This window comes from Bacillus sp. DWP3-1 (genome assembly GCF_049896565.1).
Lineage (GTDB): Bacteria > Bacillota > Bacilli > Bacillales > Bacillaceae > Bacillus.
On sequence record NZ_JAFCUN010000005.1, the window covers coordinates 1 to 57,671 of the forward strand.

Annotated in this window: 58 protein-coding genes, 1 tRNA gene, 1 pseudogene, 2 riboswitches and 1 other annotated feature (1 of these 63 running past the window's edge); of the genes and pseudogenes, 44 read left to right on the top strand and 16 right to left on the bottom strand. The window is 41.5% G+C overall.

The genetic code is table 11. From position 1 onward, the window contains the following. The first annotated feature begins 36 nt into the window (after positions 1-36). The 6 genes from ACP7A0_RS11845 to tsaD all read left to right on the top strand — a co-directional run bounded on the left by ACP7A0_RS11845 (position 37) and on the right by tsaD (position 4,001). Positions 37-113, top strand: a tRNA-Asp gene (locus tag ACP7A0_RS11845). A gap of 276 nt (positions 114-389) precedes the next feature. Then, on the top strand, positions 390-1,367 hold the full coding sequence (gene thiL / locus ACP7A0_RS11850) for a thiamine-phosphate kinase (protein WP_426005236.1): 978 nt from the start codon (positions 390-392) through the stop codon (positions 1,365-1,367). Between the two features lie 12 nt (positions 1,368-1,379). Continuing rightward, positions 1,380-1,856, top strand: coding sequence for a tRNA (adenosine(37)-N6)-threonylcarbamoyltransferase complex ATPase subunit type 1 TsaE (gene tsaE, locus ACP7A0_RS11855; protein WP_106031432.1), 477 nt, complete (start codon positions 1,380-1,382; stop codon positions 1,854-1,856). Next, positions 1,837-2,526, top strand: coding sequence for a tRNA (adenosine(37)-N6)-threonylcarbamoyltransferase complex dimerization subunit type 1 TsaB (gene tsaB, locus ACP7A0_RS11860; RefSeq protein ID WP_426005239.1), 690 nt, complete (start codon positions 1,837-1,839; stop codon positions 2,524-2,526). The genes tsaE and tsaB overlap by 20 nt, the downstream gene beginning before the upstream one ends. A 25-nt stretch (positions 2,527-2,551) precedes the next feature. Continuing rightward, the gene (gene rimI / locus ACP7A0_RS11865) at positions 2,552-2,980 is read left to right on the top strand and encodes a ribosomal protein S18-alanine N-acetyltransferase (RefSeq protein WP_024424460.1); all 429 of its coding nucleotides are present in this window, start codon (positions 2,552-2,554) and stop codon (positions 2,978-2,980) included. After that, positions 2,973-4,001, top strand: a complete 1,029-nt coding sequence (gene tsaD, locus ACP7A0_RS11870; protein WP_034664904.1) for a tRNA (adenosine(37)-N6)-threonylcarbamoyltransferase complex transferase subunit TsaD — start codon at positions 2,973-2,975, stop codon at positions 3,999-4,001. Before rimI ends, tsaD begins: the two co-directional genes overlap by 8 nt. 271 nt (positions 4,002-4,272) lie before the next feature. Here tsaD and ACP7A0_RS11875 read toward each other — a convergent pair whose 3' ends face one another. Continuing rightward, positions 4,273-6,195, bottom strand: a complete 1,923-nt coding sequence (locus ACP7A0_RS11875) for an ABC-F family ATP-binding cassette domain-containing protein (RefSeq protein ID WP_106031430.1) — start codon at positions 6,193-6,195, stop codon at positions 4,273-4,275. A gap of 138 nt (positions 6,196-6,333) precedes the next feature. Between ACP7A0_RS11875 and moaC the strand changes: the two genes are divergently transcribed. From moaC to tatC, 4 genes are read left to right on the top strand one after another with little or no spacing between them, the layout of a single operon-like run. Then, a complete protein-coding gene (moaC, locus tag ACP7A0_RS11880) occupies positions 6,334-6,825 on the top strand; it encodes a cyclic pyranopterin monophosphate synthase MoaC (RefSeq protein ID WP_034664898.1) in 492 nt (163 codons plus the stop codon). 15 nt (positions 6,826-6,840) lie between these two features. Beyond that, positions 6,841-7,494 carry a redox-sensing transcriptional repressor Rex gene (locus ACP7A0_RS11885; protein WP_008355687.1) on the top strand — a complete coding sequence of 218 codons (654 nt, stop codon included), beginning with the start codon at positions 6,841-6,843 and terminating at the stop codon, positions 7,492-7,494. A gap of 27 nt (positions 7,495-7,521) precedes the next feature. Further along, on the top strand, positions 7,522-7,701 hold the full coding sequence (locus ACP7A0_RS11890; RefSeq protein WP_003214302.1) for a twin-arginine translocase TatA/TatE family subunit: 180 nt from the start codon (positions 7,522-7,524) through the stop codon (positions 7,699-7,701). A gap of 6 nt (positions 7,702-7,707) precedes the next feature. Continuing rightward, on the top strand, positions 7,708-8,472 hold the full coding sequence (gene tatC, locus ACP7A0_RS11895) for a twin-arginine translocase subunit TatC (protein ID WP_426005243.1): 765 nt from the start codon (positions 7,708-7,710) through the stop codon (positions 8,470-8,472). 39 nt (positions 8,473-8,511) lie between these two features. On the opposite strand, the gene ACP7A0_RS11900 is transcribed toward tatC, so the two are convergent. Genes ACP7A0_RS11900 through ACP7A0_RS11910 form a run of 3 tightly spaced genes read right to left on the bottom strand, consistent with a single transcriptional unit; the run spans position 8,512 to position 10,121 of the window. Beyond that, the gene (locus tag ACP7A0_RS11900) at positions 8,512-9,138 is read right to left on the bottom strand and encodes an NUDIX hydrolase (protein ID WP_034664892.1); all 627 of its coding nucleotides are present in this window, start codon (positions 9,136-9,138) and stop codon (positions 8,512-8,514) included. A 57-nt stretch (positions 9,139-9,195) separates the two neighbouring features. After that, positions 9,196-9,390 (bottom strand): YdiK family protein, encoded by a 195-nt coding sequence (locus ACP7A0_RS11905; protein ID WP_034664886.1) that lies wholly within the window; start codon positions 9,388-9,390, stop codon positions 9,196-9,198. Beyond that, positions 9,387-10,121, bottom strand: a complete 735-nt coding sequence (locus ACP7A0_RS11910; RefSeq protein WP_034664883.1) for a CPBP family intramembrane glutamic endopeptidase — start codon at positions 10,119-10,121, stop codon at positions 9,387-9,389. Before ACP7A0_RS11910 ends, ACP7A0_RS11905 begins: the two co-directional genes overlap by 4 nt. Before the next feature lie 229 nt (positions 10,122-10,350). Between ACP7A0_RS11910 and groES the strand changes: the two genes are divergently transcribed. Both groES and groL read left to right on the top strand, forming a co-directional pair. Then, entirely contained in the window at positions 10,351-10,635 is a 285-nt protein-coding gene (gene groES / locus ACP7A0_RS11915) for a co-chaperone GroES (protein ID WP_003214120.1), read from the top strand. Positions 10,636-10,691: 56 nt separating this feature from the next. Then, on the top strand, positions 10,692-12,326 hold the full coding sequence (groL, locus tag ACP7A0_RS11920) for a chaperonin GroEL (protein WP_034320371.1): 1,635 nt from the start codon (positions 10,692-10,694) through the stop codon (positions 12,324-12,326). Between the two features lie 635 nt (positions 12,327-12,961). On the opposite strand, the gene ACP7A0_RS11925 is transcribed toward groL, so the two are convergent. Further along, on the bottom strand, positions 12,962-13,474 hold the full coding sequence (locus tag ACP7A0_RS11925) for a DUF3231 family protein (protein ID WP_034664874.1): 513 nt from the start codon (positions 13,472-13,474) through the stop codon (positions 12,962-12,964). 490 nt (positions 13,475-13,964) lie between these two features. Between ACP7A0_RS11925 and ACP7A0_RS11930 the strand changes: the two genes are divergently transcribed. The 4 genes from ACP7A0_RS11930 to ACP7A0_RS11945 all read left to right on the top strand — a co-directional run bounded on the left by ACP7A0_RS11930 (position 13,965) and on the right by ACP7A0_RS11945 (position 16,178). Beyond that, on the top strand, positions 13,965-14,417 hold the full coding sequence (locus ACP7A0_RS11930) for a MarR family winged helix-turn-helix transcriptional regulator (protein WP_034664870.1): 453 nt from the start codon (positions 13,965-13,967) through the stop codon (positions 14,415-14,417). Between the two features lie 22 nt (positions 14,418-14,439). Beyond that, positions 14,440-14,958 (top strand): GNAT family N-acetyltransferase, encoded by a 519-nt coding sequence (locus ACP7A0_RS11935; RefSeq protein ID WP_034664865.1) that lies wholly within the window; start codon positions 14,440-14,442, stop codon positions 14,956-14,958. Positions 14,959-14,978: 20 nt separating this feature from the next. Continuing rightward, the gene (locus ACP7A0_RS11940) at positions 14,979-15,590 is read left to right on the top strand and encodes an FMN-binding negative transcriptional regulator (RefSeq protein ID WP_034664860.1); all 612 of its coding nucleotides are present in this window, start codon (positions 14,979-14,981) and stop codon (positions 15,588-15,590) included. Between the two features lie 171 nt (positions 15,591-15,761). Further along, positions 15,762-16,178: a hypothetical protein gene (locus ACP7A0_RS11945; RefSeq protein WP_034664855.1), complete on the top strand. Its 417-nt coding sequence runs from the start codon at positions 15,762-15,764 to the stop codon at positions 16,176-16,178. A gap of 62 nt (positions 16,179-16,240) precedes the next feature. On the opposite strand, the gene ACP7A0_RS11950 is transcribed toward ACP7A0_RS11945, so the two are convergent. Together ACP7A0_RS11950 and ACP7A0_RS11955 are read right to left on the bottom strand one after the other, a co-directional pair. After that, positions 16,241-16,708: a hypothetical protein gene (locus ACP7A0_RS11950; protein ID WP_426005248.1), complete on the bottom strand. Its 468-nt coding sequence runs from the start codon at positions 16,706-16,708 to the stop codon at positions 16,241-16,243. 124 nt (positions 16,709-16,832) lie between these two features. Continuing rightward, positions 16,833-17,507: a hypothetical protein gene (locus ACP7A0_RS11955; protein ID WP_034664848.1), complete on the bottom strand. Its 675-nt coding sequence runs from the start codon at positions 17,505-17,507 to the stop codon at positions 16,833-16,835. Positions 17,508-17,716: 209 nt separating this feature from the next. Between ACP7A0_RS11955 and ACP7A0_RS11960 the strand changes: the two genes are divergently transcribed. The 3 genes from ACP7A0_RS11960 to ACP7A0_RS11970 all read left to right on the top strand — a co-directional run bounded on the left by ACP7A0_RS11960 (position 17,717) and on the right by ACP7A0_RS11970 (position 19,404). Further along, entirely contained in the window at positions 17,717-18,085 is a 369-nt protein-coding gene (locus ACP7A0_RS11960) for an RlpA-like double-psi beta-barrel domain-containing protein (RefSeq protein WP_003213878.1), read from the top strand. A 73-nt stretch (positions 18,086-18,158) separates the two neighbouring features. Further along, on the top strand, positions 18,159-19,208 hold the full coding sequence (locus ACP7A0_RS11965) for a hypothetical protein (protein WP_426005251.1): 1,050 nt from the start codon (positions 18,159-18,161) through the stop codon (positions 19,206-19,208). Next, positions 19,180-19,404, top strand: a complete 225-nt coding sequence (locus ACP7A0_RS11970; protein ID WP_034664841.1) for a hypothetical protein — start codon at positions 19,180-19,182, stop codon at positions 19,402-19,404. Before ACP7A0_RS11965 ends, ACP7A0_RS11970 begins: the two co-directional genes overlap by 29 nt. Before the next feature lie 18 nt (positions 19,405-19,422). Here the strand turns inward: ACP7A0_RS11970 and ACP7A0_RS11975 are convergent, their stop codons facing one another. From ACP7A0_RS11975 to gabP, 3 genes are all read right to left on the bottom strand, one after another. Next, the gene (locus ACP7A0_RS11975; RefSeq protein WP_034664837.1) at positions 19,423-19,797 is read right to left on the bottom strand and encodes a carboxymuconolactone decarboxylase family protein; all 375 of its coding nucleotides are present in this window, start codon (positions 19,795-19,797) and stop codon (positions 19,423-19,425) included. Positions 19,798-20,062: 265 nt separating this feature from the next. Then, entirely contained in the window at positions 20,063-21,592 is a 1,530-nt protein-coding gene (locus ACP7A0_RS11980; protein ID WP_106031422.1) for a multicopper oxidase family protein, read from the bottom strand. Between the two features lie 98 nt (positions 21,593-21,690). Continuing rightward, the gene (gene gabP, locus ACP7A0_RS11985) at positions 21,691-23,079 is read right to left on the bottom strand and encodes a GABA permease (protein WP_034664831.1); all 1,389 of its coding nucleotides are present in this window, start codon (positions 23,077-23,079) and stop codon (positions 21,691-21,693) included. Positions 23,080-23,560: 481 nt separating this feature from the next. Between gabP and ACP7A0_RS11990 the strand changes: the two genes are divergently transcribed. The 5 genes from ACP7A0_RS11990 to guaA all read left to right on the top strand — a co-directional run bounded on the left by ACP7A0_RS11990 (position 23,561) and on the right by guaA (position 30,651). Next, entirely contained in the window at positions 23,561-24,460 is a 900-nt protein-coding gene (locus ACP7A0_RS11990) for a cation diffusion facilitator family transporter (RefSeq protein ID WP_060595662.1), read from the top strand. Positions 24,461-24,562: 102 nt separating this feature from the next. Beyond that, positions 24,563-25,525, top strand: coding sequence for an AAA family ATPase (locus tag ACP7A0_RS11995; RefSeq protein WP_060595663.1), 963 nt, complete (start codon positions 24,563-24,565; stop codon positions 25,523-25,525). Further along, positions 25,522-26,712 (top strand): DUF58 domain-containing protein, encoded by a 1,191-nt coding sequence (locus ACP7A0_RS12000; RefSeq protein ID WP_106031420.1) that lies wholly within the window; start codon positions 25,522-25,524, stop codon positions 26,710-26,712. The genes ACP7A0_RS11995 and ACP7A0_RS12000 overlap by 4 nt, the downstream gene beginning before the upstream one ends. A 9-nt stretch (positions 26,713-26,721) precedes the next feature. Beyond that, positions 26,722-28,923 carry a DUF4129 domain-containing transglutaminase family protein gene (locus ACP7A0_RS12005; RefSeq protein ID WP_106039496.1) on the top strand — a complete coding sequence of 734 codons (2,202 nt, stop codon included), beginning with the start codon at positions 26,722-26,724 and terminating at the stop codon, positions 28,921-28,923. 186 nt (positions 28,924-29,109) lie between these two features. Beyond that, positions 29,110-30,651, top strand: a complete 1,542-nt coding sequence (gene guaA, locus ACP7A0_RS12010) for a glutamine-hydrolyzing GMP synthase (RefSeq protein WP_375566977.1) — start codon at positions 29,110-29,112, stop codon at positions 30,649-30,651. Positions 30,652-30,739: 88 nt separating this feature from the next. Here the strand turns inward: guaA and ACP7A0_RS12015 are convergent, their stop codons facing one another. The 4 genes from ACP7A0_RS12015 to ACP7A0_RS12030 all read right to left on the bottom strand — a co-directional run bounded on the left by ACP7A0_RS12015 (position 30,740) and on the right by ACP7A0_RS12030 (position 35,381). After that, positions 30,740-31,216: a YbaK/EbsC family protein gene (locus ACP7A0_RS12015; RefSeq protein ID WP_106038368.1), complete on the bottom strand. Its 477-nt coding sequence runs from the start codon at positions 31,214-31,216 to the stop codon at positions 30,740-30,742. A 19-nt stretch (positions 31,217-31,235) separates the two neighbouring features. Beyond that, positions 31,236-32,291 (bottom strand): helix-turn-helix domain-containing protein, encoded by a 1,056-nt coding sequence (locus tag ACP7A0_RS12020; RefSeq protein WP_095286051.1) that lies wholly within the window; start codon positions 32,289-32,291, stop codon positions 31,236-31,238. After that, positions 32,292-33,953: a 2-isopropylmalate synthase gene (locus tag ACP7A0_RS12025; RefSeq protein ID WP_095286050.1), complete on the bottom strand. Its 1,662-nt coding sequence runs from the start codon at positions 33,951-33,953 to the stop codon at positions 32,292-32,294. It abuts the gene before it with no gap. Between the two features lie 56 nt (positions 33,954-34,009). Then, positions 34,010-34,274 (bottom strand) — a binding site (T-box leader). Positions 34,275-34,493: 219 nt separating this feature from the next. Continuing rightward, positions 34,494-35,381 carry a helix-turn-helix domain-containing protein gene (locus tag ACP7A0_RS12030; RefSeq protein WP_375566982.1) on the bottom strand — a complete coding sequence of 296 codons (888 nt, stop codon included), beginning with the start codon at positions 35,379-35,381 and terminating at the stop codon, positions 34,494-34,496. Between the two features lie 104 nt (positions 35,382-35,485). Between ACP7A0_RS12030 and ACP7A0_RS12035 the strand changes: the two are divergent. Next, positions 35,486-35,563 (top strand): annotated as a pseudogene (locus tag ACP7A0_RS12035) (hypothetical protein); the annotation flags it as partial. Positions 35,564-35,672: 109 nt separating this feature from the next. Further along, entirely contained in the window at positions 35,673-36,911 is a 1,239-nt protein-coding gene (locus tag ACP7A0_RS12040; RefSeq protein WP_034664809.1) for a hypothetical protein, read from the top strand. A 496-nt stretch (positions 36,912-37,407) separates the two neighbouring features. Here ACP7A0_RS12040 and ACP7A0_RS12045 read toward each other — a convergent pair whose 3' ends face one another. Next, positions 37,408-37,980: a GNAT family N-acetyltransferase gene (locus tag ACP7A0_RS12045; protein ID WP_034664806.1), complete on the bottom strand. Its 573-nt coding sequence runs from the start codon at positions 37,978-37,980 to the stop codon at positions 37,408-37,410. Between the two features lie 138 nt (positions 37,981-38,118). On the opposite strand from ACP7A0_RS12045, the gene ACP7A0_RS12050 reads away from it, so the two are divergent. Continuing rightward, positions 38,119-38,688, top strand: coding sequence for a hypothetical protein (locus ACP7A0_RS12050; RefSeq protein WP_034664802.1), 570 nt, complete (start codon positions 38,119-38,121; stop codon positions 38,686-38,688). A 118-nt stretch (positions 38,689-38,806) separates the two neighbouring features. Here the strand turns inward: ACP7A0_RS12050 and ACP7A0_RS12055 are convergent, their stop codons facing one another. Next, complete coding sequence (locus tag ACP7A0_RS12055) at positions 38,807-39,994, bottom strand: MFS transporter (RefSeq protein ID WP_375566984.1); 1,188 nt, start codon at positions 39,992-39,994, stop codon at positions 38,807-38,809. A 101-nt stretch (positions 39,995-40,095) separates the two neighbouring features. Here ACP7A0_RS12055 and ACP7A0_RS12060 point away from each other — a divergent pair, with 101 nt between their 5' ends. From ACP7A0_RS12060 to purD, 17 genes are all read left to right on the top strand, one after another. Further along, complete coding sequence (locus ACP7A0_RS12060) at positions 40,096-40,992, top strand: LysR family transcriptional regulator (protein ID WP_034664796.1); 897 nt, start codon at positions 40,096-40,098, stop codon at positions 40,990-40,992. A 115-nt stretch (positions 40,993-41,107) separates the two neighbouring features. Then, a riboswitch (purine riboswitch) is annotated at positions 41,108-41,209 on the top strand. A 145-nt stretch (positions 41,210-41,354) separates the two neighbouring features. Beyond that, positions 41,355-42,680, top strand: coding sequence for an NCS2 family permease (locus ACP7A0_RS12065; protein ID WP_375566986.1), 1,326 nt, complete (start codon positions 41,355-41,357; stop codon positions 42,678-42,680). Positions 42,681-43,059: 379 nt separating this feature from the next. Next, the gene (locus ACP7A0_RS12070; RefSeq protein ID WP_375566988.1) at positions 43,060-43,860 is read left to right on the top strand and encodes a hypothetical protein; all 801 of its coding nucleotides are present in this window, start codon (positions 43,060-43,062) and stop codon (positions 43,858-43,860) included. A gap of 202 nt (positions 43,861-44,062) precedes the next feature. Then, a complete protein-coding gene (locus tag ACP7A0_RS12075; protein ID WP_024424505.1) occupies positions 44,063-44,617 on the top strand; it encodes a DUF2179 domain-containing protein in 555 nt (184 codons plus the stop codon). Beyond that, on the top strand, positions 44,614-44,814 hold the full coding sequence (locus tag ACP7A0_RS12080) for an NETI motif-containing protein (protein ID WP_060595676.1): 201 nt from the start codon (positions 44,614-44,616) through the stop codon (positions 44,812-44,814). Before ACP7A0_RS12075 ends, ACP7A0_RS12080 begins: the two co-directional genes overlap by 4 nt. A 79-nt stretch (positions 44,815-44,893) precedes the next feature. Beyond that, positions 44,894-44,995, top strand: a riboswitch (purine riboswitch). A 169-nt stretch (positions 44,996-45,164) separates the two neighbouring features. After that, positions 45,165-45,653, top strand: coding sequence for a 5-(carboxyamino)imidazole ribonucleotide mutase (purE, locus tag ACP7A0_RS12085; protein ID WP_050945777.1), 489 nt, complete (start codon positions 45,165-45,167; stop codon positions 45,651-45,653). After that, the gene (gene purK / locus ACP7A0_RS12090; RefSeq protein WP_187704365.1) at positions 45,646-46,788 is read left to right on the top strand and encodes a 5-(carboxyamino)imidazole ribonucleotide synthase; all 1,143 of its coding nucleotides are present in this window, start codon (positions 45,646-45,648) and stop codon (positions 46,786-46,788) included. The genes purE and purK overlap by 8 nt, the downstream gene beginning before the upstream one ends. Beyond that, entirely contained in the window at positions 46,785-48,080 is a 1,296-nt protein-coding gene (gene purB / locus ACP7A0_RS12095) for an adenylosuccinate lyase (protein WP_034664786.1), read from the top strand. The genes purK and purB overlap by 4 nt, the downstream gene beginning before the upstream one ends. A gap of 72 nt (positions 48,081-48,152) precedes the next feature. Continuing rightward, positions 48,153-48,875, top strand: coding sequence for a phosphoribosylaminoimidazolesuccinocarboxamide synthase (gene purC / locus ACP7A0_RS12100; RefSeq protein ID WP_216454412.1), 723 nt, complete (start codon positions 48,153-48,155; stop codon positions 48,873-48,875). Next, entirely contained in the window at positions 48,868-49,122 is a 255-nt protein-coding gene (gene purS, locus ACP7A0_RS12105; protein WP_003214349.1) for a phosphoribosylformylglycinamidine synthase subunit PurS, read from the top strand. The genes purC and purS overlap by 8 nt, the downstream gene beginning before the upstream one ends. After that, positions 49,119-49,802, top strand: coding sequence for a phosphoribosylformylglycinamidine synthase subunit PurQ (gene purQ / locus ACP7A0_RS12110; protein ID WP_060595681.1), 684 nt, complete (start codon positions 49,119-49,121; stop codon positions 49,800-49,802). The genes purS and purQ overlap by 4 nt, the downstream gene beginning before the upstream one ends. After that, on the top strand, positions 49,786-52,017 hold the full coding sequence (gene purL, locus ACP7A0_RS12115) for a phosphoribosylformylglycinamidine synthase subunit PurL (RefSeq protein WP_106072532.1): 2,232 nt from the start codon (positions 49,786-49,788) through the stop codon (positions 52,015-52,017). Before purQ ends, purL begins: the two co-directional genes overlap by 17 nt. Beyond that, positions 51,993-53,423, top strand: a complete 1,431-nt coding sequence (gene purF, locus ACP7A0_RS12120) for an amidophosphoribosyltransferase (protein WP_034664775.1) — start codon at positions 51,993-51,995, stop codon at positions 53,421-53,423. The genes purL and purF overlap by 25 nt, the downstream gene beginning before the upstream one ends. A 95-nt stretch (positions 53,424-53,518) precedes the next feature. Beyond that, complete coding sequence (purM, locus tag ACP7A0_RS12125; protein ID WP_375566994.1) at positions 53,519-54,559, top strand: phosphoribosylformylglycinamidine cyclo-ligase; 1,041 nt, start codon at positions 53,519-53,521, stop codon at positions 54,557-54,559. Next, on the top strand, positions 54,556-55,125 hold the full coding sequence (gene purN, locus ACP7A0_RS12130) for a phosphoribosylglycinamide formyltransferase (RefSeq protein ID WP_060595684.1): 570 nt from the start codon (positions 54,556-54,558) through the stop codon (positions 55,123-55,125). The genes purM and purN overlap by 4 nt, the downstream gene beginning before the upstream one ends. A gap of 15 nt (positions 55,126-55,140) precedes the next feature. Next, complete coding sequence (purH, locus tag ACP7A0_RS12135) at positions 55,141-56,679, top strand: bifunctional phosphoribosylaminoimidazolecarboxamide formyltransferase/IMP cyclohydrolase (RefSeq protein ID WP_060595685.1); 1,539 nt, start codon at positions 55,141-55,143, stop codon at positions 56,677-56,679. Between the two features lie 12 nt (positions 56,680-56,691). Then, positions 56,692-57,671 carry the 5' portion of a phosphoribosylamine--glycine ligase gene (purD, locus tag ACP7A0_RS12140; RefSeq protein WP_060595686.1) on the top strand. Its footprint extends 295 nt past the window's final position, so only the first 980 of its 1,275 coding nucleotides appear in the window; it begins with the start codon at positions 56,692-56,694; the stop codon falls past the right edge of the window.

Sequence of the window (57,671 nt, forward strand, 5' to 3'; positions counted from 1 at the left end):
GGTCGCAGGTTCAAATCCTGCCCCCGCAACCAAAATGGTCCGGTAGTTCAGTTGGTTAGAATGCCTGCCTGTCACGCAGGAGGTCGCGGGTTCGAGTCCCGTCCGGACCGCCATTTTTATGACTTGTAAACGAAAACGTATAGTTTCGTTTTTTTTTATGTCTTTTTCTTTTCGTACGTATCCAAGATGCAATGAATTGGTTTGTGTTTGGCTACACGTTATGTGAAAAGAAAAAGATAGATCACTTCAACCCAGCCTGGTTTTTCATACCAGGCTTTCTTTATATCATTTTCAATTGGAATTGAAACTCATATTGGCTTACACTAATACTAATTATGTCTGACATCGTGTCTACTCAATCAATTGATTGCATGAAGGGGCTGCTTTTTATGGATGAATTTGATCTTATTCGCCGAATTACACCAAAAGAAACACATCAGCGTTCTTTGGTTATGGGCATCGGTGATGATGCAAGTGTTTATCAACCTCATTCACATTGTGAAGAGGTCGTTTGTGTTGATACAATGGTGGAGTATGTTCATTTTCGCTTTGATTTTTCCACACCTTTTGATATTGGCTTTAAAGCACTAGCGGTCAATGTCAGTGATATCGCCGCAATGGGAGGAACCCCAAAGTATTATCTTGTATCGATTGCGATCCCCCCTCATGGTGATGAGACGATCGTCTCAGCTCTTTACGAGGGAATGAAAGCATTGGCTGACACCTATCATATGGATTTAATTGGTGGAGATACGGTCGCCACTCGCAGTGACTTTGTCATTACAGTGACGGTCATTGGCGAGGTTCCCAAGGGAACAGCTTGTTATCGTCACAGTGCTCAGACAGGAGACGTCGTCTTTGTCACAGGTGAGCTTGGTTCATCAGCTGCTGGCTTATCAATTTTAATGAACGAAGTAACCCCTACCAAGGCAGTCGACAAAGCCTTTTTTCTTGAGCGTCATAAAAAGCCTCAGCCTCACATTGCTGCTGGACATATTTGCTCAAGCTTCCCACGGGTCACCTTGAATGATGTGAGTGATGGATTAGCGAGTGAGCTGAATGAGATAGCCGAAGCGAGTCATGTGACGATAGAGATAGAAGCAAACAAGCTCCCCACACATCCAGATTTACCAGTGCTGCGTAAAGACTGGCTGGAATGGGTGTTATTTGGCGGGGAAGACTTTGTATTAACTGGTACGATTCCAGAGGCTGATTGGGAAAGCTTTGAAATGCAATGTAGAAAAGAAGACATTCAAGTCAAACGCATTGGACAAGTCAAAGGTGATCAAGCAGCAAGCGTTATATTAAAAGACAATGAACAGCAAACAATGTTAATGAAAAAAGGATATAATCATTTTAAGAAATGAGGTGACATAACTGTGAAATTAACATGGACGACAAAAGGTGCGGATGAGACGAAACGAATTGCCGCTGCTTTGGCCAAACTTGTGATGCCAGGCGATGTTTTGACATTAGAAGGGGATTTAGGTGCAGGCAAAACTACTTTTTCAAAAGGTTTTGCAGAAGGCTTAGGGATTACCCGTATCGTCAACAGCCCTACCTTTACGATTATTAAAGAATATACCGATGGCAGACTGCCACTTTATCATATGGACGTGTACCGCATGGAAGATGCGGAAGAAGATATTGGGCTCGAAGAATATTTTGAGGGCGAAGGTGTATGCTTGGTTGAGTGGGCACATCTCATTGGACCTCAATTGCCTTCCACCTATTTGAAAATAGAAATGCTGAGAACAGAACGTGAAGAAGAACGTCATCTCACGTTTAGTGCAAAAGGGGAACGCTATAAGACCCTTTGTAAGGAGATGAAAGAATTTGACCATACTGGCAATTGATACGTCTAACCATACACTAGGAATTGCCCTTGTAAAAGATTCCACAGTGATTGGTGAGAGCATCACGTATTTAAAAAAGAACCATTCCGTCCGAGCGATGCCGACTGTTGAGGCATTAATGAAAGAATGTGGTGTAGCGCCAAGTGAACTAAGTAAAATCGTTGTAGCGAAAGGACCTGGCTCCTACACCGGTGTCCGAATTGGTGTGACCATTGCAAAAACACTCGCGTGGACGCTGTCTATCCCGATATCGGCTGTTTCAAGTTTAGAAACACTTGCGGCAAATGGTCAATACTTTGATGGATGGATCTCGCCACTATTTGATGCGAGAAGAGGACAAGTTTATACTGGGCTATATACGTTTGAAGAAGGAAAAATTAAAGAGATCAAACCAGACCAAAATATCTTGCTCACGGATTGGCTTCATGAGCTGAAGCAGACAGGAAAGCCTGTCCTATTTCTTGGGCAGGATGTGCATCTTCATGAAGAGAGCATTCGCTCCATTTTAGGAGAAACTGCTGTGAAAGTAGAGGGAGCTTTTCATAACCCAAGACCTTCAATGCTTGCGTTTTTAGGGACAGATCGTCCTGCTGAAGATGTTCATCAGCTTGTTCCTAACTATATTCGTTTGGCAGAAGCGGAAGTGAAATGGCTTGAAGGACAAAAATAATCTTAACATAACAGAGATTCGAAAAATGACGGTAGCGGACATTCCAGAGGTGTATACGATTGAAGTGCATTCGTTTACTGCACCTTGGAAAAAAGAATCATTTGTCTATGAGATTCTCCATAACCAGTACAGCCATTATTTCCTCATTGAAGAAGATAAACAGCCTGTTGGGTATTGCGGGGTCTGGATCGTCATGGACGATGCACAAATTACGAACATTGCGATTCTCCCTGAGCATAGAGGAAAGGGCTACGGGGAAGCATTGCTGCGATATGTCATGGAATTTTGCAAAGAAAAAAAGACAGATCATCTTTCTTTAGAGGTGCGGGTTTCGAATACACCTGCACAATCCCTTTATGAAAAGCTTGGTTTCAGACCAGCTTCTATTCGAAAGAATTATTATACGGATAATGGGGAAGATGCATTGGTCATGTGGGTGAATATAAATGAGTGAACAAACAGATCGATTCATATTAGGTATAGAGACAAGCTGTGATGAAACAGCTGCATCCATTGTAAAAAATGGGAAAGAAATTGTGGCGAATGTTGTGGCCTCGCAAATAGAAAGTCATAAACGATTTGGCGGTGTTGTACCAGAAATCGCTTCAAGACATCACGTGGAACAAGTTACCATCGTATTGGAAGAAGTGATGACACAGGCCAATATGAGCTTTCAGGATTTAGATGCCATTGCTGTTACAGAAGGACCGGGCTTAGTCGGTGCCCTTCTGATCGGTGTCAACGCAGCCAAGGCACTAAGCTTTGCTCATCAGATTCCTCTTGTTGGTGTACATCATATTGCTGGGCATATTTATGCAAACCAGCTTGTAGATGAATTACAGTTTCCATGTTTGGCTCTTGTTGTCTCTGGTGGACATACTGAACTTGTGCTAATGAAGGAGCATGGATCTTTTGAGGTCATCGGAGAAACATTAGATGATGCGGCTGGAGAAGCCTACGATAAAGTGGCTCGAACGATGGGTCTCCCGTATCCAGGTGGACCTCATATTGATCGGTTAGCACATGAAGGAGAGCCAACGATTAAACTTCCTCGTGCATGGCTTGAAGAAGGTTCCTATCACTTTAGCTTTAGTGGATTAAAATCAGCTGTAATTAACACATTACACAATGCATCTCAAAAGGGAGAAACAATTGCTCCAGAGAATTTGGCAGCAAGTTTTCAAGCAAGCGTCATTGAGGTGCTTGTTGGGAAAACATTAAAAGCGGCTGAGGCCTATGGCGTAAAGCAGGTTGTCCTAGCTGGTGGAGTCGCTGCCAATAAAGGACTGAGAGAAGCTTTGACGACAGCATTCACAAAGCTACCTGACGTGAAGGTCATTATTCCGCCGTTATCTCTTTGCACAGACAATGCAGCCATGATCGCTGCTGCTGGAACCATTGCGTTTGAAAAGGGAATAAGAGGCGATATGGCGATGAATGGCCAGCCGGGCTTACCGCTTGTCTCATATGAATGAAAACTCCTGTGGATACACAGGTTTTTTTCATTTTCAATGAAAGCGATTTATTCACATGTAAACGTTATATATCCACAATTATTTGAAAATTTTGTTTTAAAATGAAGAGAATGTGTATAAAAAAGAAATTTTGTGTGGATATGTGATTAAAAACCTGTGTATAAAGTGGATAAGTCCAAAATTTTTAAGAATAACAAAGAGGTTTTTGTGGATATTAATGTGGATAATAAATTTTCACTGAAAGAAAAAAGAGCACCCATTTGGGCACTCTTTAAGATTCGGATAGCTCTTCCCACTCCGCGAAAAGTGATTCAAGCTCTTGATTAAGCGTATCATTTTCTGTTTGAATGTCTTGGACCTTCTCATGATTTTGGAAAATAGCAGGATCACATAGAAGCTCTTCATTTTCACCAAGTTTCTCTTCAATGACAGCAATCCGCTTTTCAATTTCCTCGATTCTGCGCTGCTTTTGTCTTTCTTTCTTTTTCAGTTCTTTTTCTTCCGCATAAGAAAGCTTTGCTGTTTCTACTGGCTTTGCTGCTTGTTTTTTAAGCGGTTCATTTTCTTGAAGCGCCTCAAGCTCTAATTGTTCATTTTTCTTTTCAAGGTAGTAGTCATAGTCACCAAGGTATTCTTTTGTTTCCACTCGCGACAGCTCGAATACTTTCGTTGCTAGTCGATTAATAAAATAACGGTCATGCGAGACAAATAAGATGGTTCCTGGATAATCGATCAGCGCATTCTCTAAAATTTCCTTACTATCTAAGTCCAAATGGTTCGTAGGCTCATCAAGTATTAGGAAATTGGCTTTTTGGAGCATCAGCTTTGCCAGGGCAAGCCGGGCTTTTTCTCCACCGCTTAATGCATGAACGGGCTTTAAGACGTCATCACCAGAAAAAAGGAAATTCCCTAAACATGTCCGAATTTCTTTTTCATTCATATGAGGATAGTCATCCCAAAGCTCATTGAGCACTTTTTTGGATGATGTCAGTTTGGCTTGTTCTTGGTCATAGTAGCCGATCGTGACATGAGATCCAAAGGTGATGTCGCCTTTTACAGGCGTTAATGTGTTCGTTAACGTTTTTAAAAGGGTTGATTTCCCGATCCCGTTAGGACCAATGAGTGCCACGCTATCCTCACGTTTGATCTGAAAAGAAAGGGAGGATAGGAGCGGTGTTTTTTCATCATAACGAATGTCGAGATCATGTACCTTCAGCACATCATTGCCGCTTTGTCTCGTAATATCAAAATGAAAGTTTGCGGATTTTTCATCACCTAATGGCTTATCTAAACGATCCATCCGTTCCAGCTGCTTGCGTCTGCTCTGAGCGCGCTTTGTGGTTGAGGCTCTTGCCAGGTTGCGATCTACGAAGTCTTGGAGCTTTGAGATTTCTCCTTGTTGCTTTTCGTAGAGCTTCATATCACGCTCTAGCTGCTCAGCTTTCAGTTCAAGATACTTACTATAGTTGCCTGCGAACTTTTTCATGGCAGTTCTTGAGACTTCATACACATGGTTCACCACTTTGTCTAAGAAGTAGCGGTCATGGGACACGATCAGAATGGCGCCTGTATAATTTTGCAAATATTGCTCCAGCCATGATAAGGTATCAATATCTAAATGGTTGGTCGGCTCGTCCAGAATTAAGAGTTCTGGTTTCATTAATAAGAGCTTTCCAAGCGCTAGACGGGTTTTCTGGCCGCCGCTTAAGGATTGAACGGTTGTCTCATCTTCAAAGTGACTAAAGCCCAGCCCATGAAGAATGGAGCGGACATCTGCTTCGTATTGATAGCCGCCTTGATCTTTAAATTCCTGCTGCAGTCTGTCATAGGTTTTCATGAGGGAATCCAGCTCAGAACCTGTGGAGGAAGCCATTTTCTCCTCAATGATTCTCATCTCTTGTTCCATCCCTTTTAAATGATCAAAAACCGATAATAATTCGTCTTTTAACGTACGTGTAGATGTCACATCGGTATGCTGTGCTAAATAGCCGATCGATAGGTCTTTCGGTTTGATGATCTCACCTTGCTCGTAAGACAATTGACCGGCAATGATTTTCAAAAGCGTGGATTTGCCTGCGCCGTTACGACCTACAATGGCAATCCGATCCCTTGCTTTGACTTCTAATTTTATATTCGTTAAAACGGTATCAGCACCAAACGATTTGGACAGCTGATTCACTTGTAGAATCATCATGTAACTTCACCTCTGTTATAATATGTTAAGTGTAGCTTATCAGCAGTAAACCGGCAAATGTTACATACAATCGCCATATTCAAATGAAAGACAGATAGGAAAAAATAGTGTATCATTTGAGTGAGGGAGCGTTGAAAGATGAGTCAATTTAGCCACTTTAACGAACAGGGAAGAGCAAAGATGGTCGACATTAGTGACAAATCGTCTACAGTGAGAACCGCCGTTGCTGCTTCAAGCGTTCGTATGATAAAAGAAGTGTTTCATAAAATACAACAACGTGAAATTGGAAAAGGGGATGTGCTGTCTGTTGCACAGGTTGCTGGCATCATGGCAGCAAAGCAAACATCTACCATCATTCCAATGTGTCATCCGCTTGCACTAAAAGGCGTGGATATCTCCTTTGATTGGGAGGAAGACGGAAATGCGCACATTCTGAACATACAAGTACAGGTGAAAACAAAAGGAAGTACGGGTGTGGAGATGGAAGCGCTCACTTCTGCTTCAGTATGTGCACTGACCGTTTACGACATGTGCAAAGCGATTGATAAAGGCATGATCATCGGTCCTACCTATTTAATTGAAAAGACAGGCGGGAAAAACGGTGATTTTCACAGAGCATCTGATATTTAAGTTGGAGGACCTTATATGAATATAGATCAGTCAAAAATTCCACAAGCGACAGCCAAACGTTTGCCGCTATATTACCGTTTTTTAAAAAATCTGCATGCATCAGGAAAACAAAGGGTGTCATCGGCAGAGCTTAGTGATGCAGTCAAAGTGGATTCTGCCACCATTCGCCGAGATTTTTCGTACTTTGGTGCACTTGGGAAGAAAGGGTATGGCTATAATGTCGATTACCTCTTGACCTTCTTCAGAAAGACACTTGACCAAGATGAAATGACCAATGTTATGCTCATCGGTGTCGGGAATTTAGGGACTGCTTTTTTACACTATAATTTCATCAAAAATAATAATACAAAAATTTCAATGGCTTTTGACGTCAATGAGAGTAAAATAGGAAGTGAGATAGGCGGCGTGCCTGTCTATGATTTGGATAAGCTTGAAGAGCATGTTCAAGAGGTAGGAGATATTCCTGTTGCCATTTTGACAGTACCTGCCGTAGCAGCTCAATCCATTACAGATCGTTTGATTGCCCTTGGCATCAAAGGAATCCTTAACTTTACGCCGGCTCGATTGAATGTGCCGGAACACATTCGAATTCATCATATAGATTTGGCGGTTGAACTTCAGTCTCTTGTGTATTTCTTAAAGCATTACTCTGTTACACAGGAGGATTGACGAAAAGGGGTAAAGGGGGTGGAGCAAATGGGTCCGATCGGTCCTGGAAGTTTGGTTCTGATTGCGATTGTTGCGCTCATTATTTTTGGGCCGAAAAAGCTTCCTGAATTAGGAAGAGCAGCAGGAGATACATTACGTGAATTCAAAAATGCCACAAAAGGTTTAGCTGATGATCAGGAAGAAAAAAAGAAAAAAGAAGATCAGTAGAATAGGATGAGCTTCATGAATGTCAAAGATATGCCGCTTATGGAGCATATTGTGGAACTGCGAAAACGTTTAGTGATCATTGCGATGTTTTTTGTCGCCTTTATGGTGGCTGGTTTTTTTCTTGCTAAGCCGGTCATTGTGTATTTACAAAATACCGATGAAGCGGCCACACTGACACTGAATGCATTTAAGCTCACAGATCCGCTGTACGTGTTTATGCAGTTCGCATTTGTCATTGCTTTGGTTTTGACGTGTCCCGTGATTTTATATCAGCTTTGGGCGTTTGTCAGCCCCGGCTTATATGAAAAAGAGAGAAAGGTGACACTTGCTTATATTCCGATTGCACTGCTTTTATTTTTGAGCGGTGTGGCTTTCTCTTATTTTATTTTGTTTCCGTTTGTCGTTGATTTTATGATGCGAATGTCGAATGATTTAAATGTAGAGCAAGTGATTGGGATTCATGAGTATTTTACATTTCTGATGCAGTTAACACTTCCATTTGGCTTTTTGTTTCAGATGCCCGTTGTGTTGATGTTTCTCACAAGACTTGGCATCATCACACCGATGTTTTTATCAAAAATACGGAAGTATGCCTATTTTGTCCTCCTTGTCATTGCCGCACTGATTACACCGCCAGAGATCGTTTCTCACCTCATGGTTACCTTGCCGATGCTCGTTTTGTACGAAGTGAGTATTGTCATTTCGAGAGTGACCTATCGCAAAATGCAGCAAACAGAGACAGAGGAGAAAAAAAATTATGATGTCTCATAAAAAAGCATCGTGATCCGAATAAGGGTCACGATGCTTTTTCTATTGTAAAAGGAATTGATTGATCGCTTGAAATAGATGCTGATAATAGGCAGGCTCATGCGGTACAAAATCTTGTATACAGACTACTCTGCTTTCTTCACATCGTTCTCCGGATTCATCAACTTCAAAGCCATCAAGCTGCATGTTTTCACATTTTCTTGTGAAAAGCTGCTGTGCATCCATTAGCTTTGCTCTGTAAAGTCCAGCGACTTCTTCTTTTTGTAATTGAATGTTCATCTGCTCTTCTTGATGGACGTAAAGATAGACATGGCAAAATTCACGATCAGTAAAATCGGGTAGATGAATTTCATCCTGTATAACACCTGCAAAGGATAGATCTTCAAAAGGGACAGTAAGACCAAGCTCTTCTTCTACCTCTCTCACACCGTCAGAAGGCTGTTCATTTGCTAGAAGGTGACCTGCCGCGGTGATATCAAAAAGAGAAGGGAAATCCTTTTTTGCGGGGCTTCTTAGCTGAAAATAGAGATACACGGTGTCAAGTTCCTTTTTGAGAAGCCAGAAATGAAAGGTTTCATGCCAAAGGCCTTGCGCGTGGACATCTGAACGGGGTGCAACTCCAATCGCTTCATGCTGCTCATTTAAGATGTTCAGTTTTTCTTGTTCCATGAAAACTTGTCCTCCATAAAAAAACCATTTTCCAGAGATTAGAAAATGGTTTTTGATTTATTTTTGCTGCTGTTTTTTGAGTTTGACAGAGAAGGCAAACATTTTAAACGCGATATTGATATTATAGGCCGCAAACACCATCAGCAAAATGCTGTAAAATGACCACATGTCACCTGGATTTTGAATGGCCATATAGGTGAAAGCAACACCTACGGCAAAATAAATGACGCCCCATACGACAGGGTTTCTCATGAGAAAAAGCCTCCAATAATCATTTGCATTGTTTGAGATTGTTCTTCAATCATTTTTCTTACTGGCTCAATCTGCACAAGAATGACGAGCGAGTTCATCAGCATATGTGCACCGATTGGAACGATGATACGTTTTGTTTTCGCATATAAAAAGGCAAAGGTAAAGCCCATTGCGGTATAGAGAAAGAAGTGGTCAAAATCAGAGTGTGCAGCAGCGAAAAATACTGAACTAACAAGTGCCGCAATAAAAAAATTCGACCTTTCATAAATTACACCAAAAACGATTTTTCGGAAAATAATCTCCTCAAGTATCGGTCCAATTAGTGCAATAATAACAACCAGAAAAGGAAAAGCATCCATAATAGATAAGATATTTTGCGTGTTTTCTGACTCACGTCCAATGCCGAATGCATATTGTTCAATCATTCCTACAATCGATTGGGTGAGAAGCGAAAGAAAGAAACCGCCAATGATCCAAGCGATTGCCGCGCCGACTGAAGCCGGTGCTTCATTTCGAAGTGAAGCTTTTGGCACAGTCCGAAGGATGAGCAGAATAATGATTAGTCCAATACAGAAGCTAATGATTGTCCATGTACCTGACAATTTAGAGAGCTCTGCTTGTGTCATCGGTGTCTGAATATAACCTAACCACTTCATGATGAACACATACGGAAACGCAGAAACCTGCACCAATATATACGTTAAGATGATGTACCAATATTGTTTTTTCAAGTAACGAAAACCCCTTTACTAAAAGAACTAGATTTATTGTAACACAAGTCTTCTTTTTCGATGAAAAGGAAAGAATCTGAGTTGAAAAAAGATCATGAAAGCGTAAAAATTTTTAAAGGTTTTTACTTGAAATTACAGAAGACATTCTTTATTATAATAAATGTGTTAGCACTCACTGGTGATGAGTGCTAAAAAAGACTACATATAAAAATTGAGGAGGTTGTTTCTTATGTTAAAGCCATTAGGCGATCGCGTAATCATTGAACTCGTTGAATCTGAGGAAAAAACCGCTAGCGGTATTGTGTTACCGGATTCTGCAAAAGAAAAACCGCAAGAAGGTAAAATTGTTGCAGCAGGTTCAGGCCGTGTACTTGAAAGTGGTGAGCGCGTTGCGTTAGAAGTAAACACAGGCGACCGCATTATCTTCTCAAAATATGCAGGCACTGAAGTGAAATATGAAGGCAAAGAATATTTAATTCTTCGTGAGAGCGACATTTTAGCTGTTATTGGTTAATCACATAAAAAAACATTGAGATATATTTTTAAAAAGACTGAGGAGGTTTCGTTATTATGGCAAAAGATATTAAGTTCAGTGAAGAAGCACGTCGCGCGATGTTACGTGGTGTAGATGCACTTGCAGATGCTGTAAAAGTAACTTTAGGACCTAAAGGACGTAACGTGGTTCTTGAGAAAAAATTCGGTTCTCCACTTATCACAAATGATGGTGTAACGATTGCAAAAGAAATCGAATTAGAAGATGCATTTGAAAACATGGGTGCAAAACTTGTGGCTGAAGTTGCAAGCAAAACAAACGACGTAGCTGGTGATGGTACAACAACTGCAACGGTTCTAGCTCAGGCAATGATCCGTGAAGGTCTTAAAAACGTAACAGCTGGTGCAAACCCTGTTGGCGTTCGTAAAGGGATCGAAGAAGCAGTGAAAGTAGCACTTGAAGGCTTGCACGAGATTTCTAAACCAATCGAAGGCAAAGAATCAATTGCTCAAGTTGCGTCTATTTCTGCAGCAGATGAAGAAGTAGGCAGCCTAATCGCTGAAGCAATGGAGCGTGTAGGTAACGACGGCGTTATCACAATCGAAGAATCTAAAGGGTTCACAACTGAGCTTGAAGTGGTTGAAGGAATGCAGTTTGACCGCGGATATGCTTCACCATACATGGTGACTGATTCTGATAAGATGGAAGCGGTTCTTGAAAATCCTTATATCTTAATCACTGATAAAAAGATCACGAACATTCAAGAAATCCTTCCTGTACTTGAGCAAGTTGTACAACAAGGAAAACCATTATTGATCATTGCTGAAGATGTAGAAGGCGAAGCACTTGCAACTCTTGTTGTGAACAAACTTCGTGGTACATTCAACGCAGTGGCAGTCAAAGCACCTGGATTCGGTGACCGTCGTAAAGCAATGCTTGAAGACATCTCTGTTCTAACTGGCGGAGAGTTAATCACAGAAGACCTAGGACTTGACCTGAAATCAACTGAAATCGGTCAGCTTGGCCGCGCGTCTAAAGTTGTTGTGACAAAAGAAAACACAACCATCGTAGAAGGCTCAGGAGATTCTGCTCAAATCGCAGCACGCGTCAACCAAATCCGTGCGCAAGTAGAAGAAACAACTTCTGAATTCGATAAAGAAAAATTACAAGAACGTCTTGCAAAACTAGCTGGCGGCGTCGCTGTCATCAAAGTTGGTGCTGCAACTGAAACAGAACTAAAAGAGCGTAAACTGCGCATCGAGGATGCATTGAACTCAACTCGTGCAGCAGTTGAAGAAGGTATCGTATCCGGTGGTGGTACAGCACTTGTGAATGTATACAAAAAAGTCGCTTCAATCGAAGCAGATGGTGACGTTCAAACAGGTGTAAACATCGTTCTACGTTCTCTTGAAGAGCCAATCCGTCAAATCGCTCACAACGCAGGTCTTGAAGGATCAGTCATCGTTGAGCGCTTGAAAAACGAAGAAATTGGCGTAGGCTTCAACGCAGCAACAAACGAATGGGTAAACATGATCGAAAAAGGAATCGTTGACCCAACAAAAGTAACTCGCTCTGCACTTCAAAACGCAGCTTCTGTTGCAGCAATGCTTCTAACAACTGAAGCAGTCGTTGCTGACAAACCAGAAGAAGGCGGCTCAGGCGGCGGAATGCCGGATATGGGCGGCATGGGTGGTATGGGCGGCATGATGTAATCAGGGTTTCAAAACCTTGTTATATCAACATCTGAAATAATAATATGCTTTTCTTGTCGTCGTATTTGTCCTTGTGTTATTAAAAACAAGGCAACCTGTGACAAATAAGCTAACTATAGAAGAAGGCCTTTCATCAGTTTGCAAAACTGTTGGGAGGCCTTTTCTTCCATATTAACAGTCATATGAACATAGATATTCCTTGTAGTATGACTAACCTTTATGTCCACTACGCTATTGTTTTTCATTAATGACGATTCGATCTCAAGCAGTATGGTATGAGCAACCTTGTTGATTAAATGGAACCTCGGAACGGGCCCGACTTTATGCTGCAATTGCAAGGACTATAATAGAGAAAGGTTACTCTCGAAGTTTTTACCACTGGTTAGTTGCTATCAATGTTTAAACAACCTATAGTAATAGGAGCTTTTAAATCTGAGGAAGATATTTTTAGGTATATTAAAGGAATTGATCTTCTAGTGCTGATGATGTTGGCTCAGAGGCAATCGATGGGAATGGCAAAATATAGTGACTGTAAAGAGAGTGAAGGAGAGTTTTCAATTTGTAGAAAGTTTAAAGCTTAGCAAGAAAAGAGTAAACCCTAAAGGTCTACTCTTTAATGTTTAATCATCTTATGATTAGCAATCTTCTGCTTTGCTATGATGAAGAGGTGGTGGAATTAACCATCCTTTTTCTTTGTTAAGTCTAAGGACTTTTGCTCCAAGTGCTGTCTTTTGAACATGAAACTGTCCAAACATCATAGCTATGTCTTCTCGAATGGATTGCCCCATAATTGTGCTACACGATACTAAGCCTGCCGCAATGTTCGCCGAAAGACCAGCGGCTATTTCTGGATCTTGAAAACGTGCCCCTACTGGAATATCGTCTATACAAGCTTTAGGTCGTTCAGGAGGTGTTGGAGGTAAGCCAATTCCATTTTCTTTTAATAAAGTTTCAATTTCTTTGATTTCTTGTTGCCCACCCTGAATAGCTTCTTCAATTAATTTTTGTAAGTCTTCGTCACCTGCATGGTTTAAGTGGGTTTGATAACCAGCAACTAAACCTTTAGCTACCATCAAGTAAGACCATGTACCAAACACTTCACCATAGTGCATAGGTTCATCCGTTGGATTTCCACTTAAAATTCCCATTGTCATCCTCCCTAATTGTAAAATATTCATTAAGCGACCTTCCTTTCTTGACGATTGGTCACCTTTTTATAGTTCCTAAATTAAACCATTATATTCATCATTTTAATGATGGTTGTTAAAGGTAAAATTCTAATTTTAATCTATGTGGACTCTAACGAATAATGGCTAATAAAACTGGAGAGATTATGTTATAAAAAGAGCGGTTGCATAAAGGGAAATTATCTTCTAGCAACGAATATATATGATAAAATGTAGTGGCATATTATGAGGCTCTCTTCTTCTTTTTCCCATTGCCTAACCACCTTCGTTCGCGATGATCAGAGATCGTTATTTTTTGTAACGATTACCACTATTAAAGAAACGAGCGAAATAAAGAAAATGAAAAAAACACTTTCTCAATGAAGGTGTTTTTTTATTGTGTTTACAACAAAAATAAACTATAATGTTGTTATGTTTTATGTTGTAAATGCAACAAAAGGAGTCGTGATAAATGAGAGAGATTTTGCGAGAGATTGGCGTCATCGCTCGGGCGCTTGATTCTATAAGTAATATTGAATTTAAAGAGTACGATTTAACGAAGGGGCAGTATTTGTATCTTGTGCGTATCTGTGAAGAGCCTGGCATCATTCAGGAAAAGCTGGCGGAAATGATCAAGGTGGATCGAACAACGGCTGCTCGTGCTATCAAAAAATTAGAACTGCATGGTTTTATTGAGAAGAAAGATGATCGAGTGAATAAAAAAATCAAAAAGCTGTTTCCCACTGATAAAGGGGAAGCGGTATATCCAATGATCAAACGAGAAAATGATTATTCGAATCAAGTAGCGCTGGATGGATTTTCTGAAGAGGAAGCAGAACAGATATATGAGTATCTTCTAAGGGTGAGAAAAAATATCGAAAAAGATTGGGATTATGTGAAAAAAGGAAATAAGAGACGCTACTAAATGATAAGGAGAGATGACTTCAATGACCGTCACTTTTATTCCATGTAATGAACAGCATATAGAAGAGCTGCAAAAAGTCGGTATCGACACATTTATAGAAACCTTTCAGAATCAAAACAAAGCGGAACATATCGATGCTTACGTAAAGACAGCCTTTCATCCGAACCAGCTGTTAAAAGAATTACATCATCCATCTTCACAGTTCTATTTTGTTCAAGTGAATGGCGAAGTTGCTGGTTATTTGAAGGTCAATATGGATGATGCGCAGTCAGAAGAGATGGGAAGTGAAGCGTTAGAGATTGAAAGAATTTATATTAAGCAGTCCTTTCAAAAACAAGGATTAGGCCGATATTTAATCAATCAAGCCTTTGAGATCGCGAAGAAATATCATAAACGTGATGTTTGGCTTGGGGTGTGGGAGCACAACAAAGCGGCCATCGCATTTTATCAAAAGCTTGGGTTTGTTCAAACAGGGGTGCACGCATTCCTTATGGGGGACGAAGAGCAAATGGATCTCATTATGACCAAAACACTGAGCTGATCTAAAAGGGGGAAGAGAACATGCATGTTCCATCATTTTTTCAAGTGAAAGATATGGAGAAAATCAAATCATTTATTCAATCAAATTCATTTGCTACAGTTGTGACCACAACAGATGAGAAGCCCATTGCGACACATATTCCAGTGAGTTTTCATCAAGTTGAAGATTCGTATGTGATTACAGGGCATATGGCGATTGGAAATCCTCAGTGGAAAACGTTTGAAGAAAATGAGAAGGTGCTCGTCATCTTTCAAGGACCACATGCCTATATATCCTCTTCATGGTATGAAAAAGAAGCCGTACCGACATGGAATTATCAGGCTGTCCATGTATATGGAAAGGCTGTGCTGTTAGAAAAAGGGGAACTGGTAAAAGAATTAACCACGATGCTGGAAACATACGAAAGCCACAGAGAACAGCCTGTTTTATGGGATACATTGTCTGATGAACTGTTAGAGAAACAAATGAAAGGGATTGTGGGCTTTAAAATCATCATTGATGAAGTTCAGGCTGCTTTTAAACTAAGCCAAAATCGCCATGAAAGGGATTATGCTCACATCATTGAAAAGTTGGAAGCAGAGGGTGACGTGGAAATGGCTGAGGCGATGAAAAAGAGAGTAAAGGATGTATGAGAAAAGCACTCTTATGATCAAGAGTGCTTTTTTTTGTTTTGAGAGAAATGAGATATCTTGGCTTATAATGTCACATTTTCTTTAAAATTACATAAAAAAATCCACTATTTCCATAAAAAATCAGATCAATTCCTTATAATAAAGGTATCTGAGAATGGGGAGTGAGTCGAGATGGACCAAAACTTGCTGCAAATGAATCAAGTGAGATCAGAGGATGAATTAGCGGTTGTTAATATATCTTCTACAGAAATTGGGGCGCTGTCAAAGGAAGCGGCTGAGCGGATTTTACAAACGAAGGATACGGATGATATTCATTTACTGATGTATGTCCCGATTGAAAAGAAAGCAGATTTGATTTGGTTGATTGAAAGTGTTGGACAGGCGTTAGAAGATGAGGATGAAGATAACGTTGCACTTGAATTTGCTGATTTGCTCTATTTCTTTGTCATTCCATTTTATAAGGAGTATATTTTGAGGGAACATCATTTGTATGAGTGTATAGATGATTTGTTGGTACGATTAGCATCAAGGACTCACTCAGATATTCACACACTAGTTGATGCGATGAGAGACGATTTGACTGAATAAACATGAAAAAAGGCTTGTAGAGAGGTCCTCTACAAGCTTTTTTCATCGTAAAAAACCATAAATTACTGGGCTCTTTCCCACGTGATTTTTGTTTCATTTGTTTTTTTCTTTCCTTTTGCCAGTACTTTGCCGTTTTCTTGTTTCACGGTGATGTTTAGGTCGTAAAAGGAATAGAGGGCGCCAAGGCTGTCATTTTCTGGTTTGTGCAGGTTGTTTTCTTTTTCAGTTGATGCCCCAATGGCCAGCGTCTTGGCAAAGTTTAAACCGATGACTTCAGCGTAATCACTATTGGTATCAGATGAAGCGGTCACGTTTAAAGAAATGACTTTTTTCTTTAGATCAACGGTGATGTCAGTATCTTTTATGAGTTTAGACTGCTCCATGACTTCTTTCGTTTCATTTTGAATGCGGTCATTAATCGTTGGAAGTGCCTTAGATTCTGTTTTTTGTTCTTTCGTCGTATTCGAGCAAGCTGCTAGAATGAAGAGACTTGCAACTAGGCTCATGAAAACAAGTAGACTTTTTCTCACGTTCGTTCTCCTTTTTTCTGCGAAGTATGTATGTTTATGTTACCACGAATCCTTGTTTTGATTAAAAGAGAAGTGTTGATAAGCTGTGAACAATAAAAAGCACCCAAAATAGGGCGCTTTTTTCTTATTGTGCTGAAAGGCTTGTACTTAATGGAACAGAAGAAATGACGGTGAATTTAGGAGCCGCAGCACCAGACTCTAAATTTTTACGTAAAAGCGATGATTTGATTGTTCCATCCCATTTTTTATAGACACTTCCTGAAGTATTCGCACGAAGCTGTACATTCGAGAAACTTGCTTGTGAGTAGCTGTTTGTTCCATTATCTTGGACGCCGTGAACCATTTTGACGACATCGAGGTTTTTCAGACGACTAGGGTTGAAAACAGGCTGCTTATAGCGCAATTTCCCATTGACGTATAGTGACACTGTGCCATCACCATTGTTGATGAGCTTTAAGTTGACACGTGCACCATCCGTAATGCTCTTATCGTACTCACTGTTCCAGTATTGACTGCCGCCTTGTGAGCCGCTGCCAAGAAAGACCTTATAGCCAGAAGACGTTTTTGAAATACCGCTCTCTACAACGGCAGAGCCGAGACCGAGGTACCAGTCTGCATAGCCATTTTTAATAGTGGCTGTTTTCGGCAGCACAATATCAGCAGAGATACCTGACCATTTTGCCTCATCCGTTTGTGTCACAATCGCGCCGTGACGAGGACCAGCTGCTGAGGCAGGGATACTTGATAGCATCAAAACGAAGGCCAAACTTACACTCAAAACGATGAACCACTTTTTCATAAAAATTCCTCCTTAAATTGGATTCACTTTTATTATATAAAATGAAAGAGAGGGGCTACTTACATTCTTCTGGCCGATTTTGGTATTTTTTGTGAACAAAATCGGTCATAAAGTGGTCAACTTGTATTCGAATTGTAATGTGACTGTAAAATAACTGGGGGCATCTTCATGTATAATAAGTGCAGAAACCAAATACGGAGGATTTTTTAATGAATAAAAAGCTTATCGCGACAATCGTAACAGTAGCTAGTTTATTTTTGGCGTTTAGTTTCTCACATGGAGCAAGTGCAAAAAAAGTAAGCGGCAATATTACTTGGTATAATGGTGTCGGTAAAAAGGGCGCAGATGGAAAAAAACTCGGTCATTGGGATGCAGCAACTAAAATGGGATTTGACGTACCGAAAAAAGGTACAAAACTTAGAGTGACAACAAAAGCGAAACCACATAAAGTGATTACAGTATATAAATATGATGTAGGCAGAATGCCAAACGCTGTATTAGACGTCAGTCCAAAAGCATTCAAAGCACTAGGGTATAAAACAAGTAAAGGTGTCGTAAAAGGGCATTACACTTATTAATACATAGGCATGCAGAGAAGCGGGAAAAGTTCATTTTCTGGCTTCTTTTCTTGTAGAGAGGGTCTGAAAGGCAATGAAAAAATCAACATGGTGGATCATCACGGTCATCGGAGTCGCAGTGATTGCGGCAGTCATTTTCTTCATGATGAAGCCGGGGCAAGAGGCAAAGCATGCAGGAAAAGTGAAAACAAATCAAGATGCAAAAGACGAATTACTCGTTTCATTTACAGATCAACAGTTAAACAATACGTATTACCTGCATGACCGGGCGCTTCATACGGAGAAACTGACAGCATATCCTTCGATTGCTTATGATTCTACGAAACAGCTTTTATATTACACGTATACGGATGAAGACACGCAAAAAGTGAGTATTCGAGAATTGAATGTGAAAACAGATGAAGAAAAAACGCTGTTTACGAGTGATGATTCCATCGACAGTATGAGGCTGTCTGGGGACGGGAAGCAGTTATATCTCAGGTATAATAAGGATTCTGGGGAACAATTTTATGTCGCTATGTTTGATGTAAACACACACAAAGTGAAGGTATTGTATCCAGAAAAAAGCAAGGATGATACGGTGAGTTCTTTTGCTTATGATCCGATGTCAAACCTTCTGGCAATCCAGCATTATTCCTTAAAAGAAGATTACAAGAAAACCGATGAAGCGAATGAACAGGGAAGAGACCCTGAACCCACGACCATGAAGATCACCCTTCAAACAGGTGCGAAGGGGAAGCGTATTACACGTATCTCGCAAACGATCAATGATATTTCATTTTCACCAGATCATAAGACATTGATTTATACAGAAGTGAAGGTGCGAAACGAAAAAGAAGTATCCTCTATTAAAATGCTTGATGTAGAAACAGGAAAACAGGCGACACTCGTTAAGAACAGTGAGGATATGCATATTTTAAGTGCCGCACAGCCGCAATTTTCTACGGACGGATCTTCTGTTTATTTCTTAGGTGTTGCTAAAAACGCAAAGGAATTAAAGGATGACACCGGACGAAAAGCAAAGGTAAGAACGATATTTGAATACAATATCAAGAAGAAAACAGTGGAAGCCGCTTGGGAGAAGGATGGCGGAATTGTTAACAATTTCACTGTCAATCGATAAAGGGTACGTTCAGTTATTTGATATAACTGGACGTTTTTTTATTTTGCCGCTTGAAATGATGGTGAAATTGAGGAATTCATGGAAGGGAAAGCAATTTTTAAGCAGGAAACGTGTGGTATTTTCGTATTTTGCTTATGTGACAGAGGAAAAGAAAGAGAGTAATATGAGTGTACATAAAAAACGAGAGGACAGATGACTTCTCGTTTTCACTGATTTATTTGGTGTTATTGTCTAATAAATTTTGAAAGATAAACAGGGCATTAATGGAGTGAGGGAATCCAGCAACTTTTGTACAGTGCTTAATAATCTCCATGATCTCTATGACAGAAAGTCCGATATGTAATGCTTGTTCAAAATGAGTCTTTAATTCTTCATCACAATCGCCTTTTGTAATGAGGGCAGATAATGTGCTGATGGCCTTTTGTTTTTCATCTAAAATGAAGTGGTTGAATTCTTTTTGTTCACCGAGTTCAATTGTTAGCTGTTCAATATTTGACCAAATGCTCTCGTTTTCCTGAATTGAAAGCTTCTCTATGTTACCTGCCGCTGTTTCTTGTGTGACCTGGCAAGTCTCTTTTTCTTCATTCAAATTGAACTCCTCCGTTTTTTATCGCAATTTTCCATTTGTTCGTTCATTGTGGCTTATGTGCCTTTTGATAGATGCAATGGGTATATAGTAGTATTATCGGTTTGCTGCGTCAACATTTTAAGTGTTGAATGCTCAAAGAAACCATTCATGCGATTTATTATTCCATTTTGAAAGGGCTAATGAATGGATGTCCGTTAGCCCTTTGGTGTATCAGAAGTTTTATACAAGTTTCTACGCATTTACGGGAAGAGTGGTTTCATTTTTATTAAATGATATCCATCGGCCTCATCATGTCATAATCTTCATGCTCTAAAATATGACAATGCCACACATATCGGCCGCTGTATGGAACAAATCGAGCAACGATCCGAATGACTTCACCAGCATGCGCCTGAATGGTGTCCTTGTAGCCTTGTTCATGTAAAGGAGGCGCTTCGTTTGGTCCTGTATACACGATTTCTCCTGTCGATTGATAGACTTCTGTATCAAATGGTCTTCTGTCTAAAACCCTAAATTGAACAAGGTGCAAATGAATAGGGTGTGTGCCCCTGGTTGGATTGACGATGGACCAAACCTCTAGACTGCCAAGACGAGGATTTTCGGTGACAGGGTCATTCCAAAATTGATTATCCAACAATAGGATAGGGCGGCCGTATTTATCCTGCGTTCCGCTAAGTGTGAGTGTACGCTCTCTATCAGCTTGACTTGGCCGAAGCGTTGGCAGCGGTTTGAAAATCGGACGTAATGTTTTAGGTACTCTCCCTTTTAGCGGACGTGTGACTTTGAATTGCATAATGTTCGCATCTGTTTCAGGATTCACATCCTGTCCGCAGCCGGCTGTATTTTTGAGAGTGATCGTTTTGTTTTCGTAAGCTGAAAAGTCGATGATGACATCGAAACGTTCAGCAGGTGCGATGCTAAAGGATTGATGGCGAACAGGTCTTGGCAAAAAGCCCCCATCGGAACCAATTTGCAAGATTGTGGCGTCGTTATCTAGATGCAGCTCGTAAGTTCTAGTATTGGACGCATTTAAGATACGAAAGCGGTATTTTCGCGGCTCTACTTCTAAATAAGGCCATACTTTTCCATTGACTAAAATCGTTTCTCCACAAAAAAAGGGCACGATGGATGGGTCTGGTAGGTCACTGTCTTCTGGCGTGTCGTTTGGTCTGCTAGGATAAAACAGTGAGCCATCCTCCTGAAACGTACGGTCCATGATCATCAAAGGAATGTCATAGTCATCTTTCGGCAGCTCTAAGGACTTTTCAAACGCATCAGAGATCAAATAAAACCCAGCTAAGCCGGCGTACACATTTAATCGTGTCAATGCCATCGCATGATCGTGATACCACAATGTGCAGGCTTGCTGATGATTTGGGTATACGTATACCTCTCGTTCAAAGAAGGGGCCGGTTGCTTCAAAGTCTCGTGAAAACCAAGCCTCTGGATAGCCGTCACTGCTTGCTGGTGTGACGCCGCCATGTAAATGAACGACGGTTTTGACTTCTGGTTCGTCATGATGGCCTTCGTGAATGGTGTGATCGACCGGCAGAAAATGCTTAAGTGGCAATTTGTTCATCCATTTCACTTTGACCTTTTCATTTCGATTCGCTTGAATGGTTGGACCAGGCAAGCTGCCATTATAGGTCCATAGCTTGGTTGGGGGCAGGTCTCTATGAACTTTTAGGAATACCTCCTCCATAGCAATTTCATAATACGTTTGTCTTGGGTTCTTTTTGACGGGCTTCGCGACTTCTGGAATTGGAAGCTCGTCAACAAATTTTTCTAGGTTCATGTCGTCTAATCCTCACTTATAATCCAATTTGATACAGTATAAGTGCGGACATGAAAATAGGTGAATAAAATAAAAAAACCCGCTTTTCAGCGGGAGCATTACGGGTGTTTATTTTCAAGCGCTGCATTTGCAGGCACTTTTTTATTCGGTTTAAAGACGAAATAAGCGGCAAGCACACCGAAGGTAATGATACTTGTCAAAATGAGCTGTGGTCTCATTGATTCGATAAACAGCATCGATGCCAAGATGGCGCAAATGACCAAAATGGTAAAGTACGTGAGATATGGGAACAGCCACATTTTGATTTTGAGCTGCTCTGGATTTTCTTTTTCGATTTTACGGCGCATTCTTAATTGTGAAACAGCAATGACCAAGTAGACAAGAAGGGCAATGGCGCCGGATGCATTGACTAAGAACAAAAAGATGGTTTCAGGATAAAAGTAGTTCATCATGACGGCAATGTAGGAAAAGAAGGTGCCTGCGACTGTAGCCGCTACAGGAACACCACGTTTGCTGATTTTCATAAAGCGTTTCGGTGCTTCGCCTCTTTCCGCTAATGAATAAAGCATTCTGGACGTTGTGTACAAACCGGAGTTTAAGCAAGATAGAACGGCTGTTAAAACAATGACGTTCATGACTTGAGCTGCTGATGGGACGCCGATGTATTCTAATACCGCAACGAACGGGCTTGTTAAAATACTCGCTGAATTCCATGGAAGCAAGGTCACAACGACAGCGATGGATCCGACATAGAACACGATGATACGCCATACAACAGAGCGGGTAGCTGTTGTCACAGACTTGACTGGGTCTGCTGATTCTCCGGCTGCTATTGCCACAATCTCGGTTCCCATGAAGGAAAAGATGACGACGACAATTCCGAGTAAAACAGAGCTGAATCCATTTGGAAGGAAACCGCCGTTCCCCGTTAAATTGGCAAGACCTGCAGTATGATGACCGCCAAAACCAAAGATAAATGCAAAACCGATGAGTAGAAAGAGAATAATGCTGACGACTTTTATTAATGAGAACCAGTATTCAAATTCGCCAAAAGATTTAACAGAAAAGATATTCGTTAATGTTAAGAGGATAGTGAGGATAAGACTTGTGAGCCAAACAGGTGCATCTCCATACCAATACTGAATAATGGCAGCACCGGCAATGGCTTCGATGGCGATGACGATGACCCAGAAGAACCAGTAAAGCCAGCCAATTGTAAACCCGGCCCAAGGACCGATGGCATCACTCGCATATTGTGAGAAGGAACCGCTTGTCGGATAGGCGCATGCCATTTCTCCAAGCATTCTCATAATAAAGATCACCAGAAGTCCGGCAAAAGAATAGGAAAGAATGGCTCCAGGCCCTGCAGAATGAATGACAGCGCCGCTACCAACAAATAGCCCTGCGCCAATAACCCCAGCAATGGAGATCATTGAAATATGTCTTGTTTTCAGATTTTTTTGAAGACCGTTTGTCATGTTGGACATGTCTTTACCTCCAAACATTTCTCTTCATAGAGAAATTGTTTTTAGAATATTTTAAATTTTATCATACTGAATTGTCATTCAGCATTGGACAGGTTATCAAACTGACATTTCAAACCTCTTAACATGATGTTAAAAAGTATAAAGGATTTGAGAGATTATGTTCCCTCTTTTTCCTCTGTTCATTCTTAAAAATAGCATAAGATAGGATGGGGAGAAGTTGTCTCTCAAAATAAAATTATTCTGACAATTTTCCAGAAAGAGTAATATTGCCAGATGTTCATCACAGAGTGAATTGGAAAAAGGTTGATGGGAGTAGGTCTTGAGGTCAATTGACCTTATAAAAATAAGTTTACTTAGGTCAACACATTTCTATGTATCCTATTTTGCTGACACAAGCGAATCATGTTGCTGTAGACCCACACGGGCTTTGCTTTGTAAGATAAATAATAGAAAAGTGATGTGTGAGGAGGCGCGGTTCGACATGGAGCGCTATAACGAATTAAGACAAGGTGAAACAGGTGCTTGGGTCAGCATCATTGCCTATGTGATCTTATCAGCGGTGAAACTTCTAATTGGGTATGTGTTTCATTCAGAGGCTCTTTCGGCAGATGGATTGAATAATACGACGGATATTATTGCATCCCTTGCTGTGTTGATTGGGCTGCGTATTTCTCAAAAGCCGCCTGATGAAGATCATCCATACGGTCATTTTCGAGCAGAGAATATTGCGTCTCTTGTGGCGTCCTTTATTATGATGCTTGTTGGACTTCAGGTTCTGCTGAGTGCGGGCCGGTCGCTCTTCTCATCTGAGCATCAAACGCCCGATATGATCGCAGCTTGGACGGCAGCAGGAAGTGCTGTGGTGATGTACGGCGTGTATATTTACAACCGCAATCTGTCCAAACGGATCAATAGCCAGGCTCTTCATGCAGCAGCAGCTGATAATAAATCAGATGCGTATGTGAGTATTGGAACATTTGTAGGGATTATCGCCTCTCAATTTCAGCTGGCATGGATTGATACGCTTGCAGCGTTTGTCATTGGCCTCATTATTTGTAAAACGGCGTGGGAGATTTTCAGAGATGCTTCTCATTCGTTAACGGACGGTTTTCATATAAAAGATATGTCCAAATATAAAGAGACCATTGAAGCAACACCTGGAGTGGGCGATTTGAAAGATATTAAGGCACGGTATCTCGGAAGTACGGTCCATGTGGATGTAGTAGTGGAGGTCGAGCCGCACTTGAACATTGCAGAAAGCCATGATATTGCAGATGAGATCGAACGTAGAATGAAGAAGGAACATGATATTTTACACTCTCATGTTCATATGGAGCCAGCAGGTGAGACAAAAGAAGAGAAGAAGTCTTTTCCATCGTGAGAAGGCTTCTTTTTTCTACATGCTGATGTTTTATGCAAATGCGCGTTGTATGGTAAAGTTAGACTATATGAAATTTAACGGAAACGTGATAGGAGGATCAGGATGGCATTTGATGAACCGATGCATTCAGATTTACAAAAAATCGTAGATAACATCAATAAAGTCATGGTTGGGAAAAAAGACATTGCGATATTAAGCCTTGTTGCGATTTTGGCGAAGGGGCATGTGCTACTAGAGGATGTGCCTGGTGTTGGGAAGACGATGATGGTTCGTGCTTTGGCAAAATCGATTGGCTGTGAGTTTAAGCGAATCCAATTCACTCCTGACCTTTTGCCTTCAGATGTAACAGGTGTGTCGATTTATAATAAAAAGACAAATGAATTTGAATTTAGGCAAGGACCGATTATGGGGCAGATTATTTTGGCTGATGAGATCAACCGGACCTCTCCTAAAACACAGTCGGCATTGCTCGAAGCGATGGAGGAAGGCAGTGTCACAGTGGACGGAGAAACCATGCCGCTTGCGGATCCTTTTTTCGTCATGGCGACGCAGAATCCAGTGGAATATGAAGGGACCTATCCGCTCCCAGAAGCGCAAATGGACCGGTTTTTATTCAAGCTGCAAATGGGGTATCCGACCATGCTGGAGGAGCTGGAGGTGCTCAATTTGCAGGAAAAGCAGTCCCCGATTAATACGCTCCAAGCAGTGATGACAAAGGATCATATCCATGCGTTGCAGCAAGCTGTTCAGACCATTCATGTGGATGCATCCATTAAAGAATATATTGTGGAAATCGCTCAAGCGACGCGTCAACATCCATCTGTTTATTTAGGTGTGAGTCCAAGGGGATCGATCGCCCTCATGAAAGCGGCTCAGGCGTATGCACTGTTGAATCAGCGAGATTATGTGATTCCTGATGATGTACAGTATTTGGCGCCATATACATTGCCGCATCGAATGATTTTGACATCAGAAGCGACGTATGAAGGGAAGAAGGCGGAGACACTGCTGCGACAAATGCTTGAGCAAATTGGCGTGCCAGTTCAAAAGTCGATGACTCAATGAAGTCACGTCATCGTTTCGCTGTTTCATTATGGTTACGGGTAATGATGCTCATCATCCTCACTGCGGCAGTCTTTTGTTATGCCATGTTTCAGGGGGGGTTTGTGAGTTGGTTCCTTTTTTATGCATTTTTACCATATACTTTGTATGCTTTGCTGTTTGCGCTCATTCCGCTGCGAGCGACAGCCAAAAGGACATTACAGCAAACCCGCTTGAAGGCGGGAGACGTGCTGTCCGTTGACCTTGAAATCAAGCGGACAAATCCATTTCCATACGTTTACGTCTTGATTGAGGATGATCCGCCGGACACCTTTCATTTACAGGAACAAATTGAAATGAAGCAAATGCTGTTTCCTTGGTTTCGAAAAACGTGGCGTTTTTCCTATCAATTGAACGATGTCATGCGCGGGGAACATCATTTGGCAGCGGTTCGAATCAAAACGGGTGATATGTTTGGTTTTGTGGAGAAAGAAGTGATCATTCTGTTAGAAAAAAAGCTGCTTGTCTATCCGAAAATGCTGGATCTTCAGGTGGAGTCAGCTGAGTCAGCGAATGAAAATGGAGGCAAAGCGGTTCACTCGTGGTTCAATGAACCGACCCATGTGACAACAGGCGTGCGGGAATACCAGCAAGGAGACCGTTTTGCTTGGGTGGACTGGAAGACGACGGCTAGAAGGGATCAGCTGATGACGAAGGAATTTGAACAGAATCAAACAAAGGATCTTGTCGTGTTTGCTGATTTTACAGATGAAGCGGTTTTTGAGACCGTCGTGTCTATTACAGCTTCTGTTCTCCAAACGGCAGTGAAAAAAGGGGTGCCTTCAGGTTTTGTACCTCTAGGAGATCAGCATGCCTTTCGAGTGGATCAAGGAGAACTTCATTTACAGGACATGCTCTATTATTTAACAAGGGTGCAGCATCAACCTTCTCGCGCACAAGAATATAAGGCGTTAGCAGCGAGTGAGTACCAGCACTCTGGAAAATATGTCGTCACGGGTCAGCTGCAAGAAGAGCTTGCTGCGAGCCTGCTTGGAAATCGAAACAGAAAGAACATCACTGTTCTTTTAGTGAAGAGAGCTTTAGATCGATTCACGACAAAAGAAAAACAGCTTGTAGACCGGCTCAAGGCATCTGGAATACGCACGACCCTTTTATTTGAAGACCGGCTGCACGAAAGAACTGTGAGGTGACAAACATTTATGCTGCATACGCATCAGCGGCAAAGCCGTTTTGAGTTGTTCATCTATTATGCTGTAGCATTTCTGCTGCTTTGGGAGTGGCTTCGTCCGCTTCAAGATTTTACAGAGACGAGTCATACGTCTTATTTCATCATTTTTATAGGGCTTACGTGTTTGTTTACATTCTTTCGTTTGAAGTGGTATGTGACGTTTCCTATTTGTACTGGCATGATCTTGCTCGCCTTATATTTGATCTTTTATCAAGCAGAGCCAAGCTATCCGGCTGCATTATTTGCTGATATCAAAGATAATATCACCTTCATGAGCACAGGCATGTGGAGTGACATGTACCCCTCCTTCCGCACATTATTGTTTTATATTTTGCTGTGGCTGCTTGTCTACTTGCTTCATTATTGGGTGGTCTATCAGCAGCGTATCTTTTTCTTTTTACTCATGACGATTGTGTATGTCACGATTCTGGATACGTTTACGCCATATAATGCTGCCTTTGCGATCGTTCGCATTATGGTGTTTGGTTTTTGTTTGCTTGGGTTGCTGTATTTCGATCGACTGCGTTCGGCTGAAGGCATCCGGGTGTCACAGAAGGCGCGTCTAAAATGGTTTTTGCCCATGTTGGCGCTCGTTCTTCTATCAGCGGCACTCGGCGCTTCTTTGCCAAAGTCTGATCCGAAATGGCCTGATCCTGTCCCGTTTTTTAAGGCGGTCACGAATCAAGATGGTACAGCCGGGCAGAATAAAGTGGGATATAGTACAGATGATTCATCGCTTGGCGGACCGTTTAGTGAGGATCGCACACCGGTCTTTAAATGGAGCGGAAAGAAGCCATCTTACTTTCGTGTCGAAACAAAAAGCATCTACACAGGAAAGGGCTGGGAGGATGCCTCAAATGATACAAAGCCTACTCGGCTAAAGGACGACGATGTGCCAAATCGGTGGTTTACCGAGCGTGTAAAAACAGAGGTGCACGAAACGAGAGTCGATATGGAATCTGACTATCGATTTAATCATGCTGTCTATCCGATTGGGACGATCACTCTGATGCCAATGGAAAATATTCCGCTGCAAATGATGGGGAAAACGGAAAAAATTGTCCCATCCAGTCAAAATCCGCCGAAAAATTTAGGGAACTACCAAGTCACCTTCTTATCTCCTACATTTATCCTTGAGGATTTGCAGAGGATTAAAGTGCCAACAAAGAAGCAGGTAAATCAGGAGGTTGGCCGTGAATACTTGCAGCTTCCTTCCTCATTGCCAGAGCGTGTGAAGACGCTGGCAAACAGCTTAACGGAAACGAAGGATAATATGTATGATAAAACCAAAGCGATCGAGGATTATTTAGGATCTGCGAAGTTTTCATATGAAACGCAAAATGTCGCTGTGCCTGGTCGTAATGAAGATTATGTAGACCAATTTTTATTTGATACGATGGTCGGCTACTGTGATAACTTTTCATCCTCTATGATTGTGATGCTTCGTTCGATCGGGATTCCGGCGAGATGGGTGAAAGGGTATACGTCAGGTCAGTTATATGAAACACAGATGGATGGAGACAATGTGTATGAAGTGACCAATAACAATGCGCATTCATGGGTAGAGGTTTATTTTCCAAACAGAGGCTGGGTCACCTTCGAACCGACAAAAGGATTTACGAACCCAGAGACATTTACGAATGAAGCCGTTTCAAGCGATCAAACGGATGATCAAAAGAAAGAAGATCAGCCTAGCTCTGATGCACGCGAAGATCAGCCGGCAGAACAGCCGCAGCAGCAGGAGACAGAGCAGCCGGCAGAACCAAAGAAACAAACAGCACAAGCAAAGCCAAGTATGGTGCATGTTGGTTCGATCTTGGGATTTGCGGCAGGATCTATGGTCCTTCTAGGGTTGATGAGCTGGCTACTTTATCGATTCAGAGCAAGATGGCTGCCATTCTTTATTGTGAGAAAGGTGAAAGGTCTGCCAGAGGAGGAAGCATTCTTCTATGCGTATGCTGCTCTATTAAAGCAGCTGAAGCGCAGGGGAATTGAGAAAAAACCTGGCATGACGCTAAGAGAATTTGCTTCATTGATCGATGACAAGCATGGAGATCATCGCATGTCAGAGCTGACGCAGTTCTATGAGCGGGCACTCTATCGACGAGAGGATGCGTCGGTGCTTTGGCGGCAATCGGCAAAGTTATGGGAAAATTTAATAAACAGGAGATAGTCTTGACCCCGTACCTTCCTGTTGTTAGAATAGGTGAATATTAAAACCTTCTAAAATACATGAAATTGAAGCGTTCGGATGTGAGTCTGGGCGCTTCAAAAGCGTGATTCACACTGAGAGCAGGTTTTCTCCTCTCATTTTTTCTGTGCGTTTATAAAAAACTATATTGGACATAGAGGTGACACCATGACAAATTTAGTAAATGAAATGATTTTGGTTCTAGATTTCGGCAGTCAGTACAATCAGCTGATCACACGCCGTATTCGTGAATTTGGTGTGTACAGTGAGCTTCATCCGCACACTTTAACTGCTGAAGAAATTAAAGAAATGGCGCCTAAAGGAATCATCCTTTCTGGCGGACCGAACAGTGTTTATGATGAAGGATCTTTCCGCTGTGATGAAAAGATTTTTGATCTAGACATTCCGGTTCTAGGCATTTGCTACGGCATGCAGCTCATGACTCACTATTTAGGCGGGAAAGTAGAAGCAGCAAGCCAGCGTGAATATGGAAAAGCAGATATCCACATTAATGGAACGCCTGCTTTATTCAAAGACCTTCCGACTGATCAAGTCGTTTGGATGAGCCATGGTGACCTCGTTGTTGAAGTACCAGAAGGCTTTACAGTTGATGCAACAAGTGCACATTGTCCAAACTCAGCGATGAGCTTAGCTGAGAAGAATTTTTATGGTGTTCAGTTCCACCCAGAGGTTCGTCACTCTGAGTACGGAAATGACCTATTGAAAAACTTTGTCTTCGGCGTGTGTGACTGCGGTGGCAAATGGTCAATGGAGAACTTCATTGAAATCGAAATGCAGAAAATCCGTGAAACAGTAGGCGACAAGCAAGTATTGTGCGCACTAAGCGGCGGTGTGGATTCATCTGTTGTGGCGGTATTGATCCACAAAGCAATCGGCGATCAGCTGACATGTATTTTCGTTGACCACGGTCTTCTTCGCAAAGGCGAAGCAGAAGGGGTTATGAAAACATTTAGCGAAGGTTTCAACATGAACGTGATTAAAGTAGATGCGAAAGATCGTTTCTTAAATAAGCTAAAAGGTGTATCTGATCCTGAGCAAAAACGTAAAATCATCGGTAACGAATTCATCTATGTATTCGATGATGAATCGGACAAGCTAAAAGGAATCGACTACTTAGCACAAGGAACACTTTATACAGACATCATTGAGAGCGGAACAGCAACGGCACAAACAATCAAATCTCACCACAACGTAGGCGGTCTTCCAGAAGACATGCAGTTCGAATTGATTGAGCCTTTGAATACACTATTCAAGGATGAAGTCCGTGCCCTAGGTTCAGAGCTGGGCATTCCTGACGACATCGTCTGGAGACAGCCATTCCCAGGTCCAGGACTAGGTATCCGTGTACTAGGTGAAATTTCTGAAGAAAAACTAGAAATCGTCCGTGAATCGGATGCGATTCTACGCGAAGAAATTGCCAACTTCGGCCTTGAGCGCGACATCTGGCAATACTTCACGGTTCTCCCAGACATCCGCAGCGTAGGCGTCATGGGTGACGCAAGAACATACGACTACACAATCGGTATCCGTGCTGTTACTTCGATTGATGGGATGACGAGTGACTGGGCAAGAATCCCTTGGGATGTGCTTGAAAAGATCTCAACTCGTATCGTGAATGAAGTGAAGCATATTAACCGCGTGGTGTATGATATTACGAGTAAGCCGCCTGCTACGATTGAGTGGGAATAATTGTAAAAGAGCTAGAAACCTTTGTGTATCAATGGTTTCTAGCTCTTTTTTATTTTTAACTGTACTTTTCCCTTCCGTCTTCATGTGTTCATTCATCATTCCATCCCTTACACACATCAATCCATTGTGAATAACCGGAGTATTTTTCTAATTGTTTTATTGTGAGTTCAATAGCACTGTTACTGCTCCCGCAGGCTGGATAGACTGTCTCAAAACGTTTTAGTGAAATATCTAAATAAACAGAAACGCCATTCTTTAAAGCAAAAGGACATACTCCGCCAATTTCATGACCGACCAAGTCAACGACCTCATGAGGAGAAAGCATTTTAGCTTTTGTTTTAAAATATTCCTTGAATTTTTTGTTATCAACTTTTGCATCGCCAGAGGTCACAACTAAAATAGCTTGTCCATTTACTAGAAAGGAGAGTGTTTTTGCGATTCTTTCAGGTTCGCAGCCCAATGCAGAAGCAGCCAAGTCTACGGTGGCACTAGACACTGAAAATTCTTGAATTCGAGTATCCATATCATATTGTTTAAAATAATCTTTTACTTGTTTGATGGACATTATCATTTCTCCCTCTTTATTATCTATTATTTAATCGATATTGATGTGGTGTTAGGTGATACTTTCTCTTAAATAAACGAATGAAATGCTCTACATTTTGATAACCAACGGCTGCCGCAATATGATCTACTTGTGAATTGCTGCCAGTGAGCATTTCGCAGGCTTTTTCCAATCTTATTTCTTGTCTAATCTCACTAAATGATTTGCCAAGCTTACGAGCTATATATTTTGACAGATAAGATTGTGAAAGGTTAAATTTCTCTGCCATCTCCTGGATGGTGATATGCTCACAACATTGCTGAATATATTGGAGCATTTGAATAATACGTATATCACGATATTGTTTGACCTGATTTACGTTCATATGACTTGGTTTGAATCTTAATAAGAGACATAATAATATCTCAAACAAATTATTCATAATCAACTGGTAACTAGGAAACCGATTATAATTTTCTGTAAATAGTTGAAGAGAGCAGTCTAGCAAATGTTTATCCAAGTGACTATGGAAAATAAGAATATTTTTATTTTCTTTTATATACAATGCATTCAAAAAGAATTCTGAAATGACATTATTTCCTTTTAACATTTTAAAAAACACTTTTTGAAAAGTACTCTTACGGATCATGATTTGCATGGCGATTGTATTCTCCATTACAATTGGCTTGTGTATGGTGTCAGGTGGAATAAAGGCAATATCTCCTGATTTTAAAGTCATTTTTTTGTCTTCCACTTCTACATACATCTCATTTTCCAGAACATAGATCATTTCAAAGAAATCATGGATAGCCGACAATTGAGGCATAAAACGGCTATACTTTCTCACTTCGATATCTTTCTCCTGATCTAACCACATGGTATCTTCCTTTTCAAATTCGTTCTGCCCTTTTTGCAAAAATTCTTCTATATATATTTGCTTATGCATTAAATTGTGTTTATCATAATCCTTCAAAAATAATTGCAATGATTGATTGTCATGCTTTTTCTGTTGGTATTGTTGATAAAAGATTTCTTGCTCGTTATATTCTCTTAAATATTGCATCACTTCATGTTTTTCAAGTTTATCTTTTTCCATCTACATCCAAACCTCTAGTTTATTTACTGCAACCACCAGGGCCTTCACTGTTGCTTCTATAATATCTTTATCAATTCCAGCACCCCAATGCATTTTTCCTTGATATGAAATTCCAATCTGTGCACAGGCTTTTGCTTGGGAATCTTTGCCCAAAGAATTCTGTTCATAGACTTCCAAAACATACTCGAGATGAAAATATGCTTTTAACGCATTACTGATGGCATCTAAACTTCCAGTGCCAGTTCCTTGTATTTCAATTTGTTGATTATCTCTCAGCAAAGTTAAGGTGACTTCCTGCTTCTCTCCTTTATGAAATTGATAATCAAGCAGCTGGAAATGAGGGTGATAATCAACATACTGTTCTTTAAAAACATGATATATTTCTTCGACAGACAATTCCTTACTTGCCTGATCAGATACTTTCTTCGCTTCATATCCCATGGCTTCGTTCATTTGATAAGGAAGTTGAATGCCATAATTTGTTTCTAGTATATAGCCTATGCCGCCTTTTCCAGACTGGCTATTGATTCGAATCACATCCGTTTGATAATTCCTACCCAAGTCAACTGGATCTACTGGGATATACGGAACGTCCCATTTATCAACTTTATTTTCTTTTCTATATTTCATACCTTTAGATATCGCATCTTGATGTGAACCAGAGAATGCGGTGAAAACCATCTCCCCAGAATAGGGCTGCCTCTCGGGAACAGTGATTTTTGTTAGTTTTTCATATTTTTTACGAATAGCTTCTAGGTTATTGAAATTCAATTTTGGATCATAACCTTGTGAATACATATTCATCGCCAAGGTAATTAAGTCTACATTCCCTGTACGTTCACCGATACCAAATAATGTACCTTCGACTCTTTCTGCGCCAGCTAGAGCACCAAATTCTGCATCACTCACCCCAGAGCCACGGTCATTATGAGGATGAACAGATAATGTCACACTGTCTCGGTAAGACAGATTTTTGTGTATATACTCAATCTGACTTGCAAAGATATGAGGCATTGAATATTCAACTGTTGTCGGAATATTGATGATCGCTTTATGATTTGGTGTCGGTTTCCAAATATCTAAAACACTATTACAAATATCTAACGCATAATCAACTTCTGTTCCTGGAAAGCTTTCAGGACTATATTGAAAATAAATATCACTATTTGTTTTTTCGGCCAGTTCTTTTACTAAAATAGCTCCATCAATGGCAATTTGTTTAATTTCATCTTTTGTTTTCTTAAATACCTGTCTGCGCTGCGCTTCTGAAGTCGAATTATATAAATGAACAATCGCTTTCGGTACTCCCTTAATGGCTTCGAAGGTTCGGCGGATAATATGCTCTCTCGCTTGTGTGATCACCATAATCGTGACATCGTCTGGAATCATATGATGATCAATCAGTGTCCGTAATAGCCTAAACTCCGTATCAGAAGCAGCTGGAAATGCGATTTCAATTTCTTTAAAACCTATCTCTACTAGTAACTGAAACATTTCCAATTTTTCTTCTAAATTCATAGGAATAGGTAATGCTTGATTTCCATCCCGTAAGTCCACACTGCACCATATCGGAGCACTTTCTAATGTTTCTTTCTTCACCCAATCATAAGTAAGGTTCGGTGGCAAAAAGTATTTCTTTTCGTATTTTTTGTGGTTAAACATAATCGATTCCTCCTGTAATTGGAATATAAAAAAAGCCTATCATCTCCAAGATTTAACTTGGAGACGAAAGACTTCTTCTTACGCGGTACCACCCCTGTTTCATGATAACCATACATTATCATGCCCTTATTCGGATACAGATTGTTATATCTTATATCCTTCCCATATAACGGTGGGGTGCCGACCTTAACTACATCAATACTTTTCATTTCACTAAGGCTACTCTAAGGTGAGTTCCCTACCTTTTTGTTATTGCTTCTCATCAACCAGCAACTTTCTGAAAACATTTCGGCAAGTACTATTCCTTATCATCGCATTCTAATTTTTCTGATTTTTTCTATTATACCAAGTCTACAAAAAAGAGATAGTGATAGGGATATCTTTTTTAATTGATTTTTTTTGTTCTATGGGTGCTTATCTTTAATCCTCTTCACCAAATAAAATTCCAAGGCCACAAATAAAGGTGAGTGAATTCATAGCGAACAATAAAATCGCACCAATTTTTTTCATGGCAATTAACCTCCTCTTAAATTCAGTCTGCTAGCCTTCAAAATTTAAATTCACTGGTTCATCCTCTAAATGATCCACGGTATTTTGTTCTGTCACTGGCACACTTTCATCTACAATTTTAAAACTAAGTTCGTCCATCCAAATGTGACCTGGACCATGTAGTAATATGCCAAACGCAATGACTTCACTTTTGACTGGAACATCCAATACTACACTAAAATGATTCCAGCCGTTTGTTCCTGTAATGGGACGGTTCATCATGTTGTCAAACGCAAGAACTTCACCTGAAGAATGGTCAATCCTCATCCATAAACCAGCTGAACCTTTCACATCTTCGCTTTTGACAAAAGCAGAAAATTGAAGGCGTTCTCCACGGTAACGATCAGACTTAATTTGCTGCATCAAGGTCGCAAATCCTCGTGCTTTTTCATCCTTTGACTTCAGGTAAGCGGAGTACGTACCACTGTGTACAATTCTGTCATCCAAACCTGTTTCATAGTCAGATGGTGTTTCTCCCGTCATAATCCAGCCGGTAGGTGTGTTCTTATTTGCAGCCATATTCATTTCCTCCTTATCAATGACATTCCTTAGTAATCTCCGATAACGTGCGGGTGACATATCATAGATCTTCTTAAAGGCTCTAGTGAAGGATTCCTGTGAACCAAATCGATACTGCAATGCAATGTCAATCACCCTTTGGTCCGTATGAATTAAATCCTTCGCCGCTTGGGTCATTCGACGTTCCCTTATATAATCGACAACTGACTTCTTAATCACTTTTTTGAATATACGGTGAAAGTGAAACCTAGAATAACCAGCGTGTTTCGCTAGAGTTTGAAATGGTAAATCATCTTTCAGATGCTGTTCAATATAATTCAATGTTTCTTGAATCGTTTTCTCATGTTCTTGATAGGACAACCGAGCACCTCCTTGCCTTACGAGTTTAGTATAGCGGAAATGCTTTGTAGGAAATTTGACTTTTTGTGCTATGTTGTAATTTTAGAATGGACCTTCTAGTCCTAGGTTTAGGACTGGGTATCCGTGTACTGGGTGGAGTTTCTGAAGAAGAACTTGAAATCGTACGGGAAGCGGATGCGATTTACACTAAGAAATCTTTCTTGAACATAAAAAAGAGTAGTCGATAAAATAAATGGAGAAGTATTTACTTTTTGCTTTATATTTTAATTAGTATTAGTAGGAGGAATTTATATGAAAAGAGAAAGTAGAGCTGGAAATTCATTCAATACATTAATTCTTTTTATTTATTTGTGTATACTAATTTTTTTATTGTCAAAAAAATTGTATTTGTTGTCTAGTATTTATGTTGTATTAATTAGTTTATGGCTAATTTGGGTGAATAGAAAACCCATTACTAGAAACATCAATACTCTCTTTGTTGAGCTGAAAAAGTTAAATCAATTAAAATATTATTATATTACAGATGATAATAAATATATTGATTTAGAGAAGAGACAGTATATCTTTAATTTATTCCGTGATGCAGCGGTGGGGACATTTTTTATTTCATTAGTTAACATCATAGCAATACGAAGTTTACTTGAACATTTTTTAGGTAAATCAGAAATTGTGAATTTATTCACTATCATCAGCATCAGTTTTGTATTAATTATTGGTTATGGGGGTATAATAGCAGGTTTAGTTTATAAATATACAACAGCTACATATGTTTTGATACCAATTATTAATGCTTTCATCTACTTTTTCTTTTTGCATCCAATAATTAATTCTTTACCTTATTTCGTTGGATTTTTGACTTACTTATTTACTACAGTGATACTGTATTCTGCGTTAACATATGCTTTTCCAGTTCATATTTTAAGGAAATTAAATGGAAAGACAGTATTAATTAGTTCATTTACAACAATTTCAGCTGCACTGTTAAGTCCAATTTTGTTGTTCTATTTTTCTAGTTATATCAAATCCGGAAAATATTTATTAACTATTGAAACTGTAAAAAAAGAGACTGACATCTCGGATACATTAAAAAACATTATTTTGGATAATCCTGATCTAGTAGATGTGATTAATCACTTTTTGTTGAAAGAAGTTTCGAGTCAGTTGACTTCAATGATAAGTTTAGGAATAACTGCATTTACAATATCTTATATTATAGGTGGTTTATTAATTAATAGAAAAATAACGAAAAATAAATTGAAAGCAAAATCTATTTATAGAAAATTAATTAAAGAAGAATACCCAATGGAATATAAGAATTTAGTTGCATGCTCGTATTACGGCGGAGAAGATTATGAAAACCTTTTATTAAATAATGATATAACTTCAAAAATAATCAAAGATAACGAGGTTAAATTAGATATTCCAAATTATTCAATAAAAACACAGTTTACAGCTTGGTTGAAAAGAAAAATAATTGTATACTCTATTTTCTCCTCATATAAAAAAATATTTAGTGAATTAAGGAAGTAGTTCAAAATCACTTGAAGTTACAAAATAGTTCTTGAAATCTCCCAATGACGCCCTTTTTCTTGACTCTAGTGATTCTCCAAGCTGTTGAATCACACTCTCGAACCGATGACAAGAACTACTTTATATTTCTGATTGATATGAACGTGTATGTTTTGCTACTGGTTTATTTCTCGATTATTTACTTATATAGGTTACATGCCATTCAGTATTGGAGACATTTGTTACTTTAGGGTTTTATCATTCTATAGACACTTTTTATATATAAAATTTCGTTGTAATAGCACTTTAGCACACCTTTCTTCTCCGAATCTTTCCGAGGGAGAAAGGGTGCTGAATGTTCAATTTGCTAGACAAGTTTTCAATATATGGGTTTAGCTCGTAAATGTGACGGAGCATATTCGGGTTGTGATTTTGAATGAAAAAAGTATTTGTTTTTCCTTGGTCCGTTATGACTTTATATAGTATGATCAAATGAATATGCAAGACTTAATGAATTCTATTTTGTTTCAAAATCCCTCTTCAAAATCGAATACATAAACACATCATCAAACCCATGTTGACCAAGATCATACTCCCTCAATAAACCTTCTCGTACAAAATCAAACTTCTCCAATAATTGAACAGAAGACGTGTTTGCTGGATCAATGATGGCTTCAATCCGGTTCAGGTTCATCTCCTGAAATCCATATCGTAACACCGCAGCAATGGCTTCCTTCATAATGCCTTTTCTCCAATGATCGTGATGTAATTCATAGCCGATTTCCGTGCGGCAGTGCTGTTTTTCTAGATTGAGAAAGCCGCAGCTGCCGATAATGGCTGGATTGTCTTTTAGAGAAATGCCCCACCGGATGCCTGTTTGTTCTTTGAAGATATTGTCATACCACTTGATTTCTCCTTTTGTGTCTTCGATTGTTTTATGAACATCAATGCCCATGTAGCGGCACACGGTTTCATTGGATAAATAGATATGCATATCCTCAGCATCTTCGCTTGTTGCTTGTTTTAAGATTAGTCTTTCGGTATGTATTGTTGGAAATGATTGTGGAAATATCAATTTATGTCTAGTCATATTTATCTCCTATTGTTTATTTTATTTAAATTATACCTGTGTTGGTCGGATTTGTTGAATGCTTTGGTATAATATGAAATTATCATCGTGGGAATCAATTACATGCGAATTATACTAAAGAGGAAGAGGATAAGAGAAATGGGTATATTTCTAATCACATTTGTTTTCGTGATGATCGCCGTAACTTTAGTGATCTATTTATTTAAAAAGGGAATCATTCGTTCTAAAGTGTTAGTGATAGTAGGTTCTGTTTTAGGAGGAACCGTACTAGTTGTTTGGATAGCAATGTTTTTTAATTTTTACTCTATCGCTTTAACAGATGAATCAATAGGTCATTTTAAGATCGGTCAAACATTCAAGGGAGATCATAATTTTGTGGAGAATTCTCAATTCTCTCATCCTAAACAGACGGTCTATATGGAAAAAGAAAATCAAGATTTTGTCGTATCAGTTGATCAACATGATCGAGTTATAACTATTTACAATCACTCAACACAAAAAAATCTTCAAACATCTAAGGGAGTTAAAATTGGAGAAGATTATTCATCTGTGATACAAACATATGGAGATCAATTCAAGAAGCTCTGGTTTGTCGAAGGGTATAGCAAAGGTATACAATATCAAGATCAATCAAACGGTATCATTTTGGAGTTCTTTTTCAATGACAATACACTAGCACTCATTGAACTTCGTAGTAAGCGGAAATAAAAAAGTAGATCGACATACTCCTTTTTGTAGATATTTCTTCCATTATATCAAAAGTTCAAGTTGCTCTTTCGACTCCATTTTTCACTACGCTAGTCAATAAATAAAAGAGCGAACATGGTTATACATGTTCGCTTTTTGTCTGCTTTTGGACCAGCCGATTACGATAGAACGAGTACCGAATCAACATGAATGCGACAAAACTGGCTAAACCGCCAATCCAGCTTAGATTCGTTACGTTTGTATACTGTATAATCACACCGCCGATTGACGATCCGAGCATCATGCCGATATTCATAATCGCTGTATTAAAACTCAGCACGGTTTCTGATGCTTGGGGTTTTAGAGAGATGAGGTAAAACTGCTTCGCTGGAGTTGTCGTCCATGTAGCGATGCCCCATATGGCTAGTGTGATCAAGACACTAATTGTAGAGAATTGCGTAAAAAATAAGGCAAAGAGAGCGAACATCTGGATCATGATGCTGATCGAGATGGTTCGGTTTGGCCCCCATTGATCAACGGCGAAGCCGCCAAAGCGTGAGCCTATAAAAGCAGCAATTCCTAATATAAGTAAGGAAATACTTGTCATTTCAAGAGAAAAGCCTGCGGTCTGTCGTAATAAAGGAGAGATATAAGCGAATACCATTGTGTAGCCTAAGATCCAAAAGACGGTCGTGGCTAAGCCGCTGATCACCCTGCGGTCTTGAAGGATGTGTAATTGCTGCTTCAATGGCAGATGTGAATGTCCCTCCATTCGTGGCAGTAATTGATAAAGCAGGACCAAGAGACAAGCAGTACCTAGCGCAATGATGAGAAAAATATAGTGCCAATCCACATGACCTGATAGAAATGTGCCAATAGGAACACCAAGTACGAGTGAAACGGTAAAACCAGTAATGACCGTCGCCATCGCGCTTCCTTTTTTTTCTGGAGGGGCGATCTGCGCTGCATAATTCGTGGCGACCACAATATATAAGCCGCCGCTCATGGCCATGATGACTCGAGATAGCAGGAGCAGCACAAAGTGATGGCTAAAAAAGGCGACCACATTGCCTAAAATAAACACAAAAATAGCCGATAACAGAACCTTTTTTCGGTTCAATTTCGATGTTGCCATGACTAAAAAGAGAGCGCCTACTGCATAAAATAGAGAGTAAACGGTGATAAGCTGCCCGGCAGCAGGAATGGAGATGTGTAAATCAACTGCAATTATATCTAGAATGCCAGACACGACGAATTCTGAAGTGCCTGTGACAAATGAACCGACAGCTAAAAGAATAATCAATAGCTGATGAGATGTGTTTTTCATTTTTGAACCCTTCCTTCATTTTGATACGTTGTATTTAGTTTAAATTCCGTGCTAACATAAGTAAAATTGATGTTTTTCATGAAGGGGATGAGTGAATACTCATGAGCTTTGTTCGCTTTGATATTATCGCAAAAGTGGTGGAGCTTGGCAGTTTTACCGCAGCAGCTGAAGCATTAAATATGACGCAGTCCGCCGTGAGTCATGCAGTGGCAAGTTTAGAAACGGAGTGGGGTGTGTCTTTATTCATTCGCGACCGAAAAAAGGGCATTATGCTGACGGACATCGGTCAAACTCTTCTCCCGCATATTAGAGAAGTGTTAAATAGGATGGAGAAGATCCAGCAAGAAATTGCGTTAACGAAAAATATTGAAACAGGCTTGATTCGTATCGGTACATTTGCCAGTGCATCTGCTTGTTTATTGCCTAAGCTGCTTGTAAGCTATCAGAAAAAGCATCCGAAAATCGAATTTAAATTTTATGAGGGGACGTATGAAGAAATATTGGAGTGGCTGGATTCTGGCATTATTGATGTTGGATTTGTTGTGAAAGGCCATGCGGATGAAGCCTTCGACTTGCTGCCGCTGATCAAAGATGAGATGGTGGTCGCTTATCATCCTCATCATCGATTCCACCAGCAGCCCATTGTAGACATAACAGATTTGGCGGATGAACCTTTTATTATGCCGACTGGCATGTATCAATCACATGTAGAGGATATTTTTTCTGAGGCCCAATTGAAGCCGGCTACTTTATTTGAAGTACATGATTGTACGACTATTGCTCGTATGGTCGGGGAAGGGCTTGGTGTCACGATAGGCCCTGAGTTGTTTTTAAAAACGCAGCAGCTTGTGCACATTCGTCAGCTGAATGTGTCTCATCATCGTGAGGTTGCGCTCGCCTGTCCTTCTCTCTCCCAAGCTTCTCCGGCAGTGAAAGAGTTTTTCCATGTGGCCGAAACGGTTTTTGTAAAAGAGAAGGATTTAGAGAAGGGTGTATAAAGAACTAGATGTGGTTTTCCAAATTCGTGTAATAAGACGAATGAAGCGGACATTTCTTTGAAAATTGTTCGCTTTTTGTATTGTGTTTTAAAAATGAAGTTGGTACAATAGACACAGAAATCAAATAGATAGAAGTCGTATAATCGCGGGGATATGGCCCGCAAGTTTCTACCAAGCTACCGTAAATGGCTTGACTACGTCAATTCACACTCGTTTGATATAAATCATGCATTGTTCTTGTTTTATGTCACGGTCTGAATTCACACTTGTAGTCAAGCGTCCCAAAACTGTTGGGGCGTTTTTTATTTGACTTGTGAATGGGACAGACTAAAGCAAAAGGACATGAAGGGAGTCAGTTGGCTTTGAAACAGTTTTTTCAGTTTGATGAGTTAGGAACGAATTACCGCAGAGAAATCATCGGTGGTTTAACCACATTTTTGTCGATGGCTTACATTTTGTTTGTCAATCCGATCACACTTGCTTTAGTAGCAGTACCGGATTTTCCAGATAAATTACGAATTGATCAGGGCGCTGTCTTTACAGCGACGGCGTTAGCCTCTGCCGCAGGGTGTATTCTGATGGGGTTGATTGCCAGGTATCCGATTGCGATTGCACCAGGTATGGGTTTGAATGCCTTCTTCGCCTTCTCGGTTGTTCTTGGCATGGGCATCACATGGGAAGCAGCACTTTCTGGTGTGTTTGTTTCAGGATTGATCTTTGTTGCCCTTTCTTTAACAGGTTTCCGTGAAAAAATCATCAATGCCATTCCGGCTGAGCTGAAGCTGGCGGTTGGTGCGGGTATTGGTTTGTTCATTACGTTTGTCGGTCTGCAAGGCTCTGGCATTATCGCCAATAATGATAATACGCTCGTTTCGATTGGAAACATTCACAGTGGCCCTGTCTTATTAACGGTGTTTGGTATCGTTGTGACTGTCATTTTAATGGTTCTTCGAGTGAATGCAGGTGTCTTCATCGGGATGCTTGTGACAGCTATTGCAGGAATGATCGTTGGTCTTGTACCAGTACCGACGCAAATTGTGGGAAGTATTCCAAGCTTATCTCCAACCTTTGGCCAAGCCTTGATTCATTTACCAGAAATTTTCTCAATTCAAATGCTTGTCGTGATTTTAACGTTCTTATTCGTTGGGTTCTTTGATACAGCAGGAACGCTTGTGGCTGTTGCAACCCAAGCTGGTTTAATGAAAAATAATGAGCTGCCGCGTGCAGGAAGAGCACTTCTGGCGGATTCATCTTCAATCGTTGTAGGTTCTGTCCTTGGAACATCCACAACGACATCTTATGTTGAATCCAGCTCAGGTGTAGCTGCTGGTGCGCGTTCTGGATTTGCAGCTGTCGTAACAGGTATTTTCTTCTTACTTGCGATGTTCTTCTCGCCGCTATTATCCATCGTTACATCGAATGTGACAGCACCTGCTTTAATCATTGTCGGTGCACTGATGGTCGCTCCGCTTGCGAAGATTGCCTGGGATCGTTTTGAAATTGCCGTACCAGCCTTCTTAACGATGATTATGATGCCACTCACATACAGTATTGCAACAGGGATTGCGGTTGGCTTTATTTTCTACCCGATTACGATGATCTTTAAAGGGAAAGCCAAAGAAGTACATCCGATTATGTACGGATTGTTTGTGATCTTTATTCTTTACTTTGCTTTCTTAAATCATTAATTGTTGACAAAGGGTTAAAATGATCTTTATTTTAACCCTTTGTCTTCTTTTTTCAGTGTGATAGAAAACCTTTGCAGTCTAGAAAGGACGAGCACTGACGCGGAGCGAATTTGACATTCGTGAGCATCAGCGCGCAGGACTGACAAAGAATGCGAGGGTTTGTCTACACGCTGAAGCAGTAGCTCATGGAAGCTGCTGTTTTTTTGTTTTGTCTAATTTTCTTACCATTTTAAAACCTCTGCTGCCCTTTATCCGTCTATTCGTATGAACGTCAAGGCATCTTGACTGAACAGAGAGACTCCGCTACTTTAAGAGGAGTCATCCGAACAGGACATTCGTATGAGCCTGTTTGGATTGTGCTGGATAGGAGTTGATATGAATGTTAGAAAAAGATCAAGAGCAAAGTACATCAGACTTAAAAAATGAAGAGCCATCAATAGATCAAGAAACGAGGCAATCCCGCCTCAGCAGAAGTGCCGCAAAACGTGGAAGAACCTCGAAAGCAAAAGCAGCAGCGGCTGATGAGCGTTCTGCCATTCAGCGTATGCTGCAAGGTGTAGGAGGCGCGTTTAAGCGCTATGGCTCATATGGACTTGCGATGTTAAAATCACCGAGCCGGGCCATCAATCAAGCGGAAACATTACGGATGAAGTACGCCTGGATCTCGATTGTGTTATTCAGCGTGTTTTTTGCTTTAGGCAACTATGTTCAATTAAAGGCGTCAAAGACCCGTTTATTAGGCTTTGGCATTCATTACTCTTTTGGTGACGCCTTTTTGAGGATAGCGGTCTTTACACTCATCCTGTTGACATTGATGATGCTTACCGTCTGGTTACTCGGAAAGTACATGCTAAAAGGAAACATATCACTGAAAGAAGTGATCATGAAGTTTGGTGCCGCCCTTGTGCCGGTTTTGGTTTTATCCATCCTTTGGCTTGTATTTGCCATGATGAATATTCCATATGTGACGGTCATTTTATCTGTGATGATGTTTTTTGGTCTCCAGTTGATTGCGATCGTACTCTTTCGCTCGATTCAATCGGAGCATGAAGCGGTGCGCGGTGATTTGATGTATGCGGGCTGGATCTTTTTATTGGTGGAGCTTGTCATCATTGCACTACTCTGGAGCATTGTCGGAGAGTATTTGATTCCTTCACTTGTTCCTGTTCGATTTGGATAAACACACTGAAAGCCTCCTTTTTTGAAAAAGGAGGCTTTCATGTTGAGAAGAGGAAAAAACGGGTAAACTCTTGGTAACAAAGACCACCTTTGTTGTCGAAAGATATATGTGTTTTTCTCGCGCAAATTTGATTGTATCAAGGTATGTTCTCTAGTAGAATATGGGGTGCTTTATTTGATTTTTAGTGCAGGGGGTTCGAATCGTGCTTCAACAACTTTTATCCAATGCGTTCACCATGGTTTTGATCATTTTAGTGATTAATATTGTCTATGTTTCTTTTTCCACTATGCGTTTGATTTTAACAATGAAAGGCAGACGGTACGCAGCTGCTTTTGCTGGTACGATTGAAATGCTTATCTATGTCATTGGGTTAAGTATCGTACTTGATAACTTAGATCAAATACAAAATGTCATTGCGTATGCGCTAGGTTATGGGATGGGAATCATTGTCGGGATGAAAATTGAAGAGAAGCTGGCACTTGGCTACACAACTGTTAACGTGATCACAAAAGAATTGGATGTCGATCTCCCAAGACAATTGAGAGAAAAAGGATATGGTGTCACCAGCTGGGTAGCAGGCGGTCTTGAAGGAGACCGGACAGCATTGCAAATTTTAACACCGAGAAAATATGAACTGCAATTATATGAAACGATTAAAACGCTGGATTCAAAGGCGTTTATCATTTCGTATGAGCCCAAATCGATTCACGGCGGCTTCTGGGTGAAGGCTGTGAAGAAAAGGAGAATTAAAGAATGACCGCAAAACCAAAGAAGAAGAAATTCTATGTGGAAGACAACATGTCGATCGATCAAGTGTTGTCCCAGATGGCAGCGGAAGGCTACTCGCCTGTCCGACGAATGGAGGAGCCGATTTTTCAAGAAAAGAAGGAAAATGGGTCGATTCAGATCATTCCGATTGGGAAAAAAATCGTATTTGAAGGAAAAATAGTCTAAATCCGAACATTAAAACGACGACTTCGTAGATTGTTCGATAAATCCGTTGACATCATGAACATCCGTTGTTAAGATAAACATGAATTCAAAACACGAACCTCATATAATCTTGGGAATATGGCCCATAAGTTTCTACCCAGTTACCGTAAATGACTGGACTATGCAGGATAGTGAACAAAACTGACATGGCGTTTCAAAAGCGAACAGCGCTTACCATGGCCCGGTTTGTGTTGCTTCCTAACAATGCAATGCAAATCGGGCCTTTTTGTTCGGCGTTTGACAAGCTGCTTAGGTTTGGGAAGCGTGTCAAACGATACAAAATCGAATATCAGCTTAAAGGTGGGGACAAAATGAAGCCGCTTGTAGGTGTCATCATGGGAAGTACATCTGATTGGGAAACAATGAAAAATGCGTGCGATATCTTAGAGGAATTAGACATTCCGTATGAAAAACAGGTGGTATCCGCACATCGGACACCTGACTTGATGTTTGAATATGCGACAGAAGCAAGAGGTAAAGGACTAAAAGTCATCATTGCCGGTGCTGGAGGCGCAGCACATTTACCGGGGATGGTCGCAGCGAAAACGACACTGCCGGTCATTGGTGTGCCCGTACAATCAAAAGCACTAAATGGGCTGGATTCCTTATTATCCATCGTTCAAATGCCAGGCGGTGTACCGGTTGCTACAGTGGCGATTGGCAAAGCCGGTGCAACAAATGCAGGGCTTCTTGCCGCGCAAATGATTTCAGCATTTGATGAAACAATCGCTGCTCGCCTTGAAGAAAGAAGAGAGCAAACAAAACAGACTGTACTAGAAAGCAGTGATCAGCTTGGCTAAGCAGACCATTTTTCCAAACGCAACCATCGGTATTATCGGCGGAGGACAGCTTGGCAGATATATGGCCGTCAGCGCAAAACAAATGGGATACCGGGCAGCTGTGTTAGATCCAGTCGCACAATCTCCTTGTGGACAGGTTGCTGATACAGAAATCACAGCTGCATATAGTGACCTCGAAGCGATTCGACAGCTGGCAGAAATCAGCGATGTCGTGACATATGAATTTGAAAATATTGATTATGATGCACTTAATCAATTGAAGGAAGAAGCCAATTTACCGCAAGGAAGTGAACTTCTTCTTTTAACTCAAAATCGTGAAACGGAGAAAAAAGGGATTGTAGACGCAGGCTGTGAAGTCGCGCCTTATCGCATCATTCATGATGAAAAAGAGCTGGAAGACGCAGTGGCCGTGCTTGGTTTGCCAGCCGTTCTGAAAACGTGCAGAGGCGGCTACGACGGAAAAGGGCAGTATGTGATCAAGGAAAAAGGACAGCTTCATGAAGCAGCAGCATTGCTCACACATGGAACTTGTATTTTAGAAAGCTGGGTCCCATTTCAAATGGAGCTCTCGGTGATCGTCACTCGTTCTATTCATGGGGAGATTGCGGTATTCCCAGTCGCTGAGAACATTCATAAGCATAACATTTTGTTCCAAAGCATTGTGCCTGCAAGGGTAGAGGAACGTATTCAGGAGAAGGCAAAAGAGCTGGCAACGACACTGGCTGAAAAGCTGGGGCTAGTCGGTACACTTGCTGTAGAACTGTTCCTGACAAACGAGGGAGAGCTGCTCGTCAATGAACTGGCGCCTCGCCCGCATAATTCTGGTCATTATACGCTCGATTTATGTGAGACGAGTCAGTTTGAACAGCACGTTCGCGCGATATGTGGTTTGCCGCTTGGCGGTACAGCCCTTTTCTCAGAGGGCATGATGGTGAACTTATTAGGCGATGAAGTGGACATCCCAACAGAGCATCCTGAGCTTCTCAAAGAAGCGAAGCTTTATCTATATGGAAAGCATGAAGTAAAAGCCGGCCGCAAAATGGGGCATATGACATTTATGAAACAGCTTGATGATGAATGGATGACAAACATCACAAAGATATGGACTGAAAGAGATGGAGGAAACGGGAAATGATCGAACGTTACGCACGACCAGAAATGTCAGCAATCTGGACAGAGGAAAACAAATTTAATGCATGGCTTGAAGTAGAAATTCTCGCTTGTGAAGCTTGGGCAGAGCTTGGTGTTATTCCGAAAGAAGACGTTGTGACCATGCGCAAAAATGCAAGCTTTGATATTGATCGTATTCTAGAGATTGAACAAGACACGCGCCATGACGTGGTAGCCTTTACGCGTGCTGTATCTGAATCTCTAGGAGAAGAAAGAAAGTGGGTTCATTACGGGTTAACATCTACAGACGTAGTGGATACGGCGCTTTCATATCTATTAAAACAGGCGAACGATATCTTGCTCAAGGACATTGAGAGATTTGTTGACATCCTAAAAGAAAAAGCAAAAGAGCACAAATATACCGTCATGATGGGCCGTACACACGGTGTACACGCTGAACCGACAACATTTGGGCTGAAGCTTGGTCTTTGGTACGAAGAAATGAAGCGTAACCTAGAACGTTTTAAACAAGCAAAAGCTGGCATCGAATACGGCAAAATTTCTGGTGCTGTTGGCACATATGCGAACATCGACCCGTTTGTTGAGCAATATGTATGTGAGAAGCTTGGCATCAAAGCTGCACCAATTTCAACCCAAACCTTGCAGCGTGATCGTCATGCAGATTACATGGCTACTCTTGCACTCGTCGCAACAAGCATTGAGAAATTTGCTGTTGAAATTCGTGGACTTCAAAAGAGTGAAACACGTGAAGTAGAAGAGTTCTTCGCAAAAGGACAAAAAGGATCATCAGCGATGCCGCATAAACGGAACCCAATCGGCTCTGAAAATATGACGGGAATTGCCCGCGTCATCCGTGGATATATGCTGACAGCTTATGAAAATGTACCGCTTTGGCATGAGCGTGATATTTCTCATTCCTCTGCTGAGCGCATCATTTTACCAGATGCAACGATTGCACTGAACTATATGCTGAACCGTTTCTCAAACATCGTAAAGAACTTGACGGTCTTCCCTGAGAACATGAAACGCAACATGGACCGCACACTTGGCTTGATTTACTCACAGCGCGTTCTTCTTGCATTAATCGATACAGGCATGGCACGTGAAGAGGCATATGATACGGTTCAGCCAAAGGCAATGGAAGCGTGGGAAAAGCAAGTGCCATTCCGTTCATTAGTAGAAGCGGAGGAAAAAATCACATCACGCTTAACACCTGAACAAATCGCTGACTGCTTCGATTACAACTATCACTTGAAAAATGTCGATATGATTTTCGAACGTCTAGGTCTTGCGTAAGAAATGGGCCGCCTGCTCGTCAGGCACCCAATCCTGAAAATTGCCAACATTCAAATTAGGAGGCCAACCTGAATGACTGTGAAACAAGAACTTCTCTACGAAGGCAAAGCGAAAAAAATCTATCGGACCGATGACGAGCATATTTTATATGTCGAATATAAAGACTCAGCGACAGCATTTAACGGCGAAAAGAAAGCTGAAATTGAAGGCAAAGGCAGACTGAATAACGAAATTTCGAGCTTAATCTTTCAAATGCTGCATGAGAAAGGGATCAACAATCACTTTGTGAAACGACTCTCTGACACAGAACAGCTCATTCAAAAGGTGCAGATTGTTCCGCTTGAAGTAGTAGTACGAAATGTGGTGGCAGGCAGTATGTCAAAGCGCCTTGGCATTCCAGAGGGAACAAAACTGGATACACCATTGATCGAGTTTTACTACAAGGATGATGCACTCGGCGATCCGCTCATTACAGAAGATCATATTCACATTTTACATGCAGCGACACCAGAACAGGTCGAGGAAATGAAACAGATCACAAGACAAGTGAATGAAGAGTTAAAGCAAATCTTCTCAGACTGCCATGTAAATTTAATTGATTTCAAGCTTGAATTCGGAATAGATCACGAGAATCGTATTTTGCTAGCTGATGAGATTTCACCTGATACGTGCAGGCTTTGGGACAAAGATACAAACGAAAAGCTTGATAAAGACGTGTTCAGACGAAACCTGGGCGGCTTAACGAATGCATACGAAGAAATTTTCAAAAGACTTGGAGGCCAAAAACATGTATAAAGTGAAAATTTTTGTCAGCTTAAAAGAGAGCGTTCTTGATCCACAAGGAAGTGCCGTGCAGCACGCCTTGCACAGCATGTCTTATCAGGAAGTAAAGGATGTCCGTATCGGGAAATACATGGAGCTTGTCATTGAAAAATCAGATCGTGATTTAGACACAGTCGTCAAAGAAATGTGTGAAAAATTACTGGCCAACACGGTGATTGAAGATTACCGCTATGAGGTGGAGGAGGTTGTCGCACAGTGAAGTTTGCAGTGATCGTCTTGCCTGGCTCTAACTGTGATATCGATATGTACCATGCGATTCAAGATGAGTTAGGCGAACAAGTTGAATATGTATGGCACGACGAAACGAGTCTAGACGGATTTGACGGTGTACTCGTACCAGGCGGTTTCTCTTATGGGGATTACTTAAGATGTGGTGCGATTGCTCGCTTCTCAAACATCATGCCGGCGGTGAAAAAAGCAGCTGCGGAAGGAAAGCCTGTTCTTGGAGTTTGTAACGGGTTCCAAATTCTTCAGGAGCTTGGCATTCTTCCAGGTGCGATGAGACGAAATAAAGACTTGAAATTTATCTGTCGTCCAGTTGAACTCATTGTAGAGAACAACGAAACGCAATTTACAAGCGGCTATCAAAAAGGCGAATCCATTACGATTCCTGTAGCGCACGGTGAAGGCAACTTCTACTGTGATGAAGACACTTTAGCGAAGCTCATTCAAAATGGCCAAATCGCTTTCACTTACGGAGACGATATTAACGGCAGTGTCAATCGAATTGCAGGTATAACGAATGAAGAGGGCAATGTACTCGGCATGATGCCGCACCCTGAGCGCGCGGTTGATTCATTACTAGGCAGCGCAGACGGACTTAAATTGTTTCAATCTATCGTGAAAAATTGGAGGGACACTCATGTCACTACTGCTTGAACCAAGTCACAAGCAAATTAAAGAAGAGAAATTGTATCAGCAAATGGGATTGAGTGATGAAGAATTCGCTTTAATTGAATCCATTATTGGCAGGCTGCCAAACTACACAGAAACGGGTATTTTTTCTGTCATGTGGTCAGAGCATTGCAGTTATAAAAACTCAAAGCCTGTTTTAAGCAAATTCCCGACAAAAGGAGAGCATGTGCTTCAAGGTCCTGGGGAAGGCGCTGGAATCGTTGATATTGGAGACAACCAAGCGGTTGTATTTAAAATCGAATCACATAACCATCCATCTGCGATTGAACCGTATCAAGGAGCGGCTACAGGTGTCGGCGGAATTATCCGTGATGTATTCTCCATGGGTGCGCGTCCAATTGCTGTATTAAACTCTCTTCGTTTTGGTGAACTGACTTCACCGCGCGTGAAGTACTTGTTTGAAGAAGTAGTGGCAGGGATCGCAGGCTATGGAAACTGTATCGGAATTCCAACAGTCGGCGGAGAGGTTCATTTTGATCAAAGCTATGAAGGCAATCCGCTCGTAAATGCGATGTGTGTTGGATTAATCAACCATGAGGACATCAAAAAAGGGCAGGCCAAAGGTGTCGGCAACACGGTGATGTACGTTGGTGCTAAAACGGGACGTGACGGTATTCACGGTGCAACATTTGCGTCTGAAGAATTTTCTGATGAATCAGAAGAAAAACGTTCAGCGGTTCAAGTCGGCGATCCGTTCATGGAAAAGCTGCTGCTTGAAGCGTGCCTTGAAGTCATCAAAAACGATGCGCTCGTTGGGATTCAAGATATGGGAGCGGCTGGCTTAACAAGCTCAAGCGCGGAAATGGCAAGTAAAGCAGGTTCTGGAATCGAGATGAATCTAGATCTCATTCCGCAGCGTGAAACAGGTATGTCGGCATACGAAATGATGCTGTCTGAATCGCAAGAGAGAATGCTGCTGGTCATTGAAAAAGGCCGCGAACAAGAAATCATTGATATATTCGAAAAATACGATCTTGAAGCGGTATCAGTCGGTCATGTGACAGACGATAAAATGCTTCGTTTACTCCATCAAGGTGAAGTCGTATGTGAGCTTCCTGTTGACGCTCTTGCAGAAGAAGCACCGGTTTATCACAAGCCGTCAAGTGAGCCTGCATACTATCGTGAGTTTTTAGAAACAAAAGTTGAAGCTCCAGCCATCACAGATGCAGCCGAAACGTTAAAGCAGCTCCTTCAGCAGCCAACAATTGCAAGTAAAGAATGGGTTTATGATCAGTATGACTACATGGTTCGGACAAATACAGTCGTTGCACCGGGCTCTGATGCGGGCGTACTAAGAATCCGCGGAACGAAAAAAGCCCTAGCGATGACAACAGATTGTAACGCACGCTATCTCTACCTTGATCCAGAGGTTGGCGGGAAAATCGCAGTCGCTGAAGCAGCACGTAACATTGTCTGCTCAGGCGCTCGTCCGCTTGCAGTGACAGATAACCTGAACTTCGGTAACCCGGAGAAACCAGAAATTTTCTGGCAAATAGAAAAGTCAGCTGACGGGATTAGCGAAGCATGCCGCACGCTAAGCACACCAGTTATCGGTGGGAACGTCTCTTTATATAACGAATCAAATGGAACAGCGATTTACCCAACTCCAGTCATTGGAATGGTTGGTTTGGTTGAAGATACTGCTCATATTACGACTCAATCGTTCCAGCAGGCTGGCGATGTGATTTTCGTCATTGGTGAGACGAAGGAAGAATTCGCAGGCAGTGAGCTTCAAAAGATGACAGAAGGCCGTATTTACGGAAAAGCACCAGACATTGATTTGGATGTAGAGCTGACGCGTCAAGAAGCCCTTCTAGCCGCGATTCAAAACGGTCTCGTTCAATCAGCACACGATGTGTCTGAAGGCGGACTTGGTGTAGCACTTGCTGAAAGTACATTTGGAACAGACGGTCTTGGCGCTGATATCCAAATCGATTTAAACAGCGAAGCTTCCTTATTCAGTGAAACACAGTCACGTTTTGTTGTCACAGTCAGACCAGAGCACCGCGAAGCGTTTGCTGCAGCTGTCAAAGATGCGAAAGAAGTCGGAACGGTCACAAATGATGGTGTATTTACCGTCAAAAATCAAGAAGGACAACAATGGATTCATGCAGCGGTCAACGAGCTTGAACGTGCATGGAAAGGAGCGATCCCATGCTTGCTGAAATCAGAGGCTTAAATGAAGAGTGTGGTGTCTTTGGGGTTTGGGGACACGAAGAAGCCCCGCAAATCACATATTACGGATTGCATAGCCTTCAGCACCGAGGACAAGAAGGTGCGGGAATCATTGCAACAGATGGTGAGAACCTGACATCACACAAAGGCCTTGGACTGATTACGGAAGTCTTTCAAAACGGTGAGCTAAAGGATTTGAAAGGAAAAGGGGCGATCGGACACGTTCGGTATGCGACAGCAGGCGGAGGCGGCTTTGAAAATGTGCAGCCCCTCTTCTTCCGCTCGCAAAACAACGGCAGTCTTGCCCTTGCTCATAATGGAAACTTAGTGAATGCAACGCAGTTAAAGCAGCAGCTAGAGAACCAAGGGAGCATTTTCCAGACCTCTTCTGATACCGAAGTGCTGGCTCATTTAATTAAGCGCAGCGGGCATATTGAATTAAAAGAGCAGATCAAAAATGCGCTGTCCATGCTGAAAGGAGCATATGCTTTCTTAATAATGACGGAAACAGAAATGATCGTGGCGCTTGATCCGAACGGCTTACGCCCACTTTCACTTGGTATGCTTGGAGATGCTTATGTTGTCGCTTCTGAAACATGTGCATTTGATGTCGTCGGCGCTACGTATTTACGTGATGTGGAGCCTGGCGAAATGCTGATCATTAATGATGAAGGCTTGAAATCTGAGCGCTTCTCGATGAACATAAACCGCAGCATGTGCAGCATGGAATACATTTATTTCTCAAGACCTGACAGCAATATCAACGGCATCAATGTGCATAGTGCGAGAAAGAATCTAGGCAAAAAGCTTGCCGAAGAAGCGCATGTCGAAGCAGATGTTGTGACAGGTGTACCAGATTCCAGTATTTCTGCAGCGATTGGATATGCCGAAGCAACAGGTATTCCGTATGAGCTCGGTTTGATTAAAAACCGTTATGTCGGCCGGACCTTTATCCAGCCGTCTCAAGCATTGCGTGAGCAGGGCGTACGGATGAAGCTGTCTGCTGTGCGCGGGGTTGTCGAAGGAAAACGTGTCGTGATGGTGGATGATTCCATCGTACGCGGTACAACGAGCCGCAGAATTGTCACGATGCTAAGAGAAGCGGGCGCGACGGAAGTCCATGTACGCATTAGTTCACCGCCAATCGCGCATCCATGTTTTTATGGAATTGATACGTCCACACACGAAGAGCTGATTGCTTCTTCTCATTCAGTGGAAGAAATTAGACAGGAAATCGGTGCAGACTCCATTGCATTTTTATCTGTAGACGGTTTAATGGACGGGATTGGCAGGAAGTATGATGATCCGCAGCGCGGTCAGTGTTTAGCATGCTTTACTGGGAAATACCCGACTGAAATTTATGAAGATACAGTTCTTCCGCATGTGAAGGAAACGGTCCTGACGAAATAATCGAATAAAGGAGCAGCAGTCAAGATGAGTTGATATGCTGCTCTTTCATTCTGCCGAAAATACATGGAAAGCAGCAGCTAAAAGGAGTGAATGGGATGTCAGAAGCATATAAAAACGCCGGTGTCGACATCGAAGCAGGGTATGAAGCCGTCAAACGAATGAAAACACACGTAGAACGTACAAAACGAGCAGGTGTCATGGGCGCTCTAGGTGGATTTGGCGGTATGTTTGATCTATCTGAGCTGCCATATAAAAAGCCTGTTCTTGTTTCAGGAACAGATGGTGTCGGAACGAAATTAAAGCTTGCCTTTTTAATGGATAAACACGATACGATCGGCGTCGATGCCGTGGCCATGTGTGTCAACGATGTGCTTGCACAAGGGGCAGAACCGCTCTTTTTCTTAGATTACTTAGCCGTTGGAAAAGCAGATCCGCTAAAAATTGAATCCATTGTCAAAGGGGTGGCTGACGGCTGTGAGCAGTCTGGTTCAGCACTTGTCGGCGGTGAGACAGCCGAAATGCCGGGTCTTTACACAGAAGAAGAATATGATATTGCTGGTTTTTCGGTAGGTGTCGTTGAAAAGAATGAAATCGTGACAGGAGACAGCATCAAAGAGGGACATTTGCTCATTGGACTGAGCTCAAGCGGAATTCATAGCAATGGCTACTCTCTCGTTCGTAAAGTTTTGCTGGAAGACGCTGGTCTTGATCTGCACCAAACGTATGAACCTTTTACAAGACCGCTTGGAGAAGAGCTTCTTGAACCGACAAAAATTTATGTGAAGCCCGTTCTCAAACAAGTGAAAGCCTGCAAAGTTGACGGCATGGCACATGTGACAGGCGGTGGCTTTATCGAGAATTTACCACGTATGCTGCCTGAAGGTCTTGGCGTTGAGATTGATAACGGCTCATGGCCAGTACCACCAATTTTCTCCTTTATTCAAGAAAAGGGTCAGTTGAAGGCAGAAGAGATGTTCAACGTGTTTAATATGGGCATTGGCTTTGTCCTAGCTGTAAAAGAGGACGATCTTGTGGATGTGATTAGTGAACTTGAACAAGATGGAGAGAAAGCATTTCTCATCGGTCGTGTTCAAAAAGGAGAAGGTGTCACATTCGGCGGTGGAAGCCTCTCATGAAGAAGTTTGCGATCTTCGCCTCTGGAAGCGGGACAAACTTTCAAGCCATTATAGATACGTTAAAAGAAGAACAGTGGCAGGCAGAGGCCGCCATTGTGATTTGTGATAAACCGGGTGCGAAGGTGCTGGAGCGTGCTGAGAAAGAGGGCATTGCCTCCTTTGCTTTTACCCCGAAGGCTTTTCCGAATAAAGCCGCTTTTGAACAAACGATCATCGAACAGCTTAGGCTTCATGAAGTAGAATGGGTTTTCCTTGCTGGGTATATGAGACTGATCGGTCCGACATTACTTGAAGCGTATAGAGGGAAAATCGTGAATATTCACCCATCTTTGCTGCCAGCCTTCCCAGGTCTTGATGCCATCGGACAAGCCTATCAAGCAGGTGTCAAAGTGGCAGGCATCACTGTCCATTTTGTCGATGAAGGGATGGATACAGGTCCGATTATTGATCAAGCCGCGATTTATATTGAACAAGGCGAAGAGCTTGCATCGATTGAAAAAAGAATGCATGAACTAGAACACACACTATATCCAAAAGTGATCAAATCACTTTTAGAATTATCTTAATGAGGTGACGAAGGCATGACGATCAAACGCGCATTAATCAGTGTTTCCGATAAAACGAATCTAGTACCTTTTGTGAAAGAATTAACAGAACTTGGTGTTGAAGTGATTTCAACTGGAGGTACACATAAGCTTCTTCAAGAGAATGGCATTGATGTCATTGGGATTTCTGAAGTCACTGGATTCCCTGAAATCATGGACGGACGACTCAAAACACTTCACCCAAACATTCATGGTGGATTATTGGCAGTGAGAGAAAACGATGAGCATATGGCACAGATTGAAAAGCATGGCATTCAGCCGATTGATCTTGTTGTCGTGAATCTCTATCCTTTCAAAGAGACGATCTCAAAAGACGATGTAACGTATGAAGAAGCAATTGAAAACATTGATATTGGCGGACCGGGAATGCTTCGTGCGGCATCGAAAAACCACCAAGACGTCACAGTGATTGTCGATCCTCGTGATTATGGTACAGTCGTTCAGCAAATCAAAGAAGGCGGCGTGTCACTTGAGAAAAAACGTGAGCTTGCGGCGAAGGTATTCCGTCATACAGCTGCTTACGATGCCCTCATTGCAGATTATTTAACGAACTTTGTTGGCGAAACAGAGCCAGAGCAGTTCACCGTCACGTTTGAGAAAAAACAATCCCTTCGTTATGGAGAAAACCCGCACCAAGCGGCGACTTTCTATGAAAATGCTCTTCCAAGCAAAGGCTCTTTGGCTACTGCAACGCAATTACATGGAAAAGAACTTTCTTATAACAATATCAAAGATGCAGATGCAGCTCTTCAAATCGTACGTGAATTTACGGAGCCAGCGGCTGTGGCTGTAAAACATATGAATCCGTGCGGCGTTGGTACAGGAGAAACGATTGCTGAAGCCTTTGACCGTGCATTCAAAGCAGATGAAACCTCTATTTTTGGCGGCATTGTGGCGCTTAACCGTGAAGTAGACAAACAAACGGCTGACGTGCTGCATACGATTTTCTTAGAAATCGTCATCGCCCCATCTTTTAGTCAAGAAGCACTTGACGTGTTAACAGCGAAAAAGAATCTTCGTCTATTAACACTAGATGTAGAAGCGAATCTTGAGAAAAAAGAAAAGCAGCTGACAAGTGTCCATGGCGGACTGCTCGTGCAGGATATTGACACGTACGGCTTAGAGGAAGCAACCATCTCTATTCCAACGAAAAGAGAACCAACAGAAGACGAATGGAAAGATTTAAAGCTTGCATGGAAAGTCGTCAAGCATGTGAAATCAAATGCCATTGTCCTCGCGAAGGATCAAATGACAGCAGGTATAGGCGCTGGTCAGATGAACCGTGTGGGCTCAGCGAACATTGCGATTGAACAAGCAGGTGAAAAAGCGAAAGGAAGCGCACTAGGCTCTGATGCATTCTTCCCAATGGGCGATACAGTGGAAGCTGCTGCGAAGGCAGGCGTCACAGCGATCATTCAACCAGGCGGTTCCATTCGTGATGAAGAATCGATTCAAAAGGCAGATGAATACGGCATCGCCATGGTCTTCACTGGCGTTAGACATTTCAAACATTAAGGGGATGACAGTGTGAACGTATTAATTATCGGCAGAGGCGGAAGAGAGCATACCATCGCATGGAAAGTGAAGCAAAGTGAACTTGTCAGCCAAGTATTTGTCGCACCCGGCAATGATGGAATGACAGATGCTGCGAAGCTTGTCCCAATCGATGAAGGTAATCATGAGGCATTAATTCGTTTTGCAAAAGATAATGAAATCGGCTTAACGATTGTCGGTCCAGAGGTTCCTTTAATTGCAGGTGTAGTGGATGCATTTGAAGAGGCAGATCTAAAGGTATTTGGACCAAATGCAAAAGCTGCGGTGATTGAGGGCTCAAAGGAATTTGCAAAAGACTTAATGAAAAACTATGATATCCCGACCGCCGCTTACGCTACCTTCACATCGTTTGAAGAAGCGAAGGCTTATGTGGAAGAAAAGGGTGCGCCAATTGTCATTAAAGCAGACGGTCTTGCAGCAGGAAAAGGCGTGACAGTCGCTATGACACTTGAAGAGGCGATCAACTGTCTGCACGACTTTTTGGAAGATGAAAAGTTTGGCGATGCGAGTGCATCTGTCGTCATCGAGGAATTTTTAACAGGCGAGGAATTTTCACTGATGGCCTTTGTCAATGGAGAAAAGGTGTATCCAATGGTGATCGCGCAGGATCACAAACGGGCATTCGAAGATGACAAAGGGCCGAATACCGGCGGGATGGGGGCTTATTCGCCAGTTCCGCAAATTTCAGAAGAAGTCGTCCAAAAAGCGGTGGAAGATGTCGTCAAACCGGCGGCTCGCGCAATGGTGCAGGAAGAGCGTCCGTTTACAGGCATTTTATATGCAGGCTTAATGCTGACACCAGAAGGCTCAAAAGTCATTGAGTTCAACGCACGCTTTGGTGATCCTGAAACGCAGGTGGTTCTCCCTCGTCTTGAATCAGATCTAGTTCAAGTCTTCCTCGACATTCTGGACGGAAAAGATGTGGACTTACAGTGGAAAGACACTGCCGCTAT

Bases quoted from the DNA above. Each gene is read 5' to 3' on its own strand.
- thiL (WP_426005236.1), top strand. From the start codon at position 390: ATGGATGAATTTGATCTTATTCGCCGAATTACACCAAAAGAAACACAT.
- rimI (WP_024424460.1), top strand. From the start codon at position 2,552: ATGACGGTAGCGGACATTCCAGAGGTGTATACGATTGAAGTGCATTCG.
- tsaD (WP_034664904.1), top strand. From the start codon at position 2,973: ATGAGTGAACAAACAGATCGATTCATATTAGGTATAGAGACAAGCTGT.
- ACP7A0_RS11875 (WP_106031430.1), bottom strand. From the start codon at position 6,195: ATGATGATTCTACAAGTGAATCAGCTGTCCAAATCGTTTGGTGCTGAT.
- moaC (WP_034664898.1), top strand. From the start codon at position 6,334: ATGAGTCAATTTAGCCACTTTAACGAACAGGGAAGAGCAAAGATGGTC.
- ACP7A0_RS11885 (WP_008355687.1), top strand. From the start codon at position 6,841: ATGAATATAGATCAGTCAAAAATTCCACAAGCGACAGCCAAACGTTTG.
- ACP7A0_RS11890 (WP_003214302.1), top strand. From the start codon at position 7,522: ATGGGTCCGATCGGTCCTGGAAGTTTGGTTCTGATTGCGATTGTTGCG.
- tatC (WP_426005243.1), top strand. From the start codon at position 7,708: ATGAGCTTCATGAATGTCAAAGATATGCCGCTTATGGAGCATATTGTG.
- ACP7A0_RS11900 (WP_034664892.1), bottom strand. From the start codon at position 9,138: ATGGAACAAGAAAAACTGAACATCTTAAATGAGCAGCATGAAGCGATT.
- ACP7A0_RS11905 (WP_034664886.1), bottom strand. From the start codon at position 9,390: ATGAGAAACCCTGTCGTATGGGGCGTCATTTATTTTGCCGTAGGTGTT.
- groES (WP_003214120.1), top strand. From the start codon at position 10,351: ATGTTAAAGCCATTAGGCGATCGCGTAATCATTGAACTCGTTGAATCT.
- groL (WP_034320371.1), top strand. From the start codon at position 10,692: ATGGCAAAAGATATTAAGTTCAGTGAAGAAGCACGTCGCGCGATGTTA.
- ACP7A0_RS11925 (WP_034664874.1), bottom strand. From the start codon at position 13,474: ATGGGAATTTTAAGTGGAAATCCAACGGATGAACCTATGCACTATGGT.
- ACP7A0_RS11930 (WP_034664870.1), top strand. From the start codon at position 13,965: ATGAGAGAGATTTTGCGAGAGATTGGCGTCATCGCTCGGGCGCTTGAT.
- ACP7A0_RS11935 (WP_034664865.1), top strand. From the start codon at position 14,440: ATGACCGTCACTTTTATTCCATGTAATGAACAGCATATAGAAGAGCTG.
- ACP7A0_RS11940 (WP_034664860.1), top strand. From the start codon at position 14,979: ATGCATGTTCCATCATTTTTTCAAGTGAAAGATATGGAGAAAATCAAA.
- ACP7A0_RS11945 (WP_034664855.1), top strand. From the start codon at position 15,762: ATGGACCAAAACTTGCTGCAAATGAATCAAGTGAGATCAGAGGATGAA.
- ACP7A0_RS11955 (WP_034664848.1), bottom strand. From the start codon at position 17,507: ATGAAAAAGTGGTTCATCGTTTTGAGTGTAAGTTTGGCCTTCGTTTTG.
- ACP7A0_RS11960 (WP_003213878.1), top strand. From the start codon at position 17,717: ATGAATAAAAAGCTTATCGCGACAATCGTAACAGTAGCTAGTTTATTT.
- ACP7A0_RS11965 (WP_426005251.1), top strand. From the start codon at position 18,159: ATGAAAAAATCAACATGGTGGATCATCACGGTCATCGGAGTCGCAGTG.
- ACP7A0_RS11980 (WP_106031422.1), bottom strand. From the start codon at position 21,592: ATGAACCTAGAAAAATTTGTTGACGAGCTTCCAATTCCAGAAGTCGCG.
- gabP (WP_034664831.1), bottom strand. From the start codon at position 23,079: ATGTCCAACATGACAAACGGTCTTCAAAAAAATCTGAAAACAAGACAT.
- ACP7A0_RS11990 (WP_060595662.1), top strand. From the start codon at position 23,561: ATGGAGCGCTATAACGAATTAAGACAAGGTGAAACAGGTGCTTGGGTC.
- ACP7A0_RS11995 (WP_060595663.1), top strand. From the start codon at position 24,563: ATGGCATTTGATGAACCGATGCATTCAGATTTACAAAAAATCGTAGAT.
- ACP7A0_RS12000 (WP_106031420.1), top strand. From the start codon at position 25,522: ATGAAGTCACGTCATCGTTTCGCTGTTTCATTATGGTTACGGGTAATG.
- ACP7A0_RS12005 (WP_106039496.1), top strand. From the start codon at position 26,722: ATGCTGCATACGCATCAGCGGCAAAGCCGTTTTGAGTTGTTCATCTAT.
- guaA (WP_375566977.1), top strand. From the start codon at position 29,110: ATGACAAATTTAGTAAATGAAATGATTTTGGTTCTAGATTTCGGCAGT.
- ACP7A0_RS12015 (WP_106038368.1), bottom strand. From the start codon at position 31,216: ATGTCCATCAAACAAGTAAAAGATTATTTTAAACAATATGATATGGAT.
- ACP7A0_RS12020 (WP_095286051.1), bottom strand. From the start codon at position 32,291: ATGGAAAAAGATAAACTTGAAAAACATGAAGTGATGCAATATTTAAGA.
- ACP7A0_RS12025 (WP_095286050.1), bottom strand. From the start codon at position 33,953: ATGTTTAACCACAAAAAATACGAAAAGAAATACTTTTTGCCACCGAAC.
- ACP7A0_RS12040 (WP_034664809.1), top strand. From the start codon at position 35,673: ATGAAAAGAGAAAGTAGAGCTGGAAATTCATTCAATACATTAATTCTT.
- ACP7A0_RS12045 (WP_034664806.1), bottom strand. From the start codon at position 37,980: ATGACTAGACATAAATTGATATTTCCACAATCATTTCCAACAATACAT.
- ACP7A0_RS12050 (WP_034664802.1), top strand. From the start codon at position 38,119: ATGGGTATATTTCTAATCACATTTGTTTTCGTGATGATCGCCGTAACT.
- ACP7A0_RS12055 (WP_375566984.1), bottom strand. From the start codon at position 39,994: ATGAAAAACACATCTCATCAGCTATTGATTATTCTTTTAGCTGTCGGT.
- ACP7A0_RS12060 (WP_034664796.1), top strand. From the start codon at position 40,096: ATGAGCTTTGTTCGCTTTGATATTATCGCAAAAGTGGTGGAGCTTGGC.
- ACP7A0_RS12070 (WP_375566988.1), top strand. From the start codon at position 43,060: ATGTTAGAAAAAGATCAAGAGCAAAGTACATCAGACTTAAAAAATGAA.
- ACP7A0_RS12080 (WP_060595676.1), top strand. From the start codon at position 44,614: ATGACCGCAAAACCAAAGAAGAAGAAATTCTATGTGGAAGACAACATG.
- purE (WP_050945777.1), top strand. From the start codon at position 45,165: ATGAAGCCGCTTGTAGGTGTCATCATGGGAAGTACATCTGATTGGGAA.
- purB (WP_034664786.1), top strand. From the start codon at position 46,785: ATGATCGAACGTTACGCACGACCAGAAATGTCAGCAATCTGGACAGAG.
- purC (WP_216454412.1), top strand. From the start codon at position 48,153: ATGACTGTGAAACAAGAACTTCTCTACGAAGGCAAAGCGAAAAAAATC.
- purS (WP_003214349.1), top strand. From the start codon at position 48,868: ATGTATAAAGTGAAAATTTTTGTCAGCTTAAAAGAGAGCGTTCTTGAT.
- purL (WP_106072532.1), top strand. From the start codon at position 49,786: ATGTCACTACTGCTTGAACCAAGTCACAAGCAAATTAAAGAAGAGAAA.
- purF (WP_034664775.1), top strand. From the start codon at position 51,993: ATGCTTGCTGAAATCAGAGGCTTAAATGAAGAGTGTGGTGTCTTTGGG.
- purM (WP_375566994.1), top strand. From the start codon at position 53,519: ATGTCAGAAGCATATAAAAACGCCGGTGTCGACATCGAAGCAGGGTAT.
- purN (WP_060595684.1), top strand. From the start codon at position 54,556: ATGAAGAAGTTTGCGATCTTCGCCTCTGGAAGCGGGACAAACTTTCAA.
- purH (WP_060595685.1), top strand. From the start codon at position 55,141: ATGACGATCAAACGCGCATTAATCAGTGTTTCCGATAAAACGAATCTA.